We start from the raw sequence: 57671 nt of genomic DNA, 5'->3' as shown, positions 1-57671 counted from the left end.
TTCTACATTAGAATCTGGGCGAACTTTATAAGAGGCTGCATTAAACTCCAATGTATCTTTTTTAATCGTTATAGGCGCTGCTTCGCTCTTTATAATAACTTCGTTTAAAGCATTGACATTTTCGAGTAAATATAGTTTTCCGAAATCTTTAGTTTCTAAAAGTGATTTTTGCTCTTCATAATAAACTTGATATCCCATATGATTTACCTTTATAAACACAGGTTTATCATATTTCTTCATATTGATTCTAAAATCACCGTTTTTATCGGTTGTAGCATATTCTATAATCGTCGAATCTTTTACAGTAGTAAAATAAACAGTTGCCAATTCTAAGGGCAGCTGCGTATTAATATCAATAACAGTTCCTTTAACAGTAATATCGTTCTGGGCATTTGCCGTGTAAGCAAAAAGTGTAAAAAGCAGATAGAAATGAAATTTGGTCATAAATTGGTTAGTTAGAATAGTTAGACTAAAAAAACCTAAAAAGGTTTAATTGTATTTTTTACATTTATTCAAATATAATGCCACAAAAATTAGTCTAAACTATTCGCCGGATGGTTTTATACATAAAAAAAGCCCCTAAAATGGGACTTTTTTTCTATTTTTCTCTGATATAAATATCGATTGGAACTCCTGAAAAATCCCAATTTTCTCTAATCTTATTTTCCAGATATCTCTTATATGGTTCTTTAACATATTGAGGCATGTTGGCAAAAAACACAAACTGAGGAGTCTGAGTTGGTAACTGCATACAATATTTAATTTTTACGTATTTACCTTTTGTTGCCGGCGGCGGATAAGCCTCAATTACCTTCAACATAAATTCGTTGAATTTTGAAGTAGGAATTCTTTGTTTTCTGTTTTCAAAAACCTGAACTGTAGCTTCCAGCGCTTTCAATAAACGTTGTTTTGTTAAAGCAGAAACGAAAAGAATTGGCACATCTGTAAAAGGCATTAATTCTTTTTTAATTTTTTCTTCGTAATCACGTGTCGACATGGTATCTTTTTCTACCAAATCCCATTTGTTTACCAAAATTACAACACCTTTACGGTTTTTCTCTGCAAGCCAAAAAATACTTTGATCCTGACCTTCAAATCCGCGGGTTGCGTCTATAACCAATATACAAATATCTGCATGCTCAATTGCGCGAACTGAACGCATTACAGAATAAAACTCTAAATCTTCTTTTACTTTAGCCTTACGACGGATTCCCGCAGTATCAACCAAGTTAAATTCAAAACCAAAACGGTCAAATTTAGTATCAATTGCATCACGAGTCGTTCCTGCAATATCCGTAACCATAAAACGTTCTTTACCAATTAATGCATTGATAAAACTTGATTTTCCAGCATTTGGACGACCAACAACAGCAAAACGAGGTAAAACAACTTCTTCCTGAACCGGCTCTGGTTTCTCTGGAAAAGAATCAATCAAAGCATCTAATAAATCTCCGGTTCCACTTCCTGAAATACTTGCAAATGTAAAATATTCTCCCAATCCAAGATTGTAGAACTCAACAGCATCTTTTTCACGCATTGCGTTATCAACCTTATTTACAGCCAATAAAACTGGTTTTGTTACTTTACGCAACAATTTAGCAACCGTTTCATCCATTGGTGTAATTCCTTCCTCTACATCAACAACAAAAATAATAACATCTGCTTCGTCGATAGCAAGCTCTACTTGTTTACGGATTTCACCTTCAAAAACATCATCCGATCCACGAATATATCCTCCGGTATCAATGACAGAAAACTCTTTTCCGTTCCACTCGCTTTTACCATAGTTTCTATCACGGGTAACCCCAGATACTGAATCTACAATAGCTTCTCTTCTTTGTATCAGCCTATTAAAAAGGGTCGATTTCCCCACATTAGGTCTTCCTACTATCGCAACAATGTTATTCATTTTTTTGAATTTTAGATTTCAGATTTAAAATTTTAGATTTCGTTTTTGACTAAACCACAATAAATTACAAATCAAAAATGCTTTATTTAAATTTTTTGCAAAGGTAGTTAAAAAAGTGACTATCCCGAAGCTTCGGGACTAAGTTTCTAAGTACCTAAGTTTTTATTGTTTTTTGTTTCAAGTTTGAGGTTTCACGTTTCAAGTTTTAGAACCCAGAAAGTATAATCAAAAAATTGAAAGTTATTTATTTTTTCAGGAGCTATTCCTGCTATCCGTTTCAATCTTTTGTTTCGCTAAAGCTTCACAAAAGGATTTCCACTTCTATCAGGGCTAGGGCAGTCATTTTCAATAGAACTATTTGTTCATCATTTCAAAATCCTGTCTTCGACTTCTTCTCAAACTATTTATCACAAACACTATAAATATACAATGGCCTTGCTCCCATTTGATAAGATGTAAAAGTTCCCTTATTTGATAATCTTAATGTGAATTTTTCTTTTGAATTAAAAAACTCAATTTCCCGGACTTTAATTTTCTGAGAAAGATTACTAATCGAATCAATTTTATAACCCGTAAATGAGAATGGTTTATCTCCAAAATCACAATAAGTCAATTCTTTTTTATCAAAATCAATATATCCTTTAGTTTCTGAATCACAGAACTTTCTATGATTCAATAAAAACTCCTCAACCTCCAATTCTGTATCAATTTTTATAAACGCTCTTTGAGGGTCAGTAAATAAATGATCTTCTACAGTATCTTGAGTAATAGCTACCAATTGTTTTTTATCTCTATATATTCTAAAATACAGTGTCAAAATCAGATTTCCGTCAACTGACATGGCATCAGCTCTATAATTACATGTTTTTTCAAGAATACGAAAAGGTTTTTTATCTTCATCAGTTCGAGCACTATAAATATCATCGAAGTCGTCTAAACTAAATTTATTTTTATAATCTATATAAAAAAAGCCTTTCTTCTTAAATTCGGTATCTCCTAGATATTCAGGAAATGGTTCATGCATTACGTTTTCATAAATTTTAAAATTGAACCATTCAATCCGATCATCAATTCCGTTAGAAAAACTTAAAACAGGATAATATCCATCCTTTACAAATATTGCAAGTCCATCATTTTTATCAACAAATTTATTGATATTGGCAGCTTTATTGGTGTGGAATTGCTTTATAAATTCTTTCAAAAACAATTTCACTTCTACATCTGAACATGCTGTGGTATCAAAGGACGCGACTGAATCTACTTTTGCAACTATTTCTGTCTTTTTCTTAACGGGAGCAGGTTTTACACTATCTTTCTTTGGTTGAAAGAAGAATGCTAAACCCACAATAACTATAAGTCCACAACAAATTGGTATGGAGTACTTGCTTGAAATTTGCATAAATTAAGATCTAAACGTTTTGGAAAACTACTGGTTATACCCAAAACGTTTCAGCATATTGGCATTGCTTCTCCAGTTTTTATTCACTTTTACAACTAGCTCAATGTGAATTTGTTTTCCGAAGAATTTCTCCAAATCTGCACGTGCATCTGTTCCTACCTTTTTCAAAGCAGCACCTTTATGCCCAATAATAATTCCTTTTTGAGTTTCGCGTTCTACCATAATAATCGAACGGATTCTGATGATTTTTTCATCTTCAAAGAATTCTTCTGTTACGATTTCAACCGCATACGGAATTTCTTTACTGTAATTCAACAAGATTTTCTCACGAATGGTTTCGTTTACAAAAAAACGTTCTGGTTTGTCTGTTAATTGATCCTTAGGATAATACGCAGGAGATTCTGGTAATAATTCGATAATTCTTCCAAAAACTTCCGGTACATTAAAATTCTGCAATGCCGAAATTGGAAAAATTTCTGCATTTGGCACTTTTTCTTTCCAAAAAGCGACCTGCTCTTCCAATTGTTCCTGATTAGAATTGTCAATTTTATTTAACAATAACAAAACCGGAATTTTAGCGTGAATGATTTTATTAAAGAAAGCTTCGTCTTTTAAGTCCTGCTCCCCTATCTCGACCATGTAAATTAAAATGTCAGCATCTTCGAAAGCCGATTTTACGAAGTTCATCATCGATTCCTGCATTTCGTACGCCGGTTTAATGATTCCGGGCGTATCAGACAACACCAATTGAAAATCTTCTCCGTTTACAATTCCTAAAATTCTATGACGTGTAGTTTGTGCTTTTGATGTAATGATTGATAATCGTTCTCCAACAAAGGCGTTCATCAATGTTGATTTTCCAACGTTTGGATTCCCGATGATGTTTACAAAACCTGCTTTATGTGACATTTGAGTATTATTTAATGTGCAAAGGTAGTCATATCAACTCAATACAGGAAATAAAACATTTTTTAAAGTTTTCGTTGGATTTCTAAAAAATCGACGTATCTTTGCACCCGAAACATCGCGGGATAGAGCAGTAGGCAGCTCGTCGGGCTCATAACCCGAAGGTCACAGGTTCGAGTCCTGTTCCCGCTACTAAGACAAAAGCTTCAGAGAAATCTGGAGCTTTTTTGGTTTAACTGTGTTTATCATCTCGTTGCGTTCACGAGCGGGACGCTCGCGCCAGCAGGGGCGAAGTATGCATTGTTTCCAGTTTTTTTTTATGGAATTTCTTCAAATGATATTGCCTCTTCAAATGAAATTTCTTTGGTTTGAAAAACATCTTCCACATTAACAATGTTTTTAATTTTTGCAATAACTTCTCCTGTCTTTTTACTCTGCATATTGTTAGGTAAAATTTCAGCATAGTAATCAATTTCATTGTGCCATTCTTGTACAAATTGTAGTTCTTTCAAATTTGTAAGTTTGCTAAAAAGTTGATGATTACTTTCGCGCATAACATTCGAAAGCAATCTTTTAGTTGCGTCTTTTTTAGCAATTTCAATATCATTGTAAAGGTGTTTTATTTGCCCTTTCATTCCTAGACAAATATTTGTAAAATCCCACTCAGATTTTTTTATTCCAATTATTTCACTCTCACTCCAGAATGCATCATTAAGTTCATTTATGTAAAAAGTGTCATTAACTTTTTCAATTATTGAGTAAAAAGGGAATGGAAAAAGCTTTGATAATTCCAACACCTGTTTATCAGTTGCCCTTGCTGGTAACCAAAACTCAGTTTTGAAGTCTAATTGAAATTCCTGTTTAAAAAAAACAGTTACCTTTTCAATTAGTTCAACATCTTTATCATAATTATTATTTGAAAAAACATAATCTTTAATAAGAGGATTGATATGTCTCAAAAAATCAATGCTTAGCTTTTCAATTAAAATTTCAGCCTCAGAAACAGAAAAACATTTATCAATTATTTCTCCGAATCCTCCATACTTGTATGCGTCACCATCCCAAAAAAAATATGATTTTCTTATTATTATTTCCATAATTAGTTGTTATTTTTTTATATTCTCTGCTTCATGATGTGATTTTTCGTCAAGCGAATATAGAAAATGTTTTTAATACAATTTATGCGTATAAAATTTCACAAAAATCATCCATAAACTGGTTAGATAATTGAATGCTTCCCGCTACTAAGACAAAAGCTTCAGAGAAATCTGGAGCTTTTTTGGTTTAACTGTGTTTATCATCTCGTTGCGTTCACGAGCGGGACGCTCGCGCCAGCAGGGGGATTCAAATTCTAACAATCTATAAAATTCTTCAAGAAGTTGTACAGCCATCTCTTGTCGAAATGTTTCACTATATGAAGCGCAAACATTTAGATACATTGCCCAATCATTAAATTTATGTTCCATTTAGATTTTCTTTTGTTTAAAATAACAGCTAACGTTCTCGCGCTTGGCGTGGTTGGGGGATAAATATGCGAGATCTTTCGGTTAAACACAAATTTTCCAAATACAAAACCATCTTTAAATTCAACCTAAAACCCCAATCACGCCAAACGGCTGTTAGCGGTAGTTTTTATTTACGTTTTGTATTTCGTTTTCCATTTTCATTCTCCAACCTTTTCCATTTCTTTTTGTTAGATAAACTTCAGTTATTTTTTCGTACTCTTCAGATGCTTTTGTTAATTCTGGCGTTATACTACAGCCAAGATTTTTAACTTTCAGTCCGTAGATTTTCAAAATACTATCTGTTTTTACTTTTTCTATTTCTTGAATTTTATTTTTAGGAGGTAATGATAATCCAAAACCAAAAGTTTTTACATCATCATTTTTTATGTCTTTTTCAGCTTTTTTTCTAAACTCAGTCAAAATTTCGTCAAAATATTTCTTATTTTCTATAAATCGATTAAGTCCAATTACACTCATAATTATCATTCCAATTATGTTAAAGGCAATCATAATTCTGCAAAATTTATTTAGGAATGTTCGATTTTTAAAAAACAAGAAACTTGATATAATTGAAATGAAAATTAAAGCTAAATAAATCAAAAGTAAAGGTTTCCATTCAACATTTTCTTTTATGATTTTCAAAATGTCTAATTCATTTGGATAGTTTAATAAATAGTAAGAGAAAATATTTATTATCCAAAGTAGAACTGTGCTTAAAATAGTTATGATTAATATTTTTTTCATTATTCAATTGGTTTTTTTCTCTTTTCGGTCTTTTCGGAGGCAAAATTACCGCTAACGTACCCTTACTACAAGTGGTTTGGGACTAAAATTAGCGTTATTTTTCGGTTTAACAAAAATTCTCACAAATACAAACCATTTTCCAAATTAAGCCAAATGCCCAAATCTCTTGTAGCAAGTGTTACCTGCAGTTTATTGTTCTTTCAAGAGATCGTATTGAGGTTTAATAAATTCACTATCACTAATTTTTGCGAATATTATTTTGGAAGCTTTTAATGTCGCAACGTAATCCTTGGTGGTAATTATTTGTTTCAACCAAATGGATTTCATTATTTGTGCTTTTTTATTTCTATTCAAATAAGTGAAATTCTTAAAATATTCTGGATTGAGCTTTAAATCTTTTGAATAATATAAAGCTATTTCATATTTGTCAGTTTTATAGATAAGGACATCACAAATATGCCCTAAAATTGTTTCGGCATTTTTAATAATCTTGTATTCAACTTTCGTATTGGGTAATTTTTGACCTCTATAAAAATATAATGTCTTCGGTGTAAACTTGTCTGTAAAGTATAGTCTATTCTCTTTTGGATTGTACAATTGATAGTTCATATATTCTGCATCGGTTATCTCTTTGTAAAATCCGTTTTTAACTATAAATGTAGTTTTCGTCCCTAAATCTTTTTTTAGATTGACTTCATTTTCTTTAGTAGAAATGACTTTATATGAAATTTTATATTCAACTTTCCCTTCAAAGTCTTGGCAATATAATTTTAATGAAATCAGAAAAAAAAATAGTAATGATTTGTTCATAATTAAGGATAAGTGTTGTTTAAATTGCAGGTAACGTTCTGGCGCTTGGCGAGGTTGGGGAATAAAGATGCGAGAATTTTCGGTTAAACACAAAATTTCCAAATACAAAACTATCTTTAAATTCAGCCTAAAACCCCAATCTCGCCAAACGGCTGTTACCAGCAGTTACTATTGGTTATTTCTGTTTAATATTATTTTTCACAGAGTCAATTTTTTCAATTTTATTTTTCAGCTTTTCTTGATTAATCTCAAGTTCTTTTATTCTGGATTGGTACATTAATATTCCAGTAAGCAACGATCCAATTGCGACTAAAAGTGATATCGCAGAAATTGGTAATGCATATTTTCCGTATCTTGCCTGAAATTTAGAGATTCGTGCGTCATAAATTGCCTTTTGTGCAGTTTGTTCCTTAGTTTGCTGTTCTTTAAGTAAATATTTTTGCCAACCTCCTAACTTCAAAACTTCCTTGCCTTTTTCCAAAATAGTCAATTTTCCATGATTTTTAAAAGGCTGTCTTATGAAATCATTTTCGCATAGGAAACTGACAATTTCCCGATATTGTATTTGTGTAGCGCCATTACGCACTATATCCGATTCTTCTAGTATATATTCAGGTTTGTTTTGAATATCGTTTAAAAGGGCATCGATGAGATTTTCATCCATATTATTTCGGTTATTTGTTGATTCGGTTCTTGAATTCTTCCTGTTTTTGTGCAATTGCTGGTAACGTTTCGGGGCTTTGCGTTCGGGCGGGAAATCGAAGCACAAAAGTTGATATTATTACTAAAATTTAATAGAATTACTGCCGTTGAATTTTGCATTTCAGCCCGCCTGACGCAAAACCCTTGTTAGCCGTTCGCTTTTTTGTCCACCGAAATTGGATTTTATATTATTGGTTCGTCATAAGCATCTCCTAATTTTTTAAAGTCGTCTTGTAACCAATACCAATGTTGCCCTTTATTGTGATAGAGTTTTGTCAATAATTCAGTAAAATTTTTCGCAACAATGGCTGAGTCGCCTTGTAGCGAATGGGTTTCATAGAAACTGTCATAACATTGTCCATTTCGTTCGTTTGTCAAATCGATACTAATATATTGGCTCATTTCATCAATCTTTGCCATTAAATACCATTCGTTGCAAACTTCGCCTTCAAGTTCTTCCCAAATAACATCGTCCTTTGGATACAAGTATTTATTTGTCGGAATAAATTCTTCTCGTCCTACAATCGTTATTCCGTATGGTTCGCTTTCAAACAATTTAATTCCGTCTGTTAATTCGTAAAACTCTTTTAAGTCGTCAGGAATATTTGTCGGTAAAGCAATTTCCTTATTCGCAGGTCTGACTTCGCAGTTCTCGTCCTGCTTGATTAAGTTTATAAGTTCTGTTATATTCATAATTTCTTGTTGTGTTCTCGGTCGGTCATAAAGTGACGGCTAACGTTCTGGCACTACAGCGGGTTTGGGGTTAAATTAAGTCCTATTTTCGGATTTGCCAAATCATCCCAAGTACAAGACCATCTTTCCATTAAGCCCAATGCCCAAATCCGTTGTAGTGGCTGTTATGCCTTCGGTTCTTTATTTAGCAGAATCGTTTTTTATAACGACTTTTTAAATTGTTCTTTGATTTCTGCAATTACTTGGTTTGATATGAAAGATAATTGCAAACCAACAATAATTAATAATCCTCCTAATAGAGTAAAGTTAGTTTTGTCTGCAATTTTTTTAGGGAGTTCAAGTAATGTTTCAGCATTCATATTTTCCGAATTAGGTTCAACATTTATTTCCATAATTTGTGATATTCCTAAAAGGACGATTCCACCAATTAATATTAAACTACCAATTAAACGTATTGAACCTGCGATATTGTCGCTCGTTTTTATTTCATTATTCATATTTAAAATTTTAATTATTATGCTAGAATACTTTTTTATAATACAGAAATTTGATTTTTCAACAGTAATTGTAATTGCCCCAAATGATGACGTTTACAACGATACAATTGAACTATTAAAAGCGAAGGAAGATGTTTCTTCTTATATCGTAATTAAAGGCAAACAAGTTTTTAGTAGTGAGTCTGATTTGCGTATTCAAAACCTTCGTCTGTAAGGCTAACTGAATCGTGCATTTCTAATTTGAAATATCCGCTATTCAAAATAGAATTTATTGCATCGTCAGTATTAAAGCGTAAATTTTTTACGATATCTCGTCTGATAGTATCTGTTAAATGCATTTTAGCTCCTTTTTTGAACCCTTTAAATTTTAACAAAAATTCATGTATTATTTGTTCATTATCCATCCTTTAAAATTTAAGTATTATGAAAAACGTTTCTTTTTCAGCCTCAGTTCGGTTGAACTGAGGCATAACGTTCTGGCACTACAGCTGGTTTGGGATTAAATTAAGCCATATTTTCGGATTTGCCAAATCATCCCAAATACAAGACCATTTTTTCATTAAGCCAAATGCCCAAATCCGTTGTAGTGCCTGTTAGCGATAGTAACTTCACACATTGTTCTTCTCATTATAGTAATCCAAAGGGAAACTATTTCCAAAAATCCAATATGATATCTCGTTAATTTTCAATAATAAAACTTCATATTCGTTTTTGGAATATAACTTTGTATTTAGTTTAATTACATAATCACTTATGTAACTATTTATCTCTTCTACGCTTTTTTCTTGAGCCAATTTTCCCAATAAATTTTCAGCAAAGTTTTTGTACGTATCAATTAGAATATTTCGACGTTCTGATATAATATTTTGTACATCATAATCAGAAAAGTGATAGTTCTGATTGACTATTTTGTTCAAAGCATTTATTATATCTTGATTTTTCATATTTCTGTAGGTTATTATCGCTAACGTTCTGGTACTACAGCGGGTTTGAGACTAAATTAAACCCATTCTTCGGATTTGCCAAATCATCCCAAATACAAGGCCAACTTTCCGGTAAGACTATTGCCAAAATCCGTTGTAGTAGCTGTTATACCGCGTTTTTCTTTATTTCTCTTTCGTATTCTGTATCAAAACCAAGATAACTAATATCACTTAGTTTAATAATTTCGTTTTCACTCCAATTCGAATCTTCGTCAATTAAATGTAATTCAACTGAATCATTTGTAGCCCATAATATTTTACCAACAAGAAATGAATCTTCATCATCATAGGCAAAAATTGAAACTATCTCGGAAACTAAGCTTTTCAATGATTTTTCTAAATCTGTAAAGTCATTCAAATTAATGTTAGCTACCAAACTTTCTGAATTGTCATTTTTCAATTCTCCAAAATCTTTTTCTTCCCAAGTTCGATATTTTTCAACGTCACTATTTTTCACAATAGTATATCCGTCAAAATTTCCGTTTTCTTCATCAAAATTTAGAAGCATAACTATTTCAGAGTTTGCCACAAGGCATTTTCCTGTGTAAACATCGTCTACATTTGGCCTAAGGTCAATATCTATTATTAATCTTTGTTCTGCTATTTCTTCCATTTGCAGTTACGCGTTTAAAATGTGGTATAACGTTCTGGCGCTTGGCGAGGTTGGGGATTAAAGATGCGAGATTTTTCGGTTAAACACAAATTTTCCAAATACAAAACCATCTTTAAATTCAGCCTAAAACCCCAATCGCACCAAACGGCTGTTAGCAGAAGTACTTATTCTTCTCTTTCAAATTTTACGTTAGGATAATATTTGTTGAAAGTTATATCATAAAAGTGATTTCCAGGTAAATTTTTAATAACATTAAATTTGGTAATCAGTTTGGATTCTTTTGCGGATTCCCCAGATTTTAAAAGTTCTATTTCAGGATTAAATTCCCATTTCCATCCCAGATTTGAAATACTATTTGTAAATATTACTGCCTGCTCATATGTGGAAAGTTGAGCTCGAAGTGTTTTAGCATAGAAATATTTTTCTTTGTCAGATAAATATTCATGATAATTTACGTATTTGAAACTTTGAAATAAATGTCTAAAATAGTGACCTAATCTGTGTTGATGACCTCCGTAATATTTATAATAGTCTTTTTTAATTACAAGATAGGATGAATCATCGGAAAGTTTTTCTTCATTTTTGTGTTTCTTGTAATCATAAAATTCTTCATTAGCTTTTTTAAAAACTTTGTATTCTAACTTATTTAAATGTTCCCATTTTTGCCACCTTTTTTTGCTCTCTTTTTTTGGTTTTAATTTTATATATGTTAGCAATGGATAAAAAAATGTATCCTTATATTTTCTTTTAAATTTATCTCTGATTATAATTTCACCTTCTTCACCCAAACCATAATAGATAATTGTATAGGCAATATCTATAAAAGCCATATCCAAAACGTTTGCTCCAATGTTATTTTGATTAATTAAATTTTGAAGCTTGTTTTTATGTTTTCGTGTTAGGTAATAATCAAAATCTTTGGAGTTAGAGAATTTTCTAACTTCTTTATAACATTCTATGAATTCTTGGTGTATAAGCCTAAAAACTTTTCGATGTTCAGATTTTTGTAGTTCTCCATTTTCAAATTTTGTATAACTCATTTCGCTAACATTTGCTCGATGGAGATTTAGCATTTGAAAAAAGGCTGTTTCAAAAGCTTCTCTTTTATTTTGCTTTGTTTGTTCTTTAAAAGATAAAAATATGAGTAATGTACCAGAAAGTGCAAAGAATGTTCCAGCAACACCTCCAATAAAATCACCAACTTGTCCAGTCAAAGCGAAATCTAATTCTCCACCCCAAATCCAAGTAAAAAAAAGGGATCTTACACATAAATAGCTTATTACTAGACAACCTAAACCAACTAATGTCCAGGCTAATTTAAAAATTGGGTGTTTAATATTTTTCAAATATTCGATTAGTGTATTCATTTGCTTTTCAAAATAGAAGCTAATTTGTACCATAGTTCTAAAAGTATTTCTGCTAACGTTCTGGCACTACAGCGGGTTTGGGACTAAATTAAGCCCATTCTTCGGATTTGCCAAATCATCCCAAATACAAATCCATTTTTCCATTAAGCCAAATGCCCAAATCCGTTGTAGTGGCTGTTACCAGCTGGCCATTTGTTCATTTATCTTGAAATTATGTTTGACCAAATTATGTTTTTCTTTTTCTGCTGTTCATTGAAGTCAAAGTCAAATTCTTTTTGAGTGTTAGATACTTTCATTAAGTTGAATCCGATTTTGAATTTTATTTCAGAAGCATCAATTGTCCGATTCATTAATAACCTAATTTCTACTGTTTTTGATTCTCCTGGTGCAAGTGTCAAAATTATCGGGATATTTTTGTCACAATCTTGTCCATCAACTTGTAATTCTTTACTATCAACAGAATAAAAGTCTTGCCAAGAACAAGACATACTGTAATATTTCAATGTTTCTTTAGTATTGTTGGTAAGAGTAGTAGGAGTTATCAAAAATCTTTGCTTGTTTTCGTTTATAACTTTTCCTTTTATGATTATCAATGCGTAATTCTCTTTTTTTGCCGTCTGAGAAAAAGTCAAACAGTTAAAAAGCAAAACAGCTATTGTCAATATTATTCTTGTCATTACTTCTTTCGTTTTGTTGGCTTGCTGGTAACGTCTTGCTAGTAGGCGATGGTCGGGTTAAGTAAAGACAATTTTTTCGGATTATCACTATTTTCCCAAATACAAAACCATTTTTCCATTAAGCCTGATTCCCGACTATTGCTTACTAGCTGTTATGGGTTGTTGCTTGACAATCCTTATCTTTTAGTAGATTTTATTTTCTTAATTTCAGCTTCCAGTATTTTTATTTTTTGCTCCTGTTTCTCGTTCTTTTTATTTTGCTCAATTACATACAAAGTCATTTCTTCCATTTTTTGTAACAATTTCATCTGAAACTCTTTTATATTGAGTCCATTCTCAATCATTTCATTTTCAGGAGATATTTCAGGTAAGTGCTGGTTAGTTTTTACAAACTTTTCCAATGTGTTTAAATCCATAAGTTTGTAATCATTTTTGAATACGAAATCAGGCACACAGGTTCCTTGTAAATCAACCTTTACTTCCTGTGCTCTAATTGTTCCACAGACATCAAGTTTATATGATGGAGTATTTGTTCCAATTCCCATGTTATTGTTCAAGAAATTAACATCTTCAATTATGTATACATAAACATTTGTTCCTTGTCCGTATGCATTTTCTAAACCTGTTACTAACATTGCATTCGGATTAGTAGGTCTCGAACTTGAATATTTATATACATTCTGGTTCATTCCATTGACTTCCTCTACAAGTATATTTTTATTACTATAAACAGACCAATCAGTTGCCTTCTCTAAATGTGAACCACTATTGACTGTTGCTAGTATTTGATTAGATATAATTCCACTTATTTTTGGTTTTAGAATATATACTTTTACCAATGAACCTTGTTCAAAATCATCTTGTAGCCCATCTACATACATAGCAGTGGGGTTAATAGGTCTAGAAGTTGAAAAAAGATAAGATTTACTTTTAGTTCCATCTACTTTTTCGATCATTAGGTTCACATTATTAAATTTTGACCAATCTGTAGTCAAAATTAAATGTGAACCACTATTAACTGTTGCAATTACACTTTGAGACAATAAATCACAACTAAATAATGTAATTAATAAAACTAAAATATTTTTTTTCATATTATTTCTACTGTTTCTAATTTTTTGTACGATTTTATTTTTTGCAATAACCCATAACGTTCTCGCGCTACAAGCAGTTTGGGATTAAGGAAGCGTAATCTTTCGGATTTGCCAAATCATCCAAATACAAACCAATTTTTCCATTATGCCAAATCCCCAAATTGCTTGTAGCGTGTGTTACTGGCTGGTTATTTTGTCGAAATTACAATTAAACCGCAAATTTTCACGCTTCTGTTGGCAGAATCCAACTTTCACGTTTCTGCTTTTCGGCTCGTAATTTTCAAGGTATTATTTTCAAGGTATTATTTTCAATTATTCAATTTTAGTTCTTTCGCTAAATTAGTTATCATTTCATTCACTTTCATTGTCAAGTCTTGTATTGCTTCTTCGTTAGTCTCTACAATTATTCCATTTTTTGTTTTTCCATTTCTATGTACTAAATCATGACGTTGAAATACATATTTAAAAACTTCTTTGATAGAAGGAAATTTAATTTTAAAAGTGTCTTCATACATTTCTTTAACTACAGGTAAATTATGATAAATAGTGTCAAGCATAATTTTTTTGGCAGTTTCCTCGAGCCTGTCTGTTTCCTCAAATATTTCTCGTAGTTCAAATTTACGTTGTTTGAATTCAGGATGGGTTTTAATGAAGTTTTTGAAATAATTGTCATTGTCGAAAACTAAATTTATAAATACATCAGAAAGAAAAGATTCCATTGTTCCAATTATACCAATAAATACTTGTCTGTTTAATATCTTTTTTTGATTTGGTTCTTCTATTTTAATTGCAAGTAATGACATCAAATTATCAATTTCTTCGTGGAATTTTTTTAAGAAATTTTTGTCATTAGTGATGGCTTCGAATTGGAAGTCATAGTCAAATTCATCATCTAATTCCCATGGTTCTAAATAGACTCGTTTACCATCTTGTAGGCGGTTAATTTTTTGAATAATTTGTGTTGGTGAATTTCCAGTTAATTCGAATCTGTAATTATAAATTATTCCGTCTTTACTTTCGTCAGTTTCAATTTGATAATCTAGCTCATTTAATTCCTCATAAGATATCCCAAGAATTTTCGCAAGTGCATACTCCGTTGCATTTTCTTGCATGTCTAAAAGCCAATCTTTCATTTTTCCCATTATAGTTCGCTTTCAGATGTTTGTTCCTTGTTTAGTTTTGGTTTTCAGCTTTTTGGTAACTAGCCAGTAACGTTCTCGCGCTACAAGCAGTTTGGGACTAAATTAAGACCATTCTTCGGATTTGCCAAATCATCACAAATACAAAACCAACTTTCCATTAAGCCAAATACCCAAATTGCTTGTAGCGTGTGTTAGCAGGCGTACTATTTTCTAATTTTCTTCCAATACTTTTTGTCTTGGTAAACTGCAATTCCGATAATTACAAATCCGCCTAATATAGCCATATAGCCAACAATTTTTTCACGAAATTGATAATCATTTGTATTGAGAATAATTATATTCTTTTTTTCAATTTGGAACGTTGCTAAATTTGGTTTAGTTGTGGTGCTTGACATTTTAAAATAAACCTTAACTGTGTCTCCAATTTTTAAGTTTTTATCCAGATTTCCGTAAGACTTTTTAGGATTATATGAAGCCAAAATTTGATTAAGTCCTTCCAACTTTAAATAGAAAACTTTAAATTTAAGATTTCCTTTTCCACTAATACTCGAATAGCTATCAGTAATTCCTTTTTCAATTATTTTTCCAGTGTATGAGTTTAATTCTTTCAGTTTTAATTCCGCATTTTTGAATGCTAAAAAGCTTCCAAAAAAGCATATCGTAACAAAAAACAATCCTGTTAAATAATTTCCAATCCTTCTATATTTTCTTGATATTCTCATTTTTGGTGTATGCCTGCTAACTTGTATATATGTCTGACTACGTCCGACTTATCTACCCCAAATTGGGTCGCTATGTCTGACAATTGTCAGTATTATTTCTTTTCAAAAATAGGATTTTTATTTCATAAATCATCAAACGGACTTTTTATTTGTTGAATACTTTTCGTACTAACATGGGTGTAAATTTCGGTGGTCTTACTGCTTTGATGGCCTAATAGTTCTTGAATATACCTTAAATCAGTTCCGCTTTCAAGTAAATGTGTAGCGAAACTATGGCGCAACCAATGTAAAGTTACAGGTTTTGTTATGCCAATTTTTTTGAGTGCTTGTTTTAATACACTTTGCAAACTTTTTTCTGAATAGGGCTCACCAGGATTTGCACCTTCAAACAAATAGGTTGTGGGTTTAAATAAGACATAGTATTCCCGAAGCATTTCTAAAATTTTAGGAGATAAAGGTGTAATTCTGTCTTTTTTCCCTTTGGAGTTTTTAAGCAATACAATATTTCTTTTAGAATCGATATGAACAGGTCTAAGCGCTAATAATTCACCACAGCGCAAGCCACAACTGTATATCAGCGAAAGCATCATTTTGTGTTTGATGTTACTATGGGCATTCAAAATCAATTTGACTTCCTCTTTGCTCAAAACATTAGGTAGGGTTTTGGCATTTTTGGGACGATGAATTTTATCCACTATCATCTTGGTTTCTCGAATGGTTTGAAAAAACAATTTAATAGCATTAACGATTTGGTTTTGGTAAGAAGCCGAAAGATTATTCTTTAAGATATACTCGTTATTATATACAATCACATCTTCGTTCGTAATTTCGGCAACCGCTTTCTCCCGGTAGAAAACCAAAAAAGATTTCAGGGCTTCGCTGTAAGTCGTAACAGTGTTTTCGCTGTAACGTTTGGAACGCAGTATTTGTTTGAATTTTTCGATTTGCTCAATGCCGTCTTCTGATGGTAAGGAATAAGAGGGAGGTGCCAAATGAAATCGCTCTCTATTTTCAACCGTATCAGGAAGGTGCCAAACTCCCAAAGTTTGACTCCAGCGAGAACCTGTTAGCTTTTTTATTCGAACTATTAATTCGGCATTTTTTTCAAAATACACTGCAATTCTTTTTTCTTTTTTATGAGTAATAATTTTGGCTTCCCATCTCATACTTATGCAATTTAACTACTAAAATAATAAATTAAGATCAATCTCAAAATGAGTATAAAGACAAAAGAAGAGTAATAAAATAAGCTGAATTTTGATAGATCGTGCAATTATCAATTCCCTTCAAAGTTTTATATTTTAATCATCGAAGAGTTTAATTTTTCTTCACACATAGTATAGTGATCTTTCACTATTAAAATTAGGTAATCAAACGGCTCTTTATTCTTCTTAATCTTATTTAATTTCGTCACAAAGTTCGGGAATCACCTGCGGGCGCTAGCAAAAAATTCCCCCATAAATGCAGGAAAAAATTCCTGCTTTATTGCGTTGCTTTTTGCGCTTGCTGAGCGATTCCCAGCGAATGTTCCATAATTAATATAAAATATAGAAACTATGGAAACTTTAAATCAAAACTGGCAGACTGTATCTGAAATTGAACTGATCTACAAAACAAAAGTAAAAAACTCTGAAAGACCACAAATCAAATCTTCAAAAGATGCATATATACTAATGCTTTCAGCTTGGGATTATAATAAAATAGAATTCTTCGAGCAGTTCAAAGTATTGCTTTTGAATCACGCTCATAAAGCACTTGGTATTTACGAAATTTCTTCTGGAGGAATTGCAGGAACTGTTGTAGATCTTAGATTAATATTCTCAGCAGCTCTTAAGGCAAATGCCACATCTTTGATGATGATCCACAATCATCCTTCAGGAAACCTAACAGCCTCTGAAGCCGATAAACAGATAACTCGAAAAGTAAAAGAAGCAGGAAGGCTCCTTGACATCACCTTACTGGATTCATTAATTATAACTTCCGAATCCTACTACTCCTTTGCTGATGAAGGCGCTTTATAAGCGCCTTTTTAACTATTTTTATCTATAAAAGATATCCAAAAAAGTTAAAGATTATCCTATGTATATTTTTAAGATGCAAGTGCAATAATCATATAGTAATCTTCAATAAAATGGTTAGATAATTGAATGCTTCCCGCTACTAAGACAAAAAACACCACTTCAACAAGTGGTGTTTTTTTTGTTTATAACAATATATTTATGGAAGAATTTGTTATTTATATTCTTTATTCTGAAAAGTTCAATAAAAATTACACAGGTTTCACATCTAATTTAATTGAAAGATTTAAATCTCATAATTTCCTTGAAACAAAAGGATATACTTTAAAATTTAGACCTTGGATCGTAATTTATACTGAGTTTTTCAATTCAAAATCTGAAGCAATGAAAAAAGAAAAATATTTAAAAACTGGAATTGGAAGAGAATTCATTAAAGATCTTATTCAAAATCTATAATTTATTGGCTCATATCCGCCACGGCGGACACAGGTTCGAATCCTGTTCCCGCTACTAAGACAAAAGAGCTTCAGAGAAATCTGGAGTTTTTTTTTGTTTCTATAATTCTGATTCTCTTTGCGGGCACAGATTGCAAATCTGTACTGTCCGTTGTTTACATATTGGAGCGATAGGAGTTTTAATTACAGAAAATTAAATAACTTCGTTTTAAATAAAAGTAACATGAAAATTATCTGTACCATTTTATTGCTTTTTATCTTTTTGGGTTGCAAAAAAAATCTAATAGAAAAAGAAATGAATTCAATGAACGAAATGAATTTCGTTCCAACAAAAAGCATGAAAATAAAAAATTTGTTACCCTTTAAAAACCACGATGTTTGTATTGGTACTTATATATTAAAGAATGATTCAATTATCTCACAATATGAAATTGAATCAAAGTACTCATTACTAGTCATAAAACTTAAAAATATTTCTCAGAATTGTACTTTCAATAATCATCAATCAGCTAATTATCCAACACCAGGATATTTTTCTACTATTAACGAAGGTTTATTCGAAGTTAATTTGAGTCCGGAAATATTTAAAGATGACTATAAAATTAATCGCATAGATTTTTTTTCAGATAATGAGATAAATTACCAAATAAATAATGATACTATAAAAAACTTTAATCTAAATTTCAGTAACTATGCCATCAAAATTAATAATCAAGATTCAAAGGTAATATATAGCAAAATAGAATATTATGGATTAAAAAACATAAATGCTAACATAGTACTTTATCATTCTGAAGATCAGCTATATATTTTCATCATGACACCTCTGAAGAAAAACGCTATTATAGATAAAAACAAATTGTACGAACATCTTTTTGGAAATAATTTATTAAAATAAAAGATCTAATTTCTAATTAATTCTCAATAGCTCGAGAATGACTAATTTTATTAGGAATCATATCGCGCAGGTATAAGGTCAATCGTTAGTGCAGATTTGCAATCTGTGCCACAAAGATTGTACATGATCACTTTTTATATAATAAATAACTTGTAATAAATAAAATATTCCACGAGTTGCACTGTGCGGGTTAAATCTCATAATTTCCTTGAAACAAAAGGATATACTTTAAAATTTAGACCTTGGATCGTAATTTATACTGAATTTTTCAATTCAAAATCTGAGGCAATGAAAAGAGAAAAATATTTTAAAACTGGAATTGGAAGAGAATTCATTAAAGATCTTATTCAAAATCTATAGTTTATTGGCTCATATCCGCCACGGCGGACACAGGTTCGAGTCCTGTTCCCGCTACTAAGAAAAAAGAGCTTCAGAGAAATCTGAGGCTTTTTTGTTTTAAGAGAAAAATTAAAAAGTAGAGAGATTTTATCATGTTTAATTTTCATAATAACATCAAAAAAATGCGCAAAGTCAGAGACATTTGCGCAGCATTATAAGTAATACTTGGGAGAGCGAGGGAATTTTTTTCAAAAGTAGACGAAAAAAAAGCAATCACTTATGGCAATTGTTCTACAGCATTTTTTATTCAATTGGTATGCAAAAGTCAACAATAGCTTTCCTTTCAGGATGTTCATTAAAATTATTATAATAAATTTCAAAAGGCTCTCTGTCAGCTTTCTTATATCCATTTTCGTTCATCCAGACAAATAATCCAGTCCACGACTTTTCAAATTCGTTTAATCCAATTTCAAAATTTCCAACGATAAATTTTCCAGCTTCTATTGTTGTCAGTCCGATTTCTCCAATTGTTTCCACTGGCTTATCAAGTAAAATCGAAGCAGTCATCCGTACTTTGTTGGCTTCAGTAACTTTAAAACTGTCGTGATAAATCGTTATCATTTTTGTTTGGTCGTTCATTAATCCTGTTGGTGTTGCCCATTGCATTAATTTTGCATAGGCATTTTCAAGGTTATGAGGACCAATACTTGATACATAAGCCAAATCCATTTTTGACATTTCTTTAATTTCAATTTTTGCGTTCATTTTTATCCAATTTTTAAGATTATTAATGACACAAATGTATTTTTCATAGTCAGGATATTCTTGTCCATTCTTGCTTTTAAGTTGACGAATCTTGCTAAATCTATTTGGATTTTGGTTTTTAAATTCAGTCGGACTTACTCCAAAATACTTTTTAAATGCTCTGGAAAAGGAAGAATTATCACTAAATCCATATTTATGTGCTATTTCAGTTGCTGTTATGTTTTTATGTAACAAATCAGATGCTGATTTTTCTATTCTTCTTCGTTTTACATATTCATGTAGAGTTTGTTCTGTAACAAATTTGAAAACTCGATGAAAATGAAATGATGAAAAAAAAGCAATTTCCGAAACTGCATTTAACGATAAGTCCGATTCCAAGTTTTGGTCAATAAACTCAAAAACTCGGTTAATTCGATTTTTGTAATCAGCTTGTATTTCTTTATCTTTTTCTGTCATTTCTTAAATGCTTTACAACTTGTTTATATGTGTGGGACTTCACAAAGCTATCCAAATTTGGGTCACTTTATATTATAAGTTATTAAAAAAACATTAGGATGCACATGGGATAATACTATAATAAACTTGAATTAACCGGTTAGATAATTGAATGCTTCCCGCTATTAAGACAAAGCTTCAGACAAATCTGGAGCTTTTGTTTTAAACTACTCTACTTTACACTTATACTTTGAAATAACTTTTATTCACTTGTAGGACGCTTGCGCCAATTACAGAAAAAAGTATACTCTAATTAAAACAATTTGAAAAATCAATTTAGTTTTAAAGTTTGTTTTACTTTTGTTTTTTTAATTAACTTACCACTAACGTACTAAGTCACGAAATTTTAGATAAATTATATGGCACTTTGGCAAACAACCTATAATGCAATTCCAAGGAGTTTTTACGAATACTCAAAAAGTAATCAAGTAGACCTTTATGTGCATGATTGGTCTGGCATTTTTTATGTTGATAAAGACTCCTTCTTTGATAAGCTTGATACTTTTATTGAAAGATCATGGAGTATGAATCAATTTCAAAGTTGGGGTCCGAGCGATAAATCGGATATTGGTGTTACCTACAACTTAGACAAAAATATAATTGTTCATATTAGGTTTCGACTGGATTTAAGAGGCGACATTAATTATTTTCTTATTCCATTTCTAGCAATTTGTAGAGAATTGGATTTTTTAATTTTAGATCAAAATGAAAATTTATTTGAGCCTCAAATAGATAATTTCAGAGAGAGTATCGAGAATAGTAGTGCTTTAAAGTTTGTTGCAGATCCCATGAAGTTTATTGAGGATTTTTCAAATGGAAAAATCAAACCAGAAGATTGACTTTATTTTCTAGGATTTGTTTCTGTCATGATATTTAAAACAATTTTTAATGAATAAATATGTATTTATAACCAAGCTATTTTATAAAAATCATAAATAAAGTTGTTAGATATTTGAATGCCTCCCGCTACTAATACAAAGCTTCAGAGAAATCTGGAGCTTTTTTGTTTTAACTATCTTTGTCAACATTTCGTTGAGTTTACGAACAGGACGCTCGCACCAGCCTGGGAAATGCCTGTTGGCAGATTGTTTTTTATTCTGCAATAACTGTTTTTATTTTGGTTACATATTGATCAAAAATCACAAAATTAATTTTTTCAATTATTCTGTGTTTTTCATCGCAAGGATATTTATTTCGCATTTGATATTTTAAGATAATTGTATCATTTCTTCTTTCTATGTTTGGAAAATGTGAATTACATCCATTTACTTCAAAGTATGCAGTTGCTAAAACCATTTCTTCATATTTAACAAATTCAATATTCTTTTTTACGAGTTTTCTTTTTACTTCAAAATCTTCATCTTTAGAATCTGCACAATAATAATCTTGAAAATATTCTAAATCATTATTCTGAAGTTTTTTTATTTCTTTTTCATAATTTTCAATCTTGACTGGTTTTATATTCTTTTTATATGATTCAGCTATTTTGTTGTATTTATTGTATTCAATTTCACTAAACTTGTTTTTAACTCCTATGTTTTTTGGATGAAAATAGTTTAGCATAAAATTCATAACGGTTGTTCTTTCACCTGTACATTCATATCTTGTTTGTATGACAGAAGTGTCTTTTAAATGTTCAAAAAATATATCCGTGAGTTCTGGATATTTATTTATTATTAAACCGTTAAAAGCATAACATCTAATTTTTGGATTTTTATTCTTTGTTAAGAAAACAAGATCTTGATTGGAAGCAACTTTTAGTAAGTCATCAAATCTTTTTGTGCCACGTAATCGAATTTCGTCAATTAAAGACAAACTATCTACAGCATTTTGAACTTCTATTGTAAGTTTATGTTGTTTTTGTTTTTGTTGTTTTTTATTCTTCAAATCCTTTCCACAAAAAGTGAAGATAAGTGATAAAAAAACAAGTATAAAAATTGATTTTATCTTCATTATTTTAGATTTTTCTATAATCTCTGTCAACTTATTTATATACGTGATAAAACCACACAAAGTCATCCAAATTCAGGCAGCTTTGCATGATAAATTTCATACATTATTTATTTCCAAATATATATTTTTTATCTTTGAAATTGAGGATTTTTAATACAAATGGCTTTATCTTTGAGCTTTTAGAAAATTGATATTCATTATGGAACAGAAAATACATCAGGGAAGAAACGTAAAACGTTTTAGAGAAATGCTTGGCATCAAACAGGAAGCATTGGCTTTTGATATGGGAAATGACTGGAATCAAAAGAAAATTTCTATACTGGAGCAAAAAGATGTAATAGAAAATGATATACTTAAACAAATATCGAATTCATTAAAAATTCCTGTGGAAGCTTTTCAGAATTTTGATGAGGAGCAGGCAATAAATATTATTTCAAATACTTTTTCAGATTTTAAAGATGGAGCTTCTGCAATTAATATTCATCCAACATTTAATCCTGTAAAAGAGGTTTTAAAACTTCACGAAGAAAAGATTGCTTTATACGAGCGTATGCTGAAAGAAAAAGATGAAATGATGGCAAGGCTTGAAAAATTAATCACTAAATAATTTAGGGATACTTCTTATTCATATCTGGAAATATTAAATTAAGAAATGATCATTTATAAAACATCAAAACAAAAGCTTTGGAGAAATCCAGGGCTTTTTTGTTTTTACCTTTCTTGATTCTCTTTGCGGGCACAGATTACAAATCTGCCTTTATTTTGAATTTTATAAAAAAACTTTAAATTTATTCAAAGGAAAACAGAGATGAAGTAACTCTTTGTTAAAAATATTTTAGCGATATCATATGTCAAAATTAAAAACCCTAAAAATACAAGCCAGTTTGTAAAAATATGTTCTAAAAAGTTCTTTCTTGTCAACACTACATATCTAATCTCTAAAATTATGAATAATAAAATCACAAATAAATGAAGGTATAAGAACAACAGCACAAGAATGAAATGCTGGTATATATTTCCAAAAAATATTAGTAAAGCATAAATAATTACATTGAGGATTCTTATATTTTTTGTAAATCTAAACCACCTAAAGTTATTTATTTCTTCCATTTATATTTATAATGTTAAAGCTTTGTACCCATTAGCAAAACAGTATTTAGTAATACAGTATCAAAATCTTTCGAAGCCAACTGTAATACATTTCTAAGTTTTAAATTAACAATCGAATGTATGGTTTTGGTTCATATTCATTTATTTTTTCTTGCATTTGAGCAGTTGTAAAATTATTATTCAGTAGCTGTATTGTAGCGTTTTAAATGGGCTGTAATTTACTGTTTTTTTTATGGTTTGCCAAACAGCAGGAGGTTTCAGAGAAATCTGGAGCTTTTTTTGTGGTTCGATAAATTTTGTTTCAGTCTCTTGGAAATTTAAAAGCCTGTGTTTTCAAGGGAATTTGGTTCGAGTCCCCTTAAGGTTAATCATTCAAATACAAAACTAACTTTTCATTAAGTCAATTGCCCAAATCTATTGTTGCTGTTCGCTGTAGGTAATTTATTTTTCAACTGTAAAACATTCATAATTCAGTTTATTTGTGTTTATTTCTTTCAATTTTAGATTATTTGGGTCAAAATAAAAACTAATCCTTTTTGTTTCGTAGACTAAGATATAGTTTCCGATTGAATAGTCAAAACCACCAAATGCCATATCATCTATAAGTTCAAATGTTGGCTTACCGTGATACTCAAAGACTTGTTGCTTTGTATATTCTTTTACAAATTCAATATATTTTCTAGATAATCTTAAATCTACTATTTTCTTGTTTTCAATTCTACATGTTAGCCCGCCTGCTAAATGTATATGACCGTTCAGTTTTTCTAACATTTCTATTCTTTCAGCAATTGTAAAGTCAGAGTTTTCGAAATTGTAACCTTCATTTTCAGGATTTATAATATAAATATCATTAATTTCTTCTTTTGGAATCACACGAAAATTTTGGTCAATTTTAATTGAATCAATTTCAAAATCATTCAAGCTAATATTACCCTCAACTAGATCTCTAACTTTATTTTTGTCTATTTTTATCATTTCGGTTTTTTATTTACTACCAACTTGTTGATATGTATGACAAACTGCACATTTAATACAACCCAAATATATAGATAATTCTTATACCGCATCAAACGGATTTAATTTACTGAATACTTTTAGTACATACATGAATGCAAATTTAAATTGTTTCACTACTCCCCTGAAAAAATTTGTATATAACGCAAATCATTACCGATTTCTAACCATGAAAATAAGAACGAAATAAACAAAATTTGATTAAAATGATCCAATATTACAAAATGAGTAGGATGTAATTTAAACATGGAAAATTAATACAAAATGGTTCAAAATTGTCCAGTTAGGCTAGCAAGACAAAAGCTTCAGAGAAATCTGATGCTTTTTTATTTTAACTATCTTTGTCAACTTTCGTTGAGTTCACGAGCGGGAGGCTCGCGCCAGCATGGGATACTATCCTCATAAGTATGAAAACGGAGAAGTTGTTTTAATTTCCGAATAATTAAAGGATTTAAAAATATGGTTGGGATAAAATACGATTCGGAATATTTTGAAGGGATAACAGCACCGTATATTGATTGGGTTGGAGGTGGAAACTTTGACGGATACTTGATACAAAAAAGTCTAATATTTAGAAAACTTGATAACACGGTAGAATTACATTCCAAAGTTATTAACGCTAAAAGATATGATGGAAATGTTTCAGATATAGTATTGACAGGGCATTACCGAGAAACTGAAAAAGAAACGCTAACATTATCTTTTGATAATTTTGAAATGCGAGGAAAAATATTGGGTGATAACGAAGATATAATAGCATTCTCTGTTTGGGGCAAAACGCTGAACAAAAACGAGGTCTATAAAATAAATGAATAAAAAAACTGGCTGCAAAACACGTTGCAAGCAATTTGGGTTTTACGCTTAATTTGAAAATGGGTTTGTATTTTAGGAAGATTTAGCAAATCCAAAAATAGGGCTTAATTTAGTCCCAAACCGTGTCTAGCGCAAGAAAGCGGGCGATTAATTAAGCATCAAATTCTGCATAATATATAATTCTATCCACTTTTTTATCGTCTGATTTGAATTCTTCCATTTTATTTGATGTTTACTATCAAAAATTTTCTTCGTTTTGTCCACCAATATTATGTTTCATTTTTTGTCCCATGCTATTCGTAACATATCCTGCTACGTTTTCTTTCTTTTGCTCTCCGTTTGATAAATAGTTAATGTTTATCGAGCAGTCGCCTGTTATTTTAACCCAAGCAGTTTCACTTTCTCCACTTTCTAATTTATCAATGTGCCCACCACCACAACCAACAATATTTATGTTTGTCAAAGTTGTCTGTGTCGAATTTGTGAAAGTAATTCTCATTGTGTTGAGCAGAATAATTGTAAGCCAAAAATAAAAAAGTATTACAGGAATGTTAAGCAACATAAATCCACCAGTCATAAATAGTTTTTTCCTGTTGTCTTTGTCATTTAAAGCTTTCACTAAAATTGAAATTAATATTCCAAGGTTTACAAGGCCAGTTAATACTATAAAACCATAACCAAGAAAAAGTAGTTCGGATGAAGAAGTTAGGAAATAAAGTCCGAAAAGAACTGTTCCAAGTAAAAATGAAATTACTGCTGTTTGCCGTCCTAATTTTATGTATCGTTCTGTTGTCATATGCTTTGTGCTAACGCTTTGGTATTAAAGTGGGTTTGGTACTAAATTAAATCTATTTTCGGATCTGCAAAGTCATTTCAAATACAAAACTAACTTTCTCAAATCCGTTGTTGCAGCTGTTAGCAGTAGCGTATCAATCTTTAAGTTTGAAACCATCAGGTGCTTTCAATTTAGTCTTATCATACATATTTATATACAATGTCACCGTATCTTTTTTCCCTTTATATGAGACAGCATATTTATCTAACATTCCTCCGCCAAACGAACTGTTTTTTGTTTCGAAAGCACAACAACTGCCAAGTCTGCTAAATGATACTTCCTCTCCATTTGGTCCAGTCAATGAATTAAGATATTTTTTCTCATTTTTTGGGCCATCAAAATCACCGCCAACTTTTACAGCATTTTTTTCAGTATACCCATAAGTCGTGTCAACTGTGTTGGAATTCTTTGTAGAATTACAAGAATTTAATATTGAAACTACGGCAATTGCTAAAATTAATTTTCTCATATTATTTGTTTTAATTGATTTGTTCGTGGCGTATTACTGCTAACATTTCGGTACAAAAGCAGCCCGCTTATTATACTCATTTAATTAATTTGTAATCCTGAGTATCTGTATATTTGTCTGTAATCCATTGGCAAACGTATCCTTTCTCGTCCCATGAAACAACTCTAACTAATATTTGTGATGATGAAGATTGATCATTGTTTTTAAACGCTTTTTCATCAATTAAACCAAAAGTGTCCGGTGAAATAATGTTCCATGCTAAAAAGCGTTTCAATATCACGCTTCCACTTTCATCAGTATAATCCATTGCAATTTCTGTTCTTGTAAATCGGGTATGCGCTCCATTTGTTGAAATAAATTCTCCTTTTTTAATATAATCAGGAATCATAACAGTATCCGTATAAGGACAGTTAAACCAAGTATTTGAAATTACTGGATTTAAATCAATGGTTTGAAGTTTCAATGTTTGTATTTTATCAGAATTTGAAATTGTATTTAAGATATGAGAATTGAATAAAACATTGTCTTTAAAAATATAATCAATCATTAAAGATTTATTTCCGTTTGGATACATAATCATAAGTAACCTGAAATTCGTTTTGTCAAAAAAGTTCATGGTAGTATATCCATTGTCTGCTTTTGCATTTACTACAAAACAATCGAAGTTTTTAAATTTTTGGTCAGGTAATCGGGTTAATTGATATTTTAACTGTTTGTATCCATATTGAATTTGATTGTATGTTTTAAGCTTTACTTCCTCTTTTGATTGTACATCTGTAATGTGAGTAATTGAGCTTCCATCAACCCTGCTGATTTTTTCTCCGTTAAAGAAAGTGGTCTGCGGGGAATGACTCTTTGATAAAATACATTGAACGTATTTTTTGCCAGTATTCAGCTGCTCATTTATTATTGCTATTGTCTGATCTGGCTGAATAAGCAAGTAATTTATTTTACTTGATTCAATTTTTGAAATTCGTATTTCACCACCGCAAAAAATTAATGATGAATCTACAATTTGACTTGCGGTAAGGTCTTCTTGTTTCTGTCCGAACAAAAGTATTGGAACGAGAAAAACTAATATTATGAAATGTCTTATTATCAATTGTATCATTTTAAATTGCTGTTAACGTTCTGCTTCGGGAAAGTCTATTGCTCAAATCTGTTGTAAAAGCTATTATGAGCTGGCTATGTTATTCATAGCGTATAGAGAATTTATATTTTTTTTCTTTTGGATTATTTATGATGTAAGTTAACTTTTCTACAGATCTTGATGTGCAAACCAAATCTGAAACTGATTTAAATATTAAGAGAATTGAATCTTTTTTGATTTCAATATCTCCACTATATTCTCCACAAGCATTACTTTCAACATAATTAGTTACAAAAATCACATCATCTATGTATTGAGCTTTGATTTTTAATTTGGTTTTATCCAATAATTTTTCATAATCATCACTTCCCAATTCACCTAAAAACTTTGATTTAAAACTTATAAGATCTTTGTTGATTGTTTCCTCTTTTTTTGAACATGAAATCAACACTAAAAATAATATTCCGATAATATATTTCATAATCTTTTTTGCATAATTTTTGGTTAGATTGCTTTCAATTATGTCTATTGCAAAAATCCGTTGCACTGCTGTTAGTTGCAGATTTTTTTTATTTACAATATTCTTTTATTCCTTTTTCAGCATCAGGTTCACCATATTTTTTTGCGTTGTAATAATCTTCACAGAAATCGGGTATTCCGGTTTGTTGTTTTGCTTGAGCCCGAACCATGTAACCATAACCATATTTGGGATTTATTTTAATTGATTTACCAGCATCATCCAATGATTTTTGATATTGGCCCAGTTCCAAAAATAAAAATGAACGATAACCAAATGCTCTAAAAAAGTCCGGTTTCAATTCTAAAGATTTATTAAAATCTTTTTCAGCATCGGCATAATTTTTTAATTTTCTATAGCAAAGTCCTCTGTCAATATAGGGAACGTGATTTTCTGGATTTAGTGCAATACGTTTTGTTGAATATACTATTGATTTTTCAAAATTTTTCAAATCAAAATACAACAAACTTAAATTGTCATAAATTTGATCGAGTGCAGCTTTCGGAAGAGATAAAGCCTTGAGATAATCCTTTTCGGCATTTACATAGTCTTTAATTTGAAAATAGCAGTAACCTCGATTTAAAAAATTATCTGATTTTGCGGCCTTATTGTTTATCAACATGGTGTAAGCCGTAATTCCTTGTCTATATGATTTACTTACAGCAAACATATCTGCAGCAAATTGTAGTTTTTGATTTAAAGTACCATTACAAATTGAATCTGGGATTTGAAACGGATTTCGATGCCCTAGTTTTATTGCATATTTTCCATCTTTGCAAGCCGAATCAAAATTTAATAATGAGAAGTTAATTTTGGCTCTTGCAGAATACGCTCGTGCAAATTTGTTATCAAGATTAATTGCTTTATTAATCATTACCAAAGCTTTTTCGTTGTTGCCGTTTTCTGCCAAAAGAATTGCAAAGTTGTTAAATAATTCCGGGCTTTCAAATTTATTTGCGATAGCAGCCTGATAATCATTTTCAGTACTCTGTATATTTCCCAACTGTTGGTTTACAATACCTTTCCAGTAAAAATATTTACCCGCTTTTTTAATCTCTACAGCTTTTTCAAATGCTTGCAGTGCTATATCAAGTTTATCAATTTTATTATTAAGCATTCCTTTTTCAAAATACAACTCTGAATCGTTTGGATTTAATTGAATTGCTTTATCAATACTGGATGAAGCATCTTCGTATCTAAAAAAAACAAATGAAGCCTTTGAATATCTAAGCCAATAATTTGAATTATTCGAATCTTTTGAAAAATCTTCTTTGAGTTTTTTAATTGCGTTCATCGAGTTAATCATTGAATTAGTCTCGATTAAAGAATCAATTTCATGGTATTTAATATCTTTTTGTGCTTGTAATGTTATGCTAAATAGTATTAAAATTATGAATAGTTTTTTTTTCATTTTTATTTTTTGTGTGAAATTTGCAACAAAGGTGTTGCCGCTACTGGGGTTTGGAAACTAAATTAAATTTATTGTTGCGATTTAATCAATTGATAACAAATACAAGGCAAACTTTCCAGAAAGTCAATCCCTAAATGTGTTATAATTGCTGTTACGAACTGGGGTTTATGCTTTTGCAAGTCTTCGGAGTTTACCTTTTCCAATTATTAAATATAATTGAAATAAATCATCACCATATTTATATTTTTTGTTGTATCTTTTAACATTCACCTTTTCCTTCTTTAAGAACCTCGAGTTTATAAAGTCTCTGCTGCAAAATAAATTTAGTCCATGAAAAAATATTTTTTTATCATTAATATTCAAATACCCGTCATTTGATTTCATATTTTCAAGACTATATAAATTATTCTCATAATTGATTTCAAAAAGACATTCGCTACCATCTTCGTAAAAATTTATGTGGAATTCTTTTACTTCGCTATTTGTCACTTCATCAGCGTGTTTTAAATATTTTTCGAGTTCTTCCATCATACTTCTTGATTTTACAGCCTTTATATTCTCAGTAGATTGAGAATTGTTTTTTTCATTATTACAAGAAAAAAATAATATAAAAACAAATAAAAATCTTCTATACATATGTTTTGCACTTTTTGGGCTTAATGATAACGTTCTGGAGCTTCACTCTGATTTACTATTTAATAGGAGATTGATATTTGTCCCAAAATGTTTTATTATAATCGACCTTATCGAAAATAGTTTTCTCTTGTTTGTATGTGAATTTTTCGACTTGAAGGATATTAAAATCATTCAAAATTGATTTTACAATAACTTGAAATGGCTTAATACGGTTATTTTTGTCTGTTATATTACCATAAATCTTATTTTCGACCTCACTTATATAATAAAGTCCATTTGCCTTTTTTAAATTTGTTTCTGTAATTTCTAACGTAGATTCTTTTTGGACATAATTTTCAGGCCAGCCCATTAACTCTAATTTTTTATCAAAACTGCTGTCGTATTTTTTAATGTCCCATTTCTCAATTACTTTTACAATAGCATAATCGTCCTTGTTTATGTAAAGCGTTCCCGAAAAATCACATAAAAAATTTCTGTGTGTATAACTATATTGATCCCTAAGTGTAGAAAAATTAATTACATAAACCTCTTTGCCGTCATACATTATATCGTCATCTTCCTTAAAAACAAATTTTTTAAATTTCTTTTCATTCAAATATTGACTAAATTTTATGGGATTACCTACATAAACGTGATAAAATGGACCTCGCAAACTTTTTGGATTGTATCCGTTTTTTATATTCCATCGTATTTCTTGAATCTGGGTGTAATTTCGGATATCTTTATCATAACCTAAGTCATATTGTTTTGCAATAAAATCTAGGTTTAACGTCGTTGTATCCTGAACTTTAACATCAATATTTGAAATTAATTGCGAATTGAAATCTTTTGAAGGATAGTTTTTGATTAAATTTTCAATTACGTGTTTTACTACAGTATAAGGGTACTTTCGGCCACGAACAATGACTTCATCTAAAGCAATTCCTTTTTTATTAACCTCTTTTTGGATCTCTTCAACTGGTCTAAGATTTTCATTGCTTGTAAATCTGCTTTTGTTTGTTGTCTCTAGTTCGTTTTCATTTTTAGGAATTGAAGTAGATTGACTTACTTTATTAAAATAAAAATAACCATCGTGAATGGAGTTCAATTTTACTTCAACAAAAACTTCAGGACTGAATAATCTATTTAATTGTGGTTTCTCCATTTCATCTTGTTTTGATGAAATAAACATATGAGCCTTGTTTTTACTTCTCAAATAATATTCAAAAGATTTTTTATCGATTACTGTGGTATTCCATTTTCCTCCAAGATAAACGGAGTCGGCTGCAGTAACAGCCGCAAAACTGTACATCTTTTCTTTTAATTCTTTTTTTACATAAGATCCCATCGGAACAAAATCTTTGATAATTGGCGCCGTTACAGAAGACATATCATTGACAAAATGTTGATTTGCACCCCAGCATATTATCTTTTCATTTGGATGATTTTTAATATATTCCAATAGATTATCAGCCATTTGTTTATCTCTAATATTATCCTTAGAACCGGTATGAAAAGGGCTTTCAATTTGTGGCTTTTTAAAATAACATTTTTCACCGAGCGAAAGCAAGCTCTTTACTATCTGCGTCCAATAAAAACTGGTTTCTGTTTTAGGCTTTTTAGTAATTGCTTTTAGTAAATTTTCAAAAGATGATTTATACTGGCTGTAAGTGATATCATTTTCATCAAAAACATAGGAGTAATTGATTGATTCAATCAGCAATTCTAAATCTCCTCTTTCTAGTTTCAGTTCTAATTGGTTCTTTTCACAATATTCATACAGATCAATGAATAAGTTTTCATCCCCATATTTTCCTGAAATTTGACTATCAAATCCAAATAGCTTTAAATTTGATTTATTGGCGTCATAAAATTGAACAAAACTTTGAAATTCATTGGTATTGGACCAAATGGTAAATAAAGAATTTTTAAAAGCCAGCTGTACATTTGCCCCTTTTTTAATTTCATTCTCAGCTTTCCAAACGTCATACACGCCAGATTCGAATGCAATGGTTGTAAACCCAAGTTCTTTGTACAAATATTCAATAATCTTAGTTTTCATCTCAAAAACATTTCCATCAAAATGTGATTTCTCTCCCAACATGAGCACTTGTACGCCTCTTAATTCTTCTTTTAAAAAAGAGAAATCCTCATTAGATGGATTCTCGGGCAAATTCAAGACTTTTGGATTGAAATTTTGTGCATTACCGATTGCGTAAAAAACACTACAAAGTATTATTAAAAATGTTCTTTTCATTTTTAGATTAGGGGTTTTTGGTTTGGTTATGTTAAATATATTTAGGTATTATTTTAATTTTTTCATTCCATTTAAATTTGGAAAAAAACTCGTTTATGCATTATTTGATAGATAAGAAAATGCTTTTCATGTCAATTTGCTCATAAGTTTTAAACTAATTTAAATGCAAACGAAACTAATCATTTTTATAAATAGAAACCTACTTTTATCAAAATAGAAATGAAAAAAAATATAAACGACTTATTGAAAAACAAGTAGATTTTTTTTCTTTTATATTAATTATACATCTGTAATCCTTAAAATTCAGGAGGTATTTGCAGGTTAATCTTGTGTTTTAAGTTCGTTTCTTTCATGATCTATATTTAAATTATTTTTCTTTTGCCGTAATGCAATTTGTCCTATTTTTATCACAAGACTACAGTTGAAAAAAATAAGCTAAAATAATTATCAAAAGAGAATATTAAACTCTAAAAATTGAAAGCACAAGCGGTACATTTATTAATATATTCAATTACAAATTATTACGAACAGATCTGTATTTAGAATCGAATAACCTATATCTAATATGTTTATGAATAATAAAAATCTGATACCAATTTTCACAATCCTATTGTTATTTTTCTTCACCTTTAAAATTCAGGGACAAAGCTTTGATAATAACGGAAAGGATAGTTTAATGCTGTATAATAAAATGCTTTCAGAAAAACAGCTGCGAGAGGATCTTAAAATACTCCTTGCCATAAACGAAAAAGTAAATTCGGGCTTATACCAATACCGCTCTAAAAAACAAATAGACAGCATTTACAATACAACCATTAAAAGTATTAAAAAGCCAATGCGCGTTACCGAGTTTTACAAAATAATGCTCCGCCTGGCCGATTTTGAAGGAAGTGTACATAACTATACTATTCCTGATCTCGATTTAATAAATTTTCTGAAGCGACAAAAATCATTTTTCCCTTATCCTCTTGTTTATATTAACGGACAAATTATTTTTGATGGTCAATCATCTGATATACCACCTGGATCGAGGATAAGAAGTATAAACGGAGTAAATGATGTACAATTAATGCAGTCTTTTTATAAATATTATACAGCAGATGGTTTTAACATTACAGAAAAATTATCGGCCAGCGTAAATAAATCGTTTGGTATAAACTATCTGCTGGAATATGGTCTTTGCGATGAATTTATCATAGAATACAACTCACCAAAATCTGAATCTCTTCAAAAAAAGGTGCTTCCCGCAGTAACACTCAACCAAAGAGAAATAAATATTAAAAATAGATTTAGTGCTTCTGTTACAGAATTGATAGATTTTAAAAAACAGCCTGCTTATAGCTTTCGCATGCTTAATGCGACTGTAGGTTTATTAAATCTAAGATCTTTTGGTATGGCATACGGATCAGACGATCCGAAGTTTAAGACGTACGTTCAATTTTTAGACAGCGTTTTTACAGGACTGGACAAAAACAAGGTTTCTAATCTTATAATTGATGTTAGAAATAATCCCGGAGGCAGTGATCCCAACTTTGAACAGCCCGTAATGTACCTCACAGATAAACCATTCAAAGAAAATGTAAAGGCTTCTATAATCTTTGACCCCAACTTTTTACCTTACGAAAAATATTTCTGGGGCGTTTCAACCTCAGAACGAATAGATAGTGTTTCCAAAAAAATGGGGAAAGAATACTTAAAAGATGTTTATCCTGTTTTTAAAAACAATATAAGCCTGCAAAACCAAAAATACAATCCGGTTTATCATCCTAAATCACCCATCTTTAAAGGAAATCTTTATCTTTTGATTAATGAAAATGTGGCTTCAGCTGCTTCACATTTTGCTTCTCTGGTAAAAGGGTATGTTCAAAATGTTGCCATTATTGGTGTAGAGACTGTTGGCGGCTATTATCTTCATAACGGACATACACCACTGGTCTATGAGCTTCCTAATTCAAAGATAAAAACACAATTTTCAATTGTAAATCTAGTGCAGGATGCTCCAAAAAAAGACAATCAGCCAGAAGGTCATGGTATTATTCCAGACTATGAAGTTTGGCCATCTCTAAATGATTTTTTCGAACATAAGGATACACAAATGGAATTCACTCTGAAACTTATAAAAATGAAATAATTTGGATTTTCTATACTTCCAAAACCAATAGAAAGCTTTTGAGAAATCTGGAGCTTTTTTGTTTTTGACTTCTTTTTGCAAAGCTGTTTTTTACTTGATTTAGATTGCAGTACAAAGTAAACACACATTCGCACAGCTTTTGTGAGAGCGCTTCCGGAAATGGATATTTTAGTTAATCATTTCTTAATCTGCTAAGAAAATGATGTGTTATTGGTATAAATTCGTCTTATCAATTCTTATGCAAAAGCTCTGTTTTTAAAAATTGACTTATAAACCTGATACCCCAAAACAAATCTTATAAACAACTTTTATATTAAAAAATTGATTTATACAACACTTTTAAATATTGCGATTTTCCAGGGAATAATTCTAGGCTTAATTTTCTTAAAGTCTTCCATATTCAATAGTAACTCAAATAAATATCTGGCATGTTTACTATTTACACTTTCAATTATTTTACTGAATCATGTTTTTGAGGTTGAAGGCGCCTTTATTCCCTATCCGTTTCTTCGTTTTATTGATCACATCGAGTGGGTATTTCTAATTCCTGCTTTCCTATTCCTGTTTATTTTAAAACGTGTTGACAATAATGTAAAAAGCAGACAAAAATCTTATTTGTGTTTTATTCCATTTGCCTATTCTGCTCTCCTTAATATTACATACGATCTTGATCGTGTGGCAGGAATTTATACTATTCCTGAATCAGGCATCAATCTAATCAAAATACTGGGGTTAATTCAACTTATTTTTGCCGTTGCATTCATCCCTTTCCTATTGATTTACTCTTATTTTATGATAAGACATTTTAAAGATTCACAGGAAAAAAAATGGATAATCATCTTATTAACAATTATTTCTTCACTGTTATTTACGTGGCTTATTACCTGTCTAGCCGGCTTATTTCTTGAATATGACATCTCTTTTACTATGAACATCCTGGCTTTATCCGCAACATTTATAATTCATTGGACCGCTTACATAGGGGTTTACAAATATAAACTAGCCAAAAACAAAGATGCCGTTTACAATTTTTTAAATACAGATTTAGCTATTTCGTATAGCAATCTTAAAATTGTAGAAAATAGTACATTAGAAGAATATCGGGAATCTATAACGGCAGATAATCTTTATTTTCAAAAACTGGAAATACTTTGCAAAGAGCAGCAAATTTATACTGATAGTACATTAAACAGAGAAAAGGTTGCAGAAAAACTCGGCATAAGTGCTGGATATGTTTCACAAATTGTAAACACGATAACAGGAGATAACTTTGCCAATTATATTAATCAATATCGGGTTGAAGCTGTAAAGGAAATGATTTCAAATTCTGAATTTGATAACTATAATTTGCTGGCAATGGGATTAGAATCTGGTTTTACTTCAAAAACTACTTTTTATAAAACATTTAAAAAAGTTACTGGTCAGACGCCAAATGAATATAAAAATACCCGCAGATAAGTACCAGTTTATCCATTTTTAAGCTTTTGAAACCTTTACTAATTTTTCTTATGTGAATTTTGGATTATATAATTTAAATCACATTTATGAAAAAGAACTTTTTACTACTGATCATTTTGTCTGCCTTTTATTCTGTTAATGCTCAAAATGAAATCGAACCCAATCAAAAGAAAAATGAATTAAAATTAAATGTCTTATTAATTCCGACTGGTGTACTTGAAGGAACTTATGAAAGGAACTTAAACCAAAAATCTTCACTAGGTGTCTCTGTTTTTACTGTGTATGGCAATACAAAAAATGAAAAAGATTTAAATTATTCTGTTTCACCATACTATAGAAGATATTTTGGAAAAAAATTTGCTTCTGGTTTCTTTGCCGAAGGTTTTGGAATGTTAAGCTCAATTGACGGAAAAAAAACATATGATATAAATGATCATTCTATATTTACTGAAGGTGCTGATGTAATTGATTTTTCTCTTGGTATAGGTTTAGGAAGTAAATGGGTTACTAAAAGCGGCTTTATATTTGAAATTAATGCCGGTTGGGGCAAACTGTTATTTAATGCTGATAAGACTGACCACACTCAAATTGCGAGATTTGGTTTTAATTTAGGTTATAGATTTTAATACCATAAAACATCAAAACATCCCTTTTTAAGTGGTGTTTTGACGTTTATATCTTTATATTTCATTAGAATTGACTGTTTACAAATTGTATTTATTGAATTTTAACAAGAATTATAACGGCTTTATTTCCAAATTAAATGTAATATTTAAAATTTCATATTCTTTTAAAAAAGCTTACACTTTAAAAATTAAACCTTTAACTTTTTTCAGAATAATTAAGCAAAAGTTTTTTTTGAAATCCTTTTGCGCATTATAAAATTAGTTGCATTTTTGCACCCGCATAGAAAAACAGGCCCGTTCGTCTATCGGTTAGGACGCATGGTTTTCATCCATGTAAGAGCGGTTCGATTCCGCTACGGGCTACAAAGAAAAAGCTTCAGAGAAATCTGAAGCTTTTTTTATTTAGTTTTTTTCAACATTTTATGTCTTTGCTTATCAGATTCTTTTTCAAAGATTAGACTAATTTATCCAAAGTAAACCTTTAAAAAGTATTTTAGCATGCTGTAATTTTAAAAATTAAAATCGACAGTATAGAGTTTCAAAGGTTGTGCTTTTCCTCTTAAATGTATTTCTCCTTTATGATTATAAGTTACCGCAAAGTTTTCGGGCATAACGTTTTTAATCGCTTCAGAAACAACAAAATCATGATTTAAATCGTTGCATTTGCATTGAATTCTTGAGGCTGTATTAAGAAGATCTCCATGATAAACAATCTCTTTTTTTATTTTTCCGACCCATGTCGTCACAGCAGTTCCAATGTGCATTCCTGCTTTAAATTTTGGAATTAGATTATATTTCTTGAGATAATAATTTTTTCTTGATTCTATAGATTTCCTGAGAAGATAAAAACAATAAAGGCATCGCTGATCTTTAAGTCCAATCGATGTTTTCCATGTTAGAATAATCTCGTCTCCAGCATATTGATAAATTTCTGCCCGCGAAGCAAGTATTCCGTCGCTAAAATCATTAAAAAGATCTTGCAGTAATTGACTGTACAAAATATCTCCCAATTCTTCGGCAATAGTTGTTGAGGATTTTACATCAACAAACATAAAAATTCTTTCTTCCTGAACGGGACTATGATAGCGTCCTGTGAAATAATTATAAAAAAATCTAGAACTTAATAAACTGCTGACTTCCAAAAATAAAATTAAAAATATAGAGGCACAAAGAGAAAAAAAGAAATCGCCTGCCAAACGAGCACGAACATAATTTCCTAATCCTTCTCTGTCTAAATTTTGCCCTAACAATTCTGTAAATCCAAACACAAAAAGAATTAATAATATCAATATACTAATACTATATATAAATGCTTTTAGCGCCATTACTGCTAAAAATGGATATGAATTTAATTTAAAAAGCACATTCTCAAAAACGATTACAATAAATCCTATGGAAACTCCAATCATAATACCCGGCAGAAAACCAAAATGTTTATAAGTGGCAACAGCATCTGTGATTATTCCATAAAACAATCCTAATACACCGCCAATAATTACAGCTTTAAAAAATATATTGTATTTTCTAAAAAAAGGGATTTTAGGTAAAGTCATATTTAGGAATTACTTTTTATAAATTTATTGATCAAACCAAAACCAGTACTTTTATTATAAATGAACTGAGCAGACACATATTATAAATGAACTGAGCAGACACAATAAAGCAGAACTTAAATAATAAAGTAATCCTTATTTGCCGATCATTCTTTTACGAATCCTGCTCAATGATTCGGGCTTAATGCCAATGTAAGACGAAAGCTGATTCTGTGACACCAATTGAAGAAGATAAGGTTCTTTTTTTAAGATGGTTTTATATCGCTCTTCCGGAGTTTGAAAATGAAGCATTTCCTGTCTTTCAATAATCATAAGATAGGCTGATTCTGCTATTAGTCTTCCAAATTTTGACCAACTGGGACAACTATTGTATAGATTTTCAACCTTTTCATATTCTAATGCAATTACTTTAGAATCTTCCATCGCTCTGCAGTGGTACTGCGCTTTTTTTTGGGTGATAAAACTAGCAAAATCGACCAGAAAATCATTTGGTTTCGCAAATCTGCTGTTGATTTCATTGCCTCTGTAATCCACATAAAACATTCTAAAAAAACCAGTTTCTATAAAATAAATATGACGGCATACTTCTCCCTGCTGCAAAAGATCTGTATCCTTCTTTACTTCTATCCGGCTGATGATGGGCTGCACCAAATTATACTCTTCATCAGACATAGGTACAATTGATGTAATAACTGTTTTAAGAGCCTCCATAATAGTGATTTAAGAGTCATAAGTGCATTAAAATTAGATTTATTTCTGCGAAATACAAAATCCATGGACTTTAATATTAAATATTCTTTCTTAACCAAAGTCAATGGTCCTTATTGAATTACCGCTCTACCTTTGTCCTGTAAACGTTTTGAAAATCAAATATTTAAAACATTTCAATTTAAAAATTTATCTATTGCTAATAATTTAAAAAACTTAATCATGAAAACTAAATTCAACATCGAAGCAAAAGCAGACAAGAATCAGAAATTGGAATTTAGAATCCACCTTCTTGTATTTTTATTGGTTACCCCAATTGTATTTATTGTATGGTTTTTAACTGATACTACTTATGCCTGGCCTCTTTGGTCTACTCCTGCATGGGCAGTTGGGATCATTTTTCACTATTTGGGCGTATTTGTATTTAAAAAAAACAACACTAAATCTTATTACCATGGAAACAAATCATACAGCATTTAGACGCATTGTAACAGGTCATGATAGTGAAGGCAAAGCGATTATCTTATCAGACGAGATACCTTCACGCACGTATATGGTTGGCGGAACCAATGGAGCAAAGTTTCACGAAATCTGGAACACAAAACAAACTCCCGTGCTAATCGATAATGTATCAGGAGATCCAGAAGAAAACGGACTTATATTAGGTCCTCCTAAACAAGGTACTCGAATTCGAGTTATTGATTTTCCTCCCGAAAGTGATGAAATCAGAAATCTTACTCAAAAAGAAGCTGTTGAACATTTTAAAACAATGAAAGGCGAAAATGCTTCGAGAGCAGATGAAAATGCACCTCATCCATTAATGCACAAAACGGAAACTATTGATTACGGAATTGTCCTTGAAGGAGAACTTACGTTAATTGTCGATCGAGGCGAAACTATTGCTAAAGCCGGAGACATTATTATACAACGAGGTACAAATCATGCTTGGAGCAATAAATCAGGAAAAACATGTCGAGTTGCATTTGTTCTGATCGATGGAATATTCGAAGAAAATGGTAGTCAATTCTAATAAATCAATTATGAGAATAAATCCAATAAATCCAGATTCTATGAGCATCGAAGTTCGATTTGTACATGATGAAATTTTCAAACTCATCACACATAGTCAGGGCCCTGTTGCCATGACAAATGATGAAGGCGCTTTAACCGGGCCTTTTCCACCAATGCTTGCTTTTCCAAAATTTGGAATTCCTGCTTTAAGTTTTGTCCGTTCGCTCGACAATCACGCAGCCCTTCCTAAAAAAATCAGAGAAGTTGCAATTCTTACTGTTGGCGCCGCATTTGGAGCACGATTTGAGCTTTACGCACACGAAATCATGGCAAACCATTTTGGTGTTTCTCCAGAAGCCATTGCATCATTAGCATCGGGAATTCGTCCGGCAGAACTAAATCAAGAAGAATCTGCAGCGTATGAAATAGCTTCTGTTTTAGCCAAAGGAAAAATTATTCCAGACTCCACTTACAATTTGGGTACAGCAATATTAGGAAAAGACGGGATTGCAGAACTAATATTTTTAGTTGGCGCTTACACACTTCTTGCAATGGTATTAAATGGTTTTGATGTTCCGGTTCCTGAAGTAAATTGAACAAACATGTTTAATTATATTAAGCTTTGAAAATTTAAAATTTTCAAAGCTTTTTTATCTAAATCATCAATACCATCATTTTTAAAATACGATCTTAAAAAAAGTTCTTACAAAATCTTAAAAGCAAAAATAAAAAGTATATTAGCTTTTCCTTTTACAATCAAATATAACTAAGAAAAAGCCAAATTAGAATATGAAAACGCTATACCGAATTCCGTTTATATTAATACTCCTGACCATTTTAAGTTGTAATAATACTGAGAAAAAAGAAAAAAAAACAACACAAGGTGTTATCAAAGATACCTCAACAGTCGACAGTGAAGAAATAGGAAACAGAATCGATTATGACGATACAAAAGTTATTAAAAATGTTTATGTCATTAAAAGAAACGGAATAGATTTTAAGGATAAGGCAGACCAAAACTCTGAAACATTAGGAACTTATACGTTTGGAAAAAAACTTCCTGTTATTGAAGAAACGGCTGAATGGTTTGGAATAATGGACAGAATTACAAGAAAATATTCTAAAAATGGAAATGAAATCGAAAGTAATCAATGGGAGAAAGTTTATGTACCAAAGAGCGCAACTGGACCTATAGATAAAGTAACTTTAATACAGTCTGACTTAAACATAATTTCATCACTTACAGTAAACCAAAAAAACGAAAATTTTGAAAAAGGTAAGGAACTAACAGATTATCTGCAGATTGAACTCATAGACAAAGCCCTTTTTGAAAGTAAAAGAAGTACTTCTGTAAATTACTTATTAGCAGACACTTTGGCAATAAGAAAGAAAAAAGGTGTTATAGAACTTAAATGCGCAGACAAAACTGTAAAATTGGTTGATAAGCCAGATACCGAAGAAAACAGAGAGGAGTTTGAGTACGAAGGACAGATTGAATTTTTAAATCAATATGTAATCAGCGGTTCTTATTATGAAAGTTCAGATTATAGCTTTATTGACAAAAACAGCGGTGCCACTACACAGACATTTGGGGATTATCCGAATATTGCTCCAGACCAAAAAAACATTATCGCTATTAATGCGAATCCATACGAATCAACAGCCGACTTAGAACTGTACGCTATCAACAACAAACAGATTAAGCATGTCATGAGCGCCAGTTTTAAAAATTGGATGCCGGCAGTTGAACCTGGAGAACATTTTTTTAGTTCTGATAATTATTTATACTTGACCGTAAATCATATGGAAGTATTTTGGAATGAGGATGGAAATCTCAATGATCATTTTCAATATATAAGAATAAAAATACTTGGAGAAAATTAGCAAAAATTAAACACATTAATTTTTAGTTACTATTCTTCAAAGCATCTAATAATTCTACCATATCTACAACAGCATAAGTAGACGAATAGTCTGATACCGCATACGGCAGTATAAGGCTGTTGTTATGAATAATGGCTCCGCAAGAATAAACTACATTTGGCACATACCCTTCGCGTTCGTCTTCTAATGGCGAAAGCAAGGGCTCTGTCAGCCTTCCTATTTCTTTAGAAGGATCATCAAGATCAAACAAAGAGGCACCAATGCAATAACGTCTCATCGTACCTACACCATGCGTTATTACCAGCCAGCCTTCTGCAGTCCAAAGCGGTGATCCACAGTTTCCTATTTGGGTGAGTTCCCATGTAAAACGGGGTTTTTGGAGCAAAATTGGATCATTCCACTGTGTTGCTCTTTCAGAATACATAATGTAATTATTTACACCGTCTATTCTGGCAAGCATGGCATATTTTCCTTTTATTTTTCGAGGAAACAGCGCCAGATTTTTATTCTGAGCTCCGGCACCATGAAGCGGCATTACTCTAAAACTGTAAAAATCTTCGGTAGAAATAAGTTTAGGCAGTATGGTATGTCCGTTATACGCCGTATAGGTTGCCATAACGCGTACAGAATCATCATCGTCTACAAAACGCACAAAACGCGCATCTTCGATTCCACGGCTTTCAGAATCTGATATTGGAAATATAACACGTTCGGTAATATCCGAATCGTGTTTAAATTGCAAATCATAAAAAGAATTGGCCAGCCAAAGTATTTCCTGCAATGCTGTTTTTCGTTCTTCACGAATTAACGGATCGCTCAAAGAAGTATTTAGAATATTTTTGAGCACAGCAAACTCAAATTCGTCCGGAAGATCCTGCATAATTTGGACAATATATTTGTCTGTTGTATGCATTTCAGAAAGCTTTGTTAGAAATCGTTCCTTATTGAATAAGGTTTTATGCTCAATCTCCGCTTTATCTATATGATTCCCAATTTTCATGATGTGCAGATTGTTGTCTTTGTCTAGAATTCCTCTTCTAAAAACAATAGACGAAATATGACCTTCGCCTGTTGCACGAAAAGAAATAACAACACGCTTCTCACCTGCTGCTAAGCCAGTTTGATCAAAATCTTCTACAATAGACGGATTAAATATTGCGGCAGATTCAATTGCATATTCCATCGTGCAATACGAACCAATGAGCATTTTTCGATCTAAAGACAATCCTTCATAATCTATTTTCATTGCTTCGATTACCGGTCTGATTTTTTCGCAATGTCTAAAAAACACAGCCGAAATATTTCGATGACGCCTTGCAAACTCACGTAAAGTCTGCTCTAAAGTCTGCAGTACTTGTTTTTCATCCAGTATCATTATGCGAGCTACCATTTGTTGAGTCCGTTCATAACCATTCATAAAATATCTGGCAACAACTCTTCTGGAATCTGGGGTAAATTTTATCTCTTTTCGGATTACTGATACTCGCATAAATTTGTCTTTTATTACAATAAATGTTACTATGTTTTATTATATCACTGAAATTGACTCATAAACAGTGTTTTACATAAAAACAGCGTTATTTGAAATAAGAATCATATTTCAATTTCTATAACAAGTTAGTAATTTTGTTAATTAAATGACATAATTTTTTATTAAAAAAAAATACAGCGATTCATCTCGCAATATCATTTACGGATATTTAATTATGAAAGTCTAAGCAAAAGACAAGATCTCTTTTACAACAAAATAGTATGTTCTTAAATGGAGTAAAGACAGGAAGTTCATTCTGTAATCTAGTATTCAGCCCAAAGTAAAAACCAAATCTTAAGAATTGATTTCAATAATGTTTTTTACATTCTCAATAAAAGCATCGGTATTTTTAATTTCTTCCTTAATAGATTGGTGGTGATTTGACAATTCAAAATGCTCTAGCATATCTTTTTTCAAATATTTTATCATTGATTCAAGACTACGTGTTTCATTTTCGTTTTGTCTTTTTAATTCACGCTGTTTACTTTCCAGATATTTCAAAGTCTCTTTTAACCTGTGGATATTTAATTTTTCCAATCCTTGTACCTCTTAAAAATTTATAAAAAAAAACGATAACCAGAAATGTGATAAGATTCTGTATTTTTTCCAAAAACCATATTTTTTTTTTGAATTCATCACACTTCAGATTACCGTCTTTTTCATCTACGTATAAATTGTCAACATAGTTTTGATTTATTCTTAAAAATTTCAAAATCATCCTTACAGTGCTTTTAATGGTTTTATCAGATTAAAAAAATGTAATTTTGCCAAGACTTATTGCTTGCATATTAAGATCTCCGTTAAACTCGTTTATTAAATGGATCACCAACAATTTGAATCGCCCGAAGAGCTTAAAAGTGCCATAAAGTGCTTTTGGTATAACAAAAGCAACTTCAGAGAACTTGAATCTAGTTTTGAAGTTATTCCTGATGGTTATTGCGAAATTATTTTTTATTTCGGAAGTTCATTAAGCATTTCTTACAATGGAGAATTAAAGTCATTACCCTCTCCTTTTATGATTGGACTTCTGGATAAACCAGTCACATTTTTTACTAAAAAAAACATCCAAATTCTTGGTATAAGATGTTATCCATGGACTGTATATGATTTATTAAAATTACCCTCTGACAAAAAAGGAGTGCAGCTTTTTGAGCATCCGATTTCCATGCTCCAAACTACACTAAATGAATTTATTGAAGCCAAAAAAATTCTGGAAGCAATAGAATACCTTAAAAACTATTTTATAACGGCCCGCTCTGATTTTTTTACTGATACTACACTGGTTAAAGCAGGAAGTGCTATGAGAGCATCCAACGGCACTATTCCGGTAAGTCAGGTTGCAGAAGCGGCACACGCAACAGTTCGTACACTAGAAAGAAAGTTTAAACAATCTTCTGGACATACCGTAAAAGACATCTCTGCTCTCATCCGTTTCGAGCAGGCAAGAAATCAATTATTGATTGATCCTTTTTCTAATCTTGCCAGATTAGCTTCAGAATTGGGTTATACAGATCAATCTCACCTTAGCAGAGAATTTAAACGATACAGCGGCACAACTCCCGCAGCATTTGCACGAGAAGCAAAAAAGAACGGCGGAATTTAATGCATAAGTTTGTCGCATTTGTACAATCCTAATACTTCAATATCATTCAATTTTGCACTTCAATATTAATTGAATACAAATCATGTTACTAAAAGATAAAAGGATTGCAGTCATTGGCGCAGGACCAGCAGGACTCACTATTGCTAAATTATTACAACAAAAAGGAGTAAATATTACCGTTTACGAAAGGGATAAAAACGACAAAACTAGAATTTGGGGCGGTACGCTTGATCTGCATAAACACTCCGGGCAGGAAGCTATGAAAAAAGCAGGATTACTGGAACGCTACTACGAAATGTCTAAATCAATGGGAAGAATCATTACAGACAATCAAACCAAAGTATTGTTTTGTAAAAATCCCAAACCCGAAGAAATCTATGAGAATCCAGAAATAAACAGAAACAATTTGAGAAAACTATTACTGGATAGTTTAAACACAGAAACTGTTGTTTGGGATAGAAAATTTACCGGACTCGAAATACACAACAAAAAATGGCTTTTGAAATTTGAAAATGGAATTACTGATACCGCAGATTTTGTAATCGGAGCCAATGGAGGAATGTCACAGATAAGAAAATTTGTAACAGATGCAACGCCAGAATATACCGGAACTTATATTATACAAGGCGAAGTTTTAAATCCTGAAATAAATTGTCCGGATTTCTTTAAACTTTGCGATAATAAAATTTTAATGACTGCAGACCATGGAATCAATTTTGTGGCAAATCCAGATAATAACCGCGCATTGACCTACAATGTAACTTTTAGAAAACCCAAAGATTGGATTCTCAAAAATGAACTGGATTTTAAAAACGCTGCACAAATTGTTACGTTTCTTTCTAATCTGTTTTCTGATTGGAATGAAATTTACAAATCCTTATTTCGCTCGACTTCATTTTTTGCCGGATTACCAACAAGAAAAATTTCTCTTGATAATTTATGGACAACCAATCGCTCGCTCCCTATTACACTTATCGGAGACGCAGCACATTTAATGCCTCCTTTTGCCGGAGAAGGTGCAAACAGCGGTTTGATGGATGCTTTAATTTTATCTGAAAATCTGATTAATGGAAATTTAGGAAATATAGAAGATGCCATTTATGATTACGAACAAAAGATGTTTAATTATGCAAAAGCAGCGCAAGATCAAACTACTAAGAATGAAATTGAGATGCATAATTCTGATTTCTCTTTTCAAAAAAGATTTACTTCTTAAGCAGATTTTTCAGAAAAAATTTACCTTTTTTAGAGTGTTATAAAATTTCGTTAATTGCCGAATTCTAATGTTATTCTAATGTTGCGCTTTAAATTTAGCTCTAACTTGCGCACCTGGAAATCGTTAGAAAATGCTGAATAGAATTAAAAATAGTATCTTATGCAAATGCCTGCAGGCATTGCTTATCGGCTACTTTTTAATGAGCAGTCTTAACGTATCCAACAGCGTTATTTTAATTGTAAACAGCAATACAGAAGGCCATTCTGTTAAGGGAATTACATGCAATTTCCTTAAAAAAATATTTAAGTGTGACGGAATTCCAGAAGAACTGGATGATTATAAAGCCAAAGAATCTAAAACGGCCAAAGTCACAAAAGGAATTCCCTTATTAGAATACTTAGTTCCTTTAAATACTTCGATTACAGAATTATGTTTTCAGACAGAATCCAGAGGCAAAAACTATATCGATAATCCAATTTTCTCCTTTGGATTTCATGGTAAAATACACTTGCGGCCTCCGCAGATTATGGGATAAATATTTTTTTTAAGATCAGGAGAAATTCTGTTATCTTTAATATGGTTTTTACCGTATATAATGTATCTATCTATTAATCTTGTATTTATATTAAATCCATGACACCTTTTAAACGTTTTTATAATTTACTTAAACTCGATAAACGCGACGTATATCAGATTATTTTTTATGCTGCTTTTGCTGGTTTAGTAAACCTTTCTCTGCCTTTAGGAATTCAGGCTATTATTAATTTTATACAGAGCGGACAGCTTAGTGTTTCCTGGATTGTTCTTGTATTTTTGGTTACAATTGGCGTTGGTTTTGGCGGTGTTCTTACCATATTACAACTTCGAATTGTAGAAAACCTGCAACAAAGAATTTTTGTGCGTTCTTCTTTTGAATTTGCTTACAAAATGCCTTTGATTAAATTTAAGGAAATGTATTCTGAATATGCGCCGGAAAAAGCAAACCGTTTTTTTGATACGCTGATGGTGCAGAAAGGAACTGCAAAACTTCTCTTAGATTTTTGCACCGCTTTTCTGCAAGTTGGTCTTGGTATCATATTATTGGTTTTATACCATTCCTTTTTTATGGTAATCGGACTTTTCTTTATCGCCATTTTATATATAATTTTTAAATTTTCGTATAAAGACGGTTTAGAAACGAGTCTTAACGAATCTAAATTTAAATACAAAGTTGCTGCATGGCTTCAGGAAATAGCGCGCAACCGCGAAAGTTTTCGCAAGAAAGCAAGTTTTGAATATGCATTAGAGAGAAATGACGGCTATGTAAGCGAATATGTAAATTATCGCGAAAAACACTTTCAGGTAATGAAAAAGCAATACATACAGCTTACCATTTTTAAAGTTCTGGTTACAGCTGCCCTTTTGTCTATTGGTGGTTTCCTGGTAATTCACCATCAAATGAATATTGGGCAGTTTGTAGCAGCAGAAATTGTTATCGTATTGCTCATCAATTCCGTAGAAAAAATAATTTTCGGACTAGAGTCTTTTTATGATGTACTGACTTCTGTAGAAAAAATTGGTCAGGTCACAGACATGGAAATTTCTTGTATTCCAAAATCTTCAGAAATTACAGAAACAGGAATTACTATAGAAACCGAAAGCATTGCTTACAACTATCCCGGTTATAATAAAAAGTCACTTAAAAACATTAACCTGAAAATTTCTCAAGGCGAAAAAATAATACTTACAGGAACAAATGGTGCAGGAAAAAGTACCTTACTTCGTTTACTTTCTGGTCTCCTAGAACCTGAAAGCGGTGCCATGTATGTAACCGATAATTTTATGAACCGTCTTGATGAAGATTCTTATAGAGCTCAAGGTGGTACTTTTCTGCAAGGCGACACACTTTTTGCAGGAACGATTAGAGAGAATATTGTTTTTGGAAATAATACTATTAATAATGATGACTTAAAATGGGCTTTAGATAATGTGTGCCTGACGCCGTACATCAAAACATTCCCAAATGGACTGGAAAATCAAATTCATCCTGGCGGAAGTGAACTTTCTGCGTCTGATATTCAGAAAATATTATTAGCGCGAAGCATTGTTCATAAACCTAATATATTATTCTTAGAAGATCCGGTTGATAAAATGGACGAATTGACTTCTACTAAAATAGTTGATTTTTTAATGTCTGAAGAAAATAACTGGACGGTAATTATTACTTCCAAAAATGATATCTGGAAGAATAAATCCAGCCGTATGATAACGATTGATGATGGAAAAATTACAAACGACATAAAACTTTAATTATGCTCAATATATCTAAAGATAATAATGTACTTATAACTCCGGGAAATTACAAGTCTATTACGAGTGTTGCCCGAAGACCACACTATAAAATACTAAACAGAATTATAATCGGGTTTTTAATTTTTACTGTTGCCTGCCTTTTTCTTCCATGGACACAAAATATTTCTGGAAGCGGTTCTGTTACAACTTTAAAACCGGATCAGAGACCTCAAACCGTACACAATACGATTGCGGGAAGAATTGAAAAATGGTTTGTAAAAGAAGGAGATTATGTAAAAAAAGGAGATACAATCTTGTTTATTTCAGAAATAAAAGAAGATTACTTAGATCCAAATCTTATTGGCAATACCAAACAGCAAGTTGATGCCAAAAAAATGGCGGTAGAATCTTATGGAGACAAAGTAAACTCTCTAGACGTTCAGGCACAATCACTTAATACAGAAAGACAATTAAAACTGCAGCAGGCACAGAATAAAATAAAACAAGCCCAGCTGAAAATTAAGAGCGACAGTATGGATCTGCAGGCCGTAAAAACGCAGTTAAAAATTGCTCAAACACAGTTTACCCGTTCCACCGCCTTAAATAAAGAAGGTCTAAAACCTCTTTCTGATGTAGAACAGAAAAGATTAAAACTTCAGGAATCAGAAGCGTACATAATTACTCAGGAAAATAAGCTTTTGAGCAGTAAAAATGAGCTTATTAATGCCAGAGTAGAAATCAATCGTATTACGGCTGAATATTCAGAAAAGATTTCGAAGTCAAAAAGTGACAAGTTTACCGCTTTAAGTACGCAATATGATACCGAAGCGCAGGTGAACAAACTGCAGAATCAATATGTAAATTACAGCATAAGAAACGGATTGTATTATATAACAGCTCCTCAAAGCGGTTATGTAAACCGCGCTTTATTGGCCGGTCTTGGAGAAACTATTAAGGAAGGAACTCCAGTAGTAAGCATTATGCCTGCAAGTTATGATATTGCTGTAGAAACTTATGTTGACCCAATTGATCTTCCGCTGGTGCATCGCGGTGCAAAAGTTCGCGTTTGGTTTGACGGATGGCCTAGAATCGTGTTTTCTGGATGGCCGGGATTATCTTATGGAACATTTGGAGGAAAAATTGTAGCAATTGAAAACTTTATAAGTGCCAACGGAAAATACAGAATACTGGTTTCACCAGACGACAAAGATCAAAAATGGCCAAAAGAACTTAGTATTGGTGCAGGAGCGCAAAGTATAGCGCTGCTGGATACTGTTTCTATATGGTATGAAATATGGAGAAATCTAAACGGCTTTCCGCCAAATTATTATAAGGCAGATGAAAAAGCGACATATGGAAAGGAGAAAAAATAAAATGAGACTAAGTATTAAATTGCTTTCTTTTTTATTTTTATTCGGCTTTTTTAATTCCTACAGCCAGGATTTTATTAAAGAAGAATTGAGTTACAGCGAATTTTTAGGATACGTAAAAAAATATCATCCGCTGGTAAAGCAAGCCAATCTTGAAGTAAGTAATGCTCAGGCAAAACTTATGGCTGCACGCGGTGGATTTGATCCAAAAATTGAAGTAGATTACAATAAAAAAGAATTTAAAGGAACCGAATATTATTCATTATTAAACAGCAGTTTTAAAATTCCTACTTGGTACGGAATCGAAATTAAAGCTGGTTTTGACGAAACAGACGGGCAGTATTATAATCCGCAAAACCGCACGCCAGATGCAGGATTAACTTCTCTGGGCATTAGTGTAGCTTTGGGACAAGGTTTATTTATAAACCAGCGTATGGCCGATGTCAGAGAAGGAAAACTACAGATAAAATTGAGCGATGCAGAACGAAAACTAAAAGCAATAGCCGTTTTATACAAAGCTAGTGAAGCGTATTTTGAATGGCGAAAAAGTTTTAATGAAGCACAACTTTATAAAAGCTACCTCGGATTTGCAAGTACTCGTTTTAACGGTGTAAAGCAGTTAATAGAACATGGCGATTCTCCGGCAATAGATAGTGTCGAAGCCAGAATTACTGTTAGAAACAGAGAACTAAACGTAGAAAACGGAAATCTGAAACTGGCCAAAGCAGCACTTAATCTTGCCAATTATTTATGGATAGAAAATGTACCTGTTGAACTAGATGCCAATGTACGACCGGAAGAAAATCTGATTGAAACGCTCGAACAAACACTCAGAACAGATGCAATGCTGGTAAATGTAGAAACGCTGGATTCGCATCCTAAAATGCAGGCTCTGGAAACCAAATTGTCTATGCTGGAAATCAACAGACAGCTCAAGGCAAATTTATTGCTCCCAAAGGTAAATGTGGGTTACAATTATATATCAGAACCGGTTTATTTTGATTCTTTTAATGCAGATGATTATAAATTTAATATTGATTTCAGCATTCCGATTTTCTTGAGAAAAGAAAGAGGAAATCTTAAAATTGCTAAACTTAAAATTCAGGATTTAAAATTTGACATAGAACAGCAGCGTCTGGAACTTAAAAACAAAATAAAAGCACAGCAAACCGAAATATCATCTTTAAAAAGACAAAAAACGGTGATAGATAATCTCGTAAAGGATTATATAACGATGCTCAACTCAGAAGAAAAATTATTTTCATTTGGAGAAAGTTCTATATTCCTTATTAACTCGAGAGAAAACAATTTGGTAAGTGCTAAGCTTTCGCAAATAAGCATCGAAAATCAGTTTTACATTTCGAATGCCGAATTATACAAAATACTAGCTAATCCTGATTAATTTCAGATTTATTAGATCGGATAAATAACTCTTAAAAACTTCAGACAAATCTGAAGTTTTTTTGTTTTTAATATCTTCAATAATGTAAAATTAAATCTATATTAGCACTGTAATAAATCAAAAAAAACTACAAACAACCTATGAAAAAAATATTTTTGTCACTTGTATTTCTTTATTCAATATCAGGTTTTACTCAGGAAAAACTAAGCCTTTCAGCGGAACAAAAAACCAATATTTCTAAAATTGCCAAAACCTGGGTTGAAGAATTAGCTAAAGCTGAAAATTTAGACAAAATAACTGAAATTTCGGATGTACCTTTTGCTTTGGACAGAAAAAAAGTATTGACAAAAACTGCTGATCTTAAAGCATTTTATAGTTCGGTTTTTAAAAATAAAGGAAAAAGAAATTTTCCGAAATTAAGAATCCAAATATTAGACTATAAAGCTGAAATTTTAGAACAGTATATCCCAATATCAGTTGCAAAAGTTGCTGTATATATTGGTGAAGATGAACATTCTGATGCAGTTGTTTTATGCATTTTAATTAAAAACGACACTTACAAAGTTATTGGTTTTAGTGACTAAACATTCAAACAACTAATTGCAATCAGAAATAAAACCATGACACAATTATACATCAATTGGGATTTTGACTCAGAAATCATTTCACTTTTCGGAATTCCGTTAAAATTTTACGGACTCTTGTTTGCTACAGGTCTCCTGTTATGCATGTATGTTCTCAAAGGTATTTTTAAAGCCGAAAACTTAAGCAGAGAAGCACACGAAGCACTGCTTATTTACGGCGTAATCGGAATATTTGCAGGTGCAAGATTGGCACATTGCTTTTTTTATGACTTCGAATATTATTCTCAAAACCTCTTAGAAATTTTTTTACCAATAAAAAAAACACTTAACGGAGGCTACCAATTTGTTGGATACGCTGGTCTGGCAAGTCATGGCGGAACAGTGGGTTTAATAATTGCACTTTATTTGTATTCAAAAAAATATCAAATAAAATATTTTAAAATACTAGATTTAATTGCCGTTGCAGCACCTCTTGGCGCAGCATTTATACGACTGGCAAACCTGATGAATTCTGAAATGATCGGCAATCCAACCACAATGCCTTGGGCGTTTGTTTTTAAACGTATAGACAATATTCCGCGGCATCCGGCACAACTTTACGAAGCCATTTCGTATTTCATCATTTTCGCAGTTATCCTTACCATTTACAAAAGAAAAAATATACCATTAGGAAATGGATTTTACTTTGGTTTGTGCATCGCATTAATTTTTACAATGAGAATTTTAATAGAATTCTTCAAAATAAACCAAGTTGACTTTGAAGAAGGAATGTTATTAAATATGGGACAAATTCTAAGCATTCCGTTTATAATTATCGGATTGTATTTTGTTAGTATAAATTTAAAAAAACAATCCAGCCAAAATGGATAACGAATTAATTACAGAAAAAAACTGGTGGCAAAGAAACTGGAAATGGCTACTGCCATTATCTGCCGTTCTATTGTTTTTTACTTTCTTAATCACTTTTAACTTTAATAATTTAGGGGATTTAGCTCAATCTTACACCGACTCTTCTCTTTATCAGAATGCAATTAACATAGCAAATAAAAATGATGAGGTAAAAGCACATTTAGGAAAACTGGATCCTGTTGATAAAATCGCTGTTTTAGAAGGAAGCTCTACTTATTCTAATGATAAAAGCAAAGTAAATATCACTTTTAGAGTTTCTGGAAAAAAACAAAACGGGAAAATGGATTTAACCGCTGAGAAAAATGGCAAAAATTGGGAATACAAAAAAATCAGCATTCGACTAAAGAAAAATGCCGGCACAATAAAAGTTTTAGAATAATTGCTATCTATTGTCCTAAAAAATAACAAGTTGACCTAGCTTATCTGCAAACATTTTACACACCAAAAAAAATCATTGAAATTGTGAATATCTATTTAGGCAATTTACAGATTTATTTTCCGTTAAAATCTATCTTTGGCATCCTTAAAATAATAGAGAAATGAGCGCAACTTGGTACGAATGCAAAGTAAAATATAGAAAAACCGATGAAACTGGCGGACAAAAAGTATTAACAGAACCTTATTTGGTTGATGCTATATCTTATACAGAAGCAGAAAGCAGAATCAACGAAGAAATGGCAGCTTTTATTAGTGAAGAATTTAAAATTACTAATATAAAAGTGGCAAATTATGCAGAGATTCATCCTTTTGAAAATGCAGATCGCTGGTTTAAATCTAAAGTTTCTTTATTGGCTTACGATGAAGAAAGCGGTAAAGAACGCAAATCAAACATGTATTTGCTGGTACAAGCCAATGATGTTCGAGAAGCATATGACAATACTCTTAATGTAATGCAGAATACAATGGGAGAATATTCTATTCCGGCAATTTCTGAGTCTCCAATTATGGACGTTTTCCCTTATTTTAGCGGAGAAGAAGGAGAGTTAGAACAATTAGAAAGATTTAATGCACTTAAAGCTTCTAAACCAGAAACAGAGCAATGGGCAGAAAATCAAGACTTAGCAAAAGCGGATGCTCTTACAGATGTAGATGCTTAATATTTAAAAATATCGTTACAAAGCCATTCAGAAATGAGTGGCTTTTTTTATTTACAGCTGCATAATAAATTTTAAATCCTATATTAGCTTTGCCAAAACAACCACAAAATGACCAGAAAAACATTAATCTTAATCGGATTTATAATTCTCAAATTTGCTCTGCAATATGCATTAATTAGTCCGGAATACGATCTTCAAAGAGACGAATATCTTCATCTTGACCAAGCTCATCATCTCGCTTGGGGTTATTTATCTGTTCCTCCCGTAACTTCCTGGATTTCTTATATTATTCTGCTCCTCGGAAATTCAGTTTTCTGGATTAGATTTTTTCCCGCGCTTTTTGGAGCTCTGACACTTTTAGTGGTCTGGAAAACTATAGAAACTCTAAAAGGAAATTTGTACGCTCTTATTCTCGGCGCAGTTTGCATATTGTTTTCGTCTCTTCTGCGAATTAATATGCTGTATCAGCCCAATTCGTTGGATGTATTATGCTGGACAGGATTTTATTATGTTCTCATTTTATATATCAATTCTGAAAACACGAAATGGTTCTTTGCCGGAGCTGTTGTGTTTGCTTTTGGAATGCTTAATAAATATAATATCCTTTTTCTTCTTATCGGTCTTCTGCCCGCTCTCTTACTTTCTAACCAAAGAAAAATACTCGCAGAAAAAAAACTTTACTTTGCCCTCATTTTAGGTTTAATACTCATTTTACCAAATTTATTGTGGCAGTACAACAATCAATTCCCGATTGTACACCATATGAAAGAATTGGCAGAAACTCAATTGGTAAATGTAGATCGTTTGGGCTTTTTAAAAGAACAGCTGTTGTTTTTTATAGGTTCGTTTCTAGTAATTCTTTCTGCCTTATATGCTTTATTGTTTTACAAGCCTTTTGCAAAATATAAACTTTTCTTTTGGTCCATAATTTTTACACTTATCGTTTTTATATACTTCAAGGCAAAGGCTTATTATGCAATCGGGCTCTACCCTATTTATATCGCTTTTGGATCTGTTTTTCTATCTGAAATTTTAAAAACAGGCTGGAAACGATATCTAAAACCTGTATTAATTGTACTCCCGATATTATTTTTTATTCCGATGTACAACTTGTTTTTCCCGAATAAAAGCCCCGAATACATTTTACAGCATCCTGAAAAATATAAAAAACTGGGCATGCTGCGATGGGAAGATGGAAAAGATCATAACCTGCCGCAAGATTTTGCAGATATGCTGGGATGGAAAGAACTTGCACGAAAAACAGATTCTGTTTACAGTCTGCTTCCTAATCAAGAAAAAACATTGGTGCTCTGCGACAATTACGGACAAGCCGGAGCTATTAATTATTATTCGAAAAAAGGCATAAAAGCAGTTTCATTTAATGCTGATTACGTTAATTGGTTTGATCTTAATATTAAGTACAAAAATCTTATTCGAGTTAAGGAATTTGAGGAAAACAGCGGAGAATTTAAAGAAACAAGCCCCTACTTTGCAACCGGTATAATCGCTGGAGAGATCACAAATAAAAATGCAAGAGAATACAAAGCCACGATTTTTGTTTTTACAGGCGCCAAAGTTAATATCAATAAAAAAATAGAAAACGAAATTAGAGAAACCAAAAACTATCAAAAATGATAGATTTTAGCACTATAGAATATCTTCAAAATGGAAATCAGAAACAGATTCGGGCGTATGAAGTTTTAACTAAAAATAATATTATATCAAGCATTAGTGCCTTTGATCCAATTTTGGCTGGCACAATTCCGATAAATATTGATATCGAAAACAGCGATCTTGATATTATTTGCTATTGGAAAGATAAAACGGCTTTTATAGAAAAACTAAAATCAGCGTTTGGAAATAAAACAGAATTCAAAATTTGGGAAACCTTAATAGATCATCAGAAATGTGTTGTTGCAAATTTTAGAATTGAAGATTTTGAAATCGAAATTTTTGGACAGAATATTCCAAGTAAAAATCAAAATGCATACAAGCATATGATTATTGAATATCAAATTTTACAATCAAAAGATGAAAGTTTCAGGCAAGAAATCATCCGGCTCAAACAAATGGGATACAAAACTGAGCCTGCTTTTGGTCAATTATTGGGTTTAAAAGGAGATCCTTATTCCGAATTATTAGCTTTTAAATTTAAATAATTAAGAAATAAAATTTACAAACACTTAATATACAAAAAGTTACACTTCAATATCAGTGCTTTTTAAAATAATATAGAAATTTCTTTGCATAACCGTATTTAGTGTGTATCTTTGCACCCGAAACATCGCGGGATAGAGCAGTAGGCAGCTCGTCGGGCTCATAACCCGAAGGTCACAGGTTCGAGTCCTGTTCCCGCTACTAAGACAAAGCTTCAGAGAAATCTGGAGCTTTTTTTTAATTAAATACCACATTATAGCTAATATTCTTCAAATTATATTATAATAATTAAATACCATGCTTAAAAAAAACAAACCCCAAATTTTACTTTATATTCTTTTAAGTTTATTTTTTTCCATCAATATATTTTCTCAAAAAAGTATTTATGCTGGAATTGAAATCGGCCGACGAGCAATAAAAATTTCAGTTCTGGACGTAAGTAACATCAAAAAAGCCGATTATAAAATTCTATACTTTGCGACTGAGAGAATTAATTTTGCCGAACATATTTCTACTAATGGCGAACTTACTCAAGATGACATCAATAAAACTGGTACTACAGTTATTGATCAATTGAAAAAAATAAGAACTGATTTTAAAATTCTGGAAGAAAATATCTTTATTGTAGCTGCTCCAGTTTTCTCTTCTGCCCGCAACGTTGATGCTTTAAGAAACAGAATCACTTCACTAACCAATAAAGATGTTGAGGTTCTTAATGTAAACGAAGAAGCCAAAACCTTAGTTAAAGGTGCTATTCCGCCAGTTGATTATTCAAACGCTTTCCTGCTTGACATTGGTGCTCAAACTACAAAAGGCGGCTATATTGATGAACTTGAAGATAACAAATTAGAATTTATTCCATTAGAACTTGATTTCGGTACAATGACACTTACCGATGCTGTAAAGAAAACAGTTGCAAATCCAAGTCAGGTTAATGATATGTCTACTTATCAGGAAAAGTCTTTTGATTTTAACCCTGTTTTGCGTAAGAAAATAAAAGAAATGCTGGATGCAAATCCTCTTTTATTAAAAAAAGATAAAATGTATTTATCTGGTGGAGCTGTCTGGGCATTTTCTACTCTATATTATAATGAAAATGTAAAAGAGCATTATGTTACTTTGAGTTTAGATGACGTTATTGACTATGATGCAGTTCTTAAAAACAACTTCAATAAGTATAATACACTTGCAAAAACCAATAAAGAAGCTGCCAGAGTGTTAAGCACATACGACCAGAAATACTTAATTTCTGCAAATAACATATTGTTATCGTGTCTGGAAAGCATTCCAAATTTAAAAACAAAAAAAATATACTTTGTAAAAGAAGGACAAGTTACTTGGCT

61 protein-coding genes and 3 tRNA genes (2 of these 64 cut by a window edge) are annotated in these 57671 nt (G+C 31.4%); 31 read left to right on the top strand and 33 right to left on the bottom strand.

The window, feature by feature from the left end; genetic code table 11:
* The 4 genes from B0A68_RS02160 to era all read right to left on the bottom strand — a co-directional run.
* Positions 1–444 carry the start of an outer membrane beta-barrel protein gene (locus B0A68_RS02160; RefSeq protein ID WP_035685085.1) on the bottom strand. The gene continues 2316 nt to the left of window position 1, outside the view, so 444 of the gene's 2760 nt are visible here — the first part of the coding sequence; it begins with the start codon at positions 442–444; the stop codon falls past the left edge of the window.
* Between the two features lie 154 nt (positions 445–598).
* Positions 599–1909 (bottom strand): ribosome biogenesis GTPase Der, encoded by a 1311-nt coding sequence (gene der, locus B0A68_RS02155; RefSeq protein ID WP_035685087.1) that lies wholly within the window; start codon positions 1907–1909, stop codon positions 599–601.
* Between the two features lie 400 nt (positions 1910–2309).
* The gene (locus B0A68_RS02150) at positions 2310–3308 is read right to left on the bottom strand and encodes a hypothetical protein (protein WP_035685090.1); all 999 of its coding nucleotides are present in this window, start codon (positions 3306–3308) and stop codon (positions 2310–2312) included.
* Positions 3309–3335: 27 nt separating this feature from the next.
* A complete protein-coding gene (gene era / locus B0A68_RS02145; protein WP_035685094.1) occupies positions 3336–4217 on the bottom strand; it encodes a GTPase Era in 882 nt (293 codons plus the stop codon).
* 116 nt (positions 4218–4333) lie between these two features.
* Here era and B0A68_RS02140 point away from each other — a divergent pair.
* A tRNA-Met gene (locus tag B0A68_RS02140) sits at positions 4334–4406 on the top strand.
* Positions 4407–4531: 125 nt separating this feature from the next.
* On the opposite strand, the gene B0A68_RS02135 is transcribed toward B0A68_RS02140, so the two are convergent.
* The 7 genes from B0A68_RS02135 to B0A68_RS02105 all read right to left on the bottom strand — a co-directional run bounded on the left by B0A68_RS02135 (position 4532) and on the right by B0A68_RS02105 (position 9165).
* The gene (locus B0A68_RS02135) at positions 4532–5311 is read right to left on the bottom strand and encodes a hypothetical protein (RefSeq protein WP_035685098.1); all 780 of its coding nucleotides are present in this window, start codon (positions 5309–5311) and stop codon (positions 4532–4534) included.
* 147 nt (positions 5312–5458) lie between these two features.
* Entirely contained in the window at positions 5459–5680 is a 222-nt protein-coding gene (locus tag B0A68_RS24385) for a hypothetical protein (RefSeq protein ID WP_035685101.1), read from the bottom strand.
* A gap of 153 nt (positions 5681–5833) precedes the next feature.
* Positions 5834–6463 (bottom strand): FEKKY domain-containing protein, encoded by a 630-nt coding sequence (locus B0A68_RS02125; protein WP_035685104.1) that lies wholly within the window; start codon positions 6461–6463, stop codon positions 5834–5836.
* A gap of 189 nt (positions 6464–6652) precedes the next feature.
* Complete coding sequence (locus tag B0A68_RS02120) at positions 6653–7273, bottom strand: hypothetical protein (RefSeq protein WP_035685107.1); 621 nt, start codon at positions 7271–7273, stop codon at positions 6653–6655.
* Positions 7274–7448: 175 nt separating this feature from the next.
* Positions 7449–7937, bottom strand: coding sequence for a hypothetical protein (locus tag B0A68_RS02115; protein ID WP_035685109.1), 489 nt, complete (start codon positions 7935–7937; stop codon positions 7449–7451).
* 221 nt (positions 7938–8158) lie between these two features.
* The gene (locus tag B0A68_RS02110) at positions 8159–8668 is read right to left on the bottom strand and encodes an SMI1/KNR4 family protein (RefSeq protein WP_035685112.1); all 510 of its coding nucleotides are present in this window, start codon (positions 8666–8668) and stop codon (positions 8159–8161) included.
* A gap of 200 nt (positions 8669–8868) precedes the next feature.
* Positions 8869–9165 (bottom strand): hypothetical protein, encoded by a 297-nt coding sequence (locus B0A68_RS02105; RefSeq protein WP_035685117.1) that lies wholly within the window; start codon positions 9163–9165, stop codon positions 8869–8871.
* A 19-nt stretch (positions 9166–9184) separates the two neighbouring features.
* Between B0A68_RS02105 and B0A68_RS24300 the strand changes: the two genes are divergently transcribed.
* Positions 9185–9379: a hypothetical protein gene (locus B0A68_RS24300; protein ID WP_123947471.1), complete on the top strand. Its 195-nt coding sequence runs from the start codon at positions 9185–9187 to the stop codon at positions 9377–9379.
* A gap of 394 nt (positions 9380–9773) precedes the next feature.
* Here B0A68_RS24300 and B0A68_RS02095 read toward each other — a convergent pair whose 3' ends face one another.
* The 8 genes from B0A68_RS02095 to B0A68_RS02060 form a co-directional block, all read right to left on the bottom strand.
* Positions 9774–10082 (bottom strand): hypothetical protein, encoded by a 309-nt coding sequence (locus B0A68_RS02095; RefSeq protein WP_123947470.1) that lies wholly within the window; start codon positions 10080–10082, stop codon positions 9774–9776.
* A gap of 172 nt (positions 10083–10254) precedes the next feature.
* Positions 10255–10761, bottom strand: a complete 507-nt coding sequence (locus tag B0A68_RS02090; protein ID WP_035685127.1) for a hypothetical protein — start codon at positions 10759–10761, stop codon at positions 10255–10257.
* Positions 10762–10925: 164 nt separating this feature from the next.
* Positions 10926–12128 (bottom strand): putative phage abortive infection protein, encoded by a 1203-nt coding sequence (locus B0A68_RS02085; protein ID WP_035685131.1) that lies wholly within the window; start codon positions 12126–12128, stop codon positions 10926–10928.
* Positions 12129–12328: 200 nt separating this feature from the next.
* On the bottom strand, positions 12329–12805 hold the full coding sequence (locus B0A68_RS02080; protein ID WP_035685134.1) for a hypothetical protein: 477 nt from the start codon (positions 12803–12805) through the stop codon (positions 12329–12331).
* 176 nt (positions 12806–12981) lie between these two features.
* Positions 12982–13899 carry a hypothetical protein gene (locus tag B0A68_RS02075; RefSeq protein ID WP_051892640.1) on the bottom strand — a complete coding sequence of 306 codons (918 nt, stop codon included), beginning with the start codon at positions 13897–13899 and terminating at the stop codon, positions 12982–12984.
* Positions 13900–14207: 308 nt separating this feature from the next.
* On the bottom strand, positions 14208–15041 hold the full coding sequence (locus B0A68_RS02070) for a hypothetical protein (RefSeq protein WP_205623786.1): 834 nt from the start codon (positions 15039–15041) through the stop codon (positions 14208–14210).
* Positions 15042–15244: 203 nt separating this feature from the next.
* Positions 15245–15763: a hypothetical protein gene (locus B0A68_RS02065; RefSeq protein WP_035685137.1), complete on the bottom strand. Its 519-nt coding sequence runs from the start codon at positions 15761–15763 to the stop codon at positions 15245–15247.
* 122 nt (positions 15764–15885) lie between these two features.
* On the bottom strand, positions 15886–16929 hold the full coding sequence (locus tag B0A68_RS02060) for a tyrosine-type recombinase/integrase (RefSeq protein ID WP_035685141.1): 1044 nt from the start codon (positions 16927–16929) through the stop codon (positions 15886–15888).
* 390 nt (positions 16930–17319) lie between these two features.
* On the opposite strand from B0A68_RS02060, the gene B0A68_RS02055 reads away from it, so the two are divergent.
* The 4 genes from B0A68_RS02055 to B0A68_RS02040 all read left to right on the top strand — a co-directional run bounded on the left by B0A68_RS02055 (position 17320) and on the right by B0A68_RS02040 (position 19494).
* Positions 17320–17784 carry a JAB domain-containing protein gene (locus tag B0A68_RS02055; RefSeq protein WP_035685144.1) on the top strand — a complete coding sequence of 155 codons (465 nt, stop codon included), beginning with the start codon at positions 17320–17322 and terminating at the stop codon, positions 17782–17784.
* A gap of 198 nt (positions 17785–17982) precedes the next feature.
* Positions 17983–18237, top strand: coding sequence for a GIY-YIG nuclease family protein (locus B0A68_RS02050; protein ID WP_035688202.1), 255 nt, complete (start codon positions 17983–17985; stop codon positions 18235–18237).
* Between the two features lie 222 nt (positions 18238–18459).
* A complete protein-coding gene (locus B0A68_RS02045; protein ID WP_035685147.1) occupies positions 18460–19134 on the top strand; it encodes a hypothetical protein in 675 nt (224 codons plus the stop codon).
* A 183-nt stretch (positions 19135–19317) separates the two neighbouring features.
* Entirely contained in the window at positions 19318–19494 is a 177-nt protein-coding gene (locus tag B0A68_RS02040) for a GIY-YIG nuclease family protein (RefSeq protein ID WP_240475252.1), read from the top strand.
* Between the two features lie 282 nt (positions 19495–19776).
* Here the strand turns inward: B0A68_RS02040 and B0A68_RS02035 are convergent, their stop codons facing one another.
* Positions 19777–20694 (bottom strand): AraC family transcriptional regulator, encoded by a 918-nt coding sequence (locus B0A68_RS02035; protein WP_035685150.1) that lies wholly within the window; start codon positions 20692–20694, stop codon positions 19777–19779.
* Positions 20695–21092: 398 nt separating this feature from the next.
* Here B0A68_RS02035 and B0A68_RS02030 point away from each other — a divergent pair, with 398 nt between their 5' ends.
* Positions 21093–21572, top strand: coding sequence for a hypothetical protein (locus tag B0A68_RS02030; protein WP_035685154.1), 480 nt, complete (start codon positions 21093–21095; stop codon positions 21570–21572).
* Positions 21573–21825: 253 nt separating this feature from the next.
* On the opposite strand, the gene B0A68_RS02025 is transcribed toward B0A68_RS02030, so the two are convergent.
* On the bottom strand, positions 21826–22686 hold the full coding sequence (locus B0A68_RS02025) for a hypothetical protein (protein ID WP_123947469.1): 861 nt from the start codon (positions 22684–22686) through the stop codon (positions 21826–21828).
* Between the two features lie 199 nt (positions 22687–22885).
* Here B0A68_RS02025 and B0A68_RS02020 point away from each other — a divergent pair, with 199 nt between their 5' ends.
* A complete protein-coding gene (locus B0A68_RS02020) occupies positions 22886–23293 on the top strand; it encodes a helix-turn-helix domain-containing protein (RefSeq protein WP_035685160.1) in 408 nt (135 codons plus the stop codon).
* Between the two features lie 944 nt (positions 23294–24237).
* On the opposite strand, the gene B0A68_RS02015 is transcribed toward B0A68_RS02020, so the two are convergent.
* A complete protein-coding gene (locus B0A68_RS02015; RefSeq protein WP_035685163.1) occupies positions 24238–24771 on the bottom strand; it encodes a hypothetical protein in 534 nt (177 codons plus the stop codon).
* Between the two features lie 498 nt (positions 24772–25269).
* Here B0A68_RS02015 and B0A68_RS02010 point away from each other — a divergent pair, with 498 nt between their 5' ends.
* The gene (locus B0A68_RS02010) at positions 25270–25626 is read left to right on the top strand and encodes a hypothetical protein (RefSeq protein ID WP_035685165.1); all 357 of its coding nucleotides are present in this window, start codon (positions 25270–25272) and stop codon (positions 25624–25626) included.
* Between the two features lie 235 nt (positions 25627–25861).
* On the opposite strand, the gene B0A68_RS02005 is transcribed toward B0A68_RS02010, so the two are convergent.
* The 7 genes from B0A68_RS02005 to B0A68_RS01975 all read right to left on the bottom strand — a co-directional run bounded on the left by B0A68_RS02005 (position 25862) and on the right by B0A68_RS01975 (position 32817).
* Complete coding sequence (locus tag B0A68_RS02005) at positions 25862–26419, bottom strand: hypothetical protein (protein WP_035685167.1); 558 nt, start codon at positions 26417–26419, stop codon at positions 25862–25864.
* A gap of 133 nt (positions 26420–26552) precedes the next feature.
* Positions 26553–26927 carry a hypothetical protein gene (locus B0A68_RS02000; RefSeq protein ID WP_035685170.1) on the bottom strand — a complete coding sequence of 125 codons (375 nt, stop codon included), beginning with the start codon at positions 26925–26927 and terminating at the stop codon, positions 26553–26555.
* A 76-nt stretch (positions 26928–27003) separates the two neighbouring features.
* Positions 27004–28038 (bottom strand): hypothetical protein, encoded by a 1035-nt coding sequence (locus tag B0A68_RS01995; RefSeq protein WP_123947468.1) that lies wholly within the window; start codon positions 28036–28038, stop codon positions 27004–27006.
* 79 nt (positions 28039–28117) lie between these two features.
* Positions 28118–28498: a hypothetical protein gene (locus B0A68_RS01990; protein ID WP_123947467.1), complete on the bottom strand. Its 381-nt coding sequence runs from the start codon at positions 28496–28498 to the stop codon at positions 28118–28120.
* An 88-nt stretch (positions 28499–28586) separates the two neighbouring features.
* Complete coding sequence (locus tag B0A68_RS01985; protein ID WP_035685176.1) at positions 28587–29945, bottom strand: tetratricopeptide repeat protein; 1359 nt, start codon at positions 29943–29945, stop codon at positions 28587–28589.
* A 165-nt stretch (positions 29946–30110) separates the two neighbouring features.
* On the bottom strand, positions 30111–30476 hold the full coding sequence (locus tag B0A68_RS01980; protein WP_123947466.1) for a hypothetical protein: 366 nt from the start codon (positions 30474–30476) through the stop codon (positions 30111–30113).
* A 160-nt stretch (positions 30477–30636) separates the two neighbouring features.
* A complete protein-coding gene (locus B0A68_RS01975; RefSeq protein ID WP_035685179.1) occupies positions 30637–32817 on the bottom strand; it encodes an erythromycin esterase family protein in 2181 nt (726 codons plus the stop codon).
* 571 nt (positions 32818–33388) lie between these two features.
* Between B0A68_RS01975 and B0A68_RS01970 the strand changes: the two genes are divergently transcribed.
* The 4 genes from B0A68_RS01970 (at position 33389) to B0A68_RS01955 (ending at position 37395) form a co-directional block, all read left to right on the top strand.
* On the top strand, positions 33389–34948 hold the full coding sequence (locus B0A68_RS01970; RefSeq protein WP_051892642.1) for a S41 family peptidase: 1560 nt from the start codon (positions 33389–33391) through the stop codon (positions 34946–34948).
* 321 nt (positions 34949–35269) lie between these two features.
* Complete coding sequence (locus B0A68_RS01965) at positions 35270–36406, top strand: helix-turn-helix domain-containing protein (RefSeq protein ID WP_035685181.1); 1137 nt, start codon at positions 35270–35272, stop codon at positions 36404–36406.
* Positions 36407–36492: 86 nt separating this feature from the next.
* A complete protein-coding gene (locus B0A68_RS01960; RefSeq protein ID WP_035685183.1) occupies positions 36493–37032 on the top strand; it encodes a DUF3575 domain-containing protein in 540 nt (179 codons plus the stop codon).
* Between the two features lie 291 nt (positions 37033–37323).
* A tRNA-Glu gene (locus B0A68_RS01955) sits at positions 37324–37395 on the top strand.
* Between the two features lie 146 nt (positions 37396–37541).
* Here B0A68_RS01955 and B0A68_RS01950 read toward each other — a convergent pair.
* Together B0A68_RS01950 and B0A68_RS01945 are read right to left on the bottom strand one after the other, a co-directional pair.
* Positions 37542–38585, bottom strand: a complete 1044-nt coding sequence (locus B0A68_RS01950) for an adenylate/guanylate cyclase domain-containing protein (protein ID WP_035685185.1) — start codon at positions 38583–38585, stop codon at positions 37542–37544.
* Between the two features lie 135 nt (positions 38586–38720).
* Positions 38721–39296: a Crp/Fnr family transcriptional regulator gene (locus B0A68_RS01945; protein WP_035685187.1), complete on the bottom strand. Its 576-nt coding sequence runs from the start codon at positions 39294–39296 to the stop codon at positions 38721–38723.
* Between the two features lie 219 nt (positions 39297–39515).
* Here B0A68_RS01945 and B0A68_RS01940 point away from each other — a divergent pair, with 219 nt between their 5' ends.
* The 4 genes from B0A68_RS01940 to B0A68_RS01925 all read left to right on the top strand — a co-directional run bounded on the left by B0A68_RS01940 (position 39516) and on the right by B0A68_RS01925 (position 42188).
* Entirely contained in the window at positions 39516–39773 is a 258-nt protein-coding gene (locus B0A68_RS01940; protein WP_051892644.1) for a 2TM domain-containing protein, read from the top strand.
* Complete coding sequence (locus B0A68_RS01935; protein ID WP_089069677.1) at positions 39748–40323, top strand: cupin domain-containing protein; 576 nt, start codon at positions 39748–39750, stop codon at positions 40321–40323. Before B0A68_RS01940 ends, B0A68_RS01935 begins: the two co-directional genes overlap by 26 nt.
* A 10-nt stretch (positions 40324–40333) precedes the next feature.
* Positions 40334–40900 (top strand): carboxymuconolactone decarboxylase family protein, encoded by a 567-nt coding sequence (locus tag B0A68_RS01930; RefSeq protein WP_035688210.1) that lies wholly within the window; start codon positions 40334–40336, stop codon positions 40898–40900.
* Positions 40901–41093: 193 nt separating this feature from the next.
* Complete coding sequence (locus tag B0A68_RS01925) at positions 41094–42188, top strand: hypothetical protein (RefSeq protein ID WP_035685189.1); 1095 nt, start codon at positions 41094–41096, stop codon at positions 42186–42188.
* Positions 42189–42210: 22 nt separating this feature from the next.
* Here the strand turns inward: B0A68_RS01925 and B0A68_RS01920 are convergent, their stop codons facing one another.
* Positions 42211–43677, bottom strand: a complete 1467-nt coding sequence (locus B0A68_RS01920) for a glycoside hydrolase family 130 protein (RefSeq protein ID WP_035685192.1) — start codon at positions 43675–43677, stop codon at positions 42211–42213.
* 336 nt (positions 43678–44013) lie between these two features.
* Entirely contained in the window at positions 44014–44256 is a 243-nt protein-coding gene (locus tag B0A68_RS01915) for a hypothetical protein (protein ID WP_035685194.1), read from the bottom strand.
* A 280-nt stretch (positions 44257–44536) separates the two neighbouring features.
* Between B0A68_RS01915 and B0A68_RS01905 the strand changes: the two genes are divergently transcribed.
* From B0A68_RS01905 to B0A68_RS01840, 14 genes are all read left to right on the top strand, one after another.
* Positions 44537–45322, top strand: a complete 786-nt coding sequence (locus B0A68_RS01905) for a helix-turn-helix transcriptional regulator (RefSeq protein ID WP_205623787.1) — start codon at positions 44537–44539, stop codon at positions 45320–45322.
* A gap of 82 nt (positions 45323–45404) precedes the next feature.
* Positions 45405–46538, top strand: a complete 1134-nt coding sequence (locus tag B0A68_RS01900) for an FAD-dependent oxidoreductase (protein WP_089069676.1) — start codon at positions 45405–45407, stop codon at positions 46536–46538.
* A gap of 130 nt (positions 46539–46668) precedes the next feature.
* A complete protein-coding gene (locus B0A68_RS01895; RefSeq protein ID WP_035685203.1) occupies positions 46669–47073 on the top strand; it encodes a hypothetical protein in 405 nt (134 codons plus the stop codon).
* A gap of 98 nt (positions 47074–47171) precedes the next feature.
* Positions 47172–48827, top strand: a complete 1656-nt coding sequence (locus B0A68_RS01890) for a peptidase domain-containing ABC transporter (RefSeq protein WP_035685205.1) — start codon at positions 47172–47174, stop codon at positions 48825–48827.
* Positions 48828–48829: 2 nt separating this feature from the next.
* Positions 48830–50182: an HlyD family secretion protein gene (locus B0A68_RS01885; protein ID WP_035685208.1), complete on the top strand. Its 1353-nt coding sequence runs from the start codon at positions 48830–48832 to the stop codon at positions 50180–50182.
* Position 50183: 1 nt separating this feature from the next.
* Positions 50184–51581 (top strand): TolC family protein, encoded by a 1398-nt coding sequence (locus tag B0A68_RS01880; protein WP_035688211.1) that lies wholly within the window; start codon positions 50184–50186, stop codon positions 51579–51581.
* Between the two features lie 140 nt (positions 51582–51721).
* Positions 51722–52165, top strand: a complete 444-nt coding sequence (locus B0A68_RS01875; protein ID WP_035685211.1) for a hypothetical protein — start codon at positions 51722–51724, stop codon at positions 52163–52165.
* Positions 52166–52201: 36 nt separating this feature from the next.
* On the top strand, positions 52202–53035 hold the full coding sequence (lgt, locus tag B0A68_RS01870; RefSeq protein WP_035685213.1) for a prolipoprotein diacylglyceryl transferase: 834 nt from the start codon (positions 52202–52204) through the stop codon (positions 53033–53035).
* Positions 53028–53453, top strand: a complete 426-nt coding sequence (locus tag B0A68_RS01865; protein ID WP_035685217.1) for a cytochrome c oxidase assembly factor Coa1 family protein — start codon at positions 53028–53030, stop codon at positions 53451–53453. Before lgt ends, B0A68_RS01865 begins: the two co-directional genes overlap by 8 nt.
* Before the next feature lie 160 nt (positions 53454–53613).
* Positions 53614–54171 carry a DUF4494 domain-containing protein gene (locus B0A68_RS01860; protein WP_035685219.1) on the top strand — a complete coding sequence of 186 codons (558 nt, stop codon included), beginning with the start codon at positions 53614–53616 and terminating at the stop codon, positions 54169–54171.
* Between the two features lie 108 nt (positions 54172–54279).
* A complete protein-coding gene (locus B0A68_RS01855; protein WP_035685223.1) occupies positions 54280–55806 on the top strand; it encodes an ArnT family glycosyltransferase in 1527 nt (508 codons plus the stop codon).
* Positions 55803–56330, top strand: a complete 528-nt coding sequence (locus B0A68_RS01850) for a DUF4269 domain-containing protein (RefSeq protein ID WP_035685225.1) — start codon at positions 55803–55805, stop codon at positions 56328–56330. The genes B0A68_RS01855 and B0A68_RS01850 overlap by 4 nt, the downstream gene beginning before the upstream one ends.
* Before the next feature lie 126 nt (positions 56331–56456).
* A tRNA-Met gene (locus B0A68_RS01845) sits at positions 56457–56529 on the top strand.
* A 96-nt stretch (positions 56530–56625) separates the two neighbouring features.
* On the top strand, positions 56626–57671 hold the 5' portion of the coding sequence (locus tag B0A68_RS01840; RefSeq protein ID WP_035685229.1) for a Ppx/GppA phosphatase family protein. 49 nt of this gene lie beyond the right edge of the window; only the first 1046 of its 1095 coding nucleotides appear in the window; the start codon lies at positions 56626–56628; the stop codon falls past the right edge of the window.

It is taken from the genome of Flavobacterium reichenbachii, assembly GCF_002217435.1.
GTDB classification, from domain to species: domain Bacteria; phylum Bacteroidota; class Bacteroidia; order Flavobacteriales; family Flavobacteriaceae; genus Flavobacterium; species Flavobacterium reichenbachii.
Note: the sequence above shows the minus strand (reverse complement) of the source record. Positions and strands in the feature narration are given on the sequence as shown.

Coding starts and splice junctions, on each gene's coding strand:
- B0A68_RS02050 (WP_035688202.1), top strand. CDS start 17,983: ATGGAAGAATTTGTTATTTATATTCTTTATTCTGAAAAGTTCAATAAA.
- B0A68_RS01865 (WP_035685217.1), top strand. CDS start 53,028: ATGGATAACGAATTAATTACAGAAAAAAACTGGTGGCAAAGAAACTGG.
- B0A68_RS01880 (WP_035688211.1), top strand. CDS start 50,184: ATGAGACTAAGTATTAAATTGCTTTCTTTTTTATTTTTATTCGGCTTT.
- B0A68_RS01990 (WP_123947467.1), bottom strand. CDS start 28,498: ATGAAATATATTATCGGAATATTATTTTTAGTGTTGATTTCATGTTCA.
- B0A68_RS02015 (WP_035685163.1), bottom strand. CDS start 24,771: ATGATAAAAATAGACAAAAATAAAGTTAGAGATCTAGTTGAGGGTAAT.
- B0A68_RS02010 (WP_035685165.1), top strand. CDS start 25,270: ATGGTTGGGATAAAATACGATTCGGAATATTTTGAAGGGATAACAGCA.
- B0A68_RS02020 (WP_035685160.1), top strand. CDS start 22,886: ATGGAACAGAAAATACATCAGGGAAGAAACGTAAAACGTTTTAGAGAA.
- B0A68_RS02120 (WP_035685107.1), bottom strand. CDS start 7,273: ATGAACAAATCATTACTATTTTTTTTTCTGATTTCATTAAAATTATAT.
- B0A68_RS24385 (WP_035685101.1), bottom strand. CDS start 5,680: ATGGAACATAAATTTAATGATTGGGCAATGTATCTAAATGTTTGCGCT.
- B0A68_RS01930 (WP_035688210.1), top strand. CDS start 40,334: ATGAGAATAAATCCAATAAATCCAGATTCTATGAGCATCGAAGTTCGA.
- B0A68_RS01855 (WP_035685223.1), top strand. CDS start 54,280: ATGACCAGAAAAACATTAATCTTAATCGGATTTATAATTCTCAAATTT.
- B0A68_RS02115 (WP_035685109.1), bottom strand. CDS start 7,937: ATGGATGAAAATCTCATCGATGCCCTTTTAAACGATATTCAAAACAAA.
- B0A68_RS02150 (WP_035685090.1), bottom strand. CDS start 3,308: ATGCAAATTTCAAGCAAGTACTCCATACCAATTTGTTGTGGACTTATA.
- B0A68_RS01985 (WP_035685176.1), bottom strand. CDS start 29,945: ATGAAAAAAAAACTATTCATAATTTTAATACTATTTAGCATAACATTA.
- B0A68_RS02105 (WP_035685117.1), bottom strand. CDS start 9,165: ATGAATAATGAAATAAAAACGAGCGACAATATCGCAGGTTCAATACGT.
- der (WP_035685087.1), bottom strand. CDS start 1,909: ATGAATAACATTGTTGCGATAGTAGGAAGACCTAATGTGGGGAAATCG.
- B0A68_RS02080 (WP_035685134.1), bottom strand. CDS start 12,805: ATGACAAGAATAATATTGACAATAGCTGTTTTGCTTTTTAACTGTTTG.
- B0A68_RS01950 (WP_035685185.1), bottom strand. CDS start 38,585: ATGACTTTACCTAAAATCCCTTTTTTTAGAAAATACAATATATTTTTT.
- B0A68_RS01920 (WP_035685192.1), bottom strand. CDS start 43,677: ATGCGAGTATCAGTAATCCGAAAAGAGATAAAATTTACCCCAGATTCC.
- B0A68_RS01935 (WP_089069677.1), top strand. CDS start 39,748: ATGGAAACAAATCATACAGCATTTAGACGCATTGTAACAGGTCATGAT.
- B0A68_RS01905 (WP_205623787.1), top strand. CDS start 44,537: ATGGATCACCAACAATTTGAATCGCCCGAAGAGCTTAAAAGTGCCATA.
- B0A68_RS02035 (WP_035685150.1), bottom strand. CDS start 20,694: ATGACAGAAAAAGATAAAGAAATACAAGCTGATTACAAAAATCGAATT.
- B0A68_RS01975 (WP_035685179.1), bottom strand. CDS start 32,817: ATGAAAAGAACATTTTTAATAATACTTTGTAGTGTTTTTTACGCAATC.
- B0A68_RS02030 (WP_035685154.1), top strand. CDS start 21,093: ATGGCACTTTGGCAAACAACCTATAATGCAATTCCAAGGAGTTTTTAC.
- B0A68_RS01900 (WP_089069676.1), top strand. CDS start 45,405: ATGTTACTAAAAGATAAAAGGATTGCAGTCATTGGCGCAGGACCAGCA.
- B0A68_RS02085 (WP_035685131.1), bottom strand. CDS start 12,128: ATGAATACACTAATCGAATATTTGAAAAATATTAAACACCCAATTTTT.
- B0A68_RS02110 (WP_035685112.1), bottom strand. CDS start 8,668: ATGAATATAACAGAACTTATAAACTTAATCAAGCAGGACGAGAACTGC.
- B0A68_RS01940 (WP_051892644.1), top strand. CDS start 39,516: ATGAAAACTAAATTCAACATCGAAGCAAAAGCAGACAAGAATCAGAAA.
- B0A68_RS01890 (WP_035685205.1), top strand. CDS start 47,172: ATGACACCTTTTAAACGTTTTTATAATTTACTTAAACTCGATAAACGC.
- era (WP_035685094.1), bottom strand. CDS start 4,217: ATGTCACATAAAGCAGGTTTTGTAAACATCATCGGGAATCCAAACGTT.
- B0A68_RS24300 (WP_123947471.1), top strand. CDS start 9,185: ATGCTAGAATACTTTTTTATAATACAGAAATTTGATTTTTCAACAGTA.
- B0A68_RS01945 (WP_035685187.1), bottom strand. CDS start 39,296: ATGGAGGCTCTTAAAACAGTTATTACATCAATTGTACCTATGTCTGAT.
- B0A68_RS01875 (WP_035685211.1), top strand. CDS start 51,722: ATGAAAAAAATATTTTTGTCACTTGTATTTCTTTATTCAATATCAGGT.
- B0A68_RS01850 (WP_035685225.1), top strand. CDS start 55,803: ATGATAGATTTTAGCACTATAGAATATCTTCAAAATGGAAATCAGAAA.
- B0A68_RS02025 (WP_123947469.1), bottom strand. CDS start 22,686: ATGAAGATAAAATCAATTTTTATACTTGTTTTTTTATCACTTATCTTC.
- B0A68_RS02005 (WP_035685167.1), bottom strand. CDS start 26,419: ATGACAACAGAACGATACATAAAATTAGGACGGCAAACAGCAGTAATT.
- B0A68_RS01995 (WP_123947468.1), bottom strand. CDS start 28,038: ATGATACAATTGATAATAAGACATTTCATAATATTAGTTTTTCTCGTT.
- B0A68_RS02125 (WP_035685104.1), bottom strand. CDS start 6,463: ATGAAAAAAATATTAATCATAACTATTTTAAGCACAGTTCTACTTTGG.
- B0A68_RS02075 (WP_051892640.1), bottom strand. CDS start 13,899: ATGAAAAAAAATATTTTAGTTTTATTAATTACATTATTTAGTTGTGAT.
- B0A68_RS01980 (WP_123947466.1), bottom strand. CDS start 30,476: ATGATGGAAGAACTCGAAAAATATTTAAAACACGCTGATGAAGTGACA.
- B0A68_RS02055 (WP_035685144.1), top strand. CDS start 17,320: ATGGAAACTTTAAATCAAAACTGGCAGACTGTATCTGAAATTGAACTG.
- B0A68_RS02065 (WP_035685137.1), bottom strand. CDS start 15,763: ATGAGAATATCAAGAAAATATAGAAGGATTGGAAATTATTTAACAGGA.
- B0A68_RS01970 (WP_051892642.1), top strand. CDS start 33,389: ATGAATAATAAAAATCTGATACCAATTTTCACAATCCTATTGTTATTT.
- B0A68_RS02090 (WP_035685127.1), bottom strand. CDS start 10,761: ATGGAAGAAATAGCAGAACAAAGATTAATAATAGATATTGACCTTAGG.
- B0A68_RS02060 (WP_035685141.1), bottom strand. CDS start 16,929: ATGAGATGGGAAGCCAAAATTATTACTCATAAAAAAGAAAAAAGAATT.
- B0A68_RS01895 (WP_035685203.1), top strand. CDS start 46,669: ATGCTGAATAGAATTAAAAATAGTATCTTATGCAAATGCCTGCAGGCA.
- B0A68_RS02045 (WP_035685147.1), top strand. CDS start 18,460: ATGAAAATTATCTGTACCATTTTATTGCTTTTTATCTTTTTGGGTTGC.
- B0A68_RS02070 (WP_205623786.1), bottom strand. CDS start 15,041: ATGGGAAAAATGAAAGATTGGCTTTTAGACATGCAAGAAAATGCAACG.
- B0A68_RS02000 (WP_035685170.1), bottom strand. CDS start 26,927: ATGAGAAAATTAATTTTAGCAATTGCCGTAGTTTCAATATTAAATTCT.
- B0A68_RS02135 (WP_035685098.1), bottom strand. CDS start 5,311: ATGGAAATAATAATAAGAAAATCATATTTTTTTTGGGATGGTGACGCA.
- B0A68_RS01885 (WP_035685208.1), top strand. CDS start 48,830: ATGCTCAATATATCTAAAGATAATAATGTACTTATAACTCCGGGAAAT.
- lgt (WP_035685213.1), top strand. CDS start 52,202: ATGACACAATTATACATCAATTGGGATTTTGACTCAGAAATCATTTCA.
- B0A68_RS01960 (WP_035685183.1), top strand. CDS start 36,493: ATGAAAAAGAACTTTTTACTACTGATCATTTTGTCTGCCTTTTATTCT.
- B0A68_RS01925 (WP_035685189.1), top strand. CDS start 41,094: ATGAAAACGCTATACCGAATTCCGTTTATATTAATACTCCTGACCATT.
- B0A68_RS01860 (WP_035685219.1), top strand. CDS start 53,614: ATGAGCGCAACTTGGTACGAATGCAAAGTAAAATATAGAAAAACCGAT.